Raw genomic sequence first — 45,072 nt, 5'->3', positions numbered from 1 at the left:
CCACAACGCCGCGAACGCATCAGCCCTCGCATCGTCAAACGCGCGATCTCCAAACACCGAGCCAAAGGACAAGTCGACCGCACCAACCACCGCGCAAACACCACCATCAACGTCCTCACCGAACATCGGTTGACAGCAGCCCCAAGCCCTTAACTTCCCGGCATTGCCGTTAGGGCAGGTCGGGCAACCGCGGGAGGGACTCATGGTCGCCCTGCTCGCGATCCACCGTCGGCCGGCACAGCGAGCACGCGCGCTTCGCGTACCGCGTGGAGCCGGTGGGAGATCAGCAGGCTCGTCCGGTCGCCCCGGTAGCGGCGCATGGGCATGTGCACCTCGTGCTCCATCTCCGGGTCCAGGCCCGAGCCGGGCTCGTCGAGGATCACGAAGTCGGCGTGGCCGCGCAGGAAATCCCTGGCCAGCGCCACCGGTTGCCCTTGACCGCCGGGCATCTCGATTCCGATCGGCGGCTACTTGCCGGCCTCGAGGGTGAGCATCTGATCGCCGGCGGGCAGGAGGACGGTGAAGACGGCGCCTTCGCCGGGAGAGGTGCGCACGGTGACCGTGCCGGCGTGGGCTTCGACGATCGAGCGGACGATGCTCAGGCCGAGCCCGGTGCCGCCGCTCTCGGGGCTGCGGGAGCCGTCGCCGCGGTAGAACCGTTCGAAGATCTTGCCGGCCACGTCGGCGGGCATGCCCGGACCGCGGTCGGTGACGCTCAGTTCGACCCGGCTGCCTCGGCGCCGGACGGTGACGGCGACGGGGGTGCCGGCCGGGGTGTGCTGAAGGGCGTTGTTCAGCAGGTTGTGCAGGACGCGGAGCAACCGGTCCGCATCGCCGTCCACGATCGCCGGGTCGGCCGTGTGCAGGGCGATGGTCCTGTCCGGAGCCAGGTTCCGGGTGTCGGTGACGACGGCGGTGGCGAGCTTGCCCAGGTCGACCGGGGCGGTGGAGTGCGGGCTGCCCTGGTCGAGCCGGGCCAGGAGCAGCAGTTCCTCGACCAGGCCGTGCATGCGGGCGGCCTCGCCCTCGATGCGCAGCATGGCGCGTTCGACGAGCTCGGGGTCGTGGGCGAGGCCGTGCAGGTGGAGCTGGGCCCAGCCGCGGATGGTGGCGAGCGGGGTGCGCAGCTCGTGCGAGGCGTCGGCGACGAACTGGCGCAGCCGTTCCTCCGCGCGCTGCCGGGCGTCGAACGCGCGGTTGAGCGCGTCGCCGACTTCGTCGATTTCCGCGTGGTGCGGGCTGACCCCGATGCGCTGGTGTACGTCGCCCGCGGCGATCGCGGTCGCGGTGGTGGCCATGTCCCGCAGCGGGCGTAGCCCCACGCGCAGGACGCCCCGGCTCAGCAGCGCGATCCCGGCGAGCGCGGCGATCGTGGTCACAGTGTCGGCGACCAGTAGCCAGAACAGGACGCGCTCGGACGGGCCGAGGCTTTCGGCGATCACCACCCTGCTGAACGGCGTCGCCGGGGTGTCGGGTCGGAGCTGGATTGCGGCGCCCGCACCGACGGCGAAGACGAGGGCCCGGTACCGGGTCGCGGGGGAGCCGGCGGCGGCGACGCCGGTGATGTCGGCGGCGTATCCGGGCGGGACGGGAGAGGGCAGGTCAGGTGGCGCGATCGGTCGTCCGGCCGGGTCCCGTGGCGAGGTGTCGGCGATGACGCGGCCGCTGCTGTCGAGCAGCGCGACGTAGGTGCCCTCGGCGGGCAGGAAACTGAGGCTGTCCTGGGAGACGGGAGCCGGCTGGGCAGCCACTCGGTGGACCATGGCGTCGCGGAAACCGGCGAGGTTGGCGTCCGCCACGTTGCTCAGGTAGATGCGCAGCACAGCCAGGGACGCAACGCTGACCGTCCCCATGCCCAGCGCCGCGAGCAGGATGACGCAGACCATCAGCCGGGCACGCAGGGAATCTCGCCAAGCCCAGAGCATGAGCATGTCTGTCATTGCCCTGCGGGCAGCCGCAGGCTGTATCCGAAGCCACGGATGGTGTGGATCAACGCCGGAGGCTGGGCGTCGACCTTCGCGCGCAGCCGGGACACCAGCTTCTCCACCACACTGTGGTCGAACGGGCCGTGCCACACGCGGTCCACGATCTGGTCCTTCGACACCACCTGGTCGGCGTTGAGCATCAGGTAGTGAAGTAGCTTCCACTCGGTTGGCGACAACGAGATGAGCCGGCCCGCCCGGCGTACGCGCAGGCTGCCCTCGTCGAGCGTCAGGTCGGCGAACCGCAGCACCCGATCGGGCTCGCCGGGCCGCCCGGCCCGGCGCAGCAGCGCGTGCACCCGGGCCAGGAGCTCGGGAATGCTGAACGGCTTGGTCAGGTAGTCGTCGGCGCCCAGCGCCAGCCCGGTGACCCGGTCCTCGATCCCGTCGCGGGCGGTCAGCAACAGAGTGGGCACCCGGGCGCCGCGTTCGGCCAGCATCCGGCACACCGTGAACCCGTCCATGTCGGGCAGCATGACGTCCAAGATCAACAGGTCTGGTGCCTCCGGGGACGCCGTCGCGTGCGCGCGCAGCGCCTCGGCTCCGCGATCGGCGGTCGCCACGGTGTATCCGGCCAGGTGCAGGGTCGTCTCCAGCAACTCGGCCATTCTGGGGTCGTCGTCGACGACCAGCACCCGCTGCCCGGCTCCGCGGGGCAACGACGCAGCGGCCGAAGCGGTGGTTCCTGCCATCAAGACCACGGTATCGCGTGGCGAGATGAGCTTCGCCGACCTGGGAGCGCGCCGTTGTCAGGCAACGGTCAGCTTGGGGACCGGGCCGAGTCAGGACGGCCGGGTTGGGTGGTGTGCGGACAGCTGAGGTGCCCGAACACAGGAGTGACCGTGGGCTCTGCACTGGAGGACGAGACCGGACGCACCGCCGTTGCACGGCCCGGCGTGGCCGAGCAGGTGCGCGGGGCGGTGATCGAGGTTCTGCCGATCTTCTGCTTCACCGTGGGCTTCGCGATCAGCCACCAGGTGGCGATCGCGCTGCCGCTCGCTCTGGCGGCTGGGATCGCGGCGTGCGGATATCGCCTGGTGCGTCGTGAGTCCGCGTGGCGGGCGCTCGGGGCGCTCGGCATCGTCGCCCTGGGCGGCGTGCTGGCCTTGCGCAGCGGGGAGGCCACCGACTTCTTCCTGCCCAACCTGGTGATGCACGGCGCCATCGGCGTGGTCAGCATCATCCTGCTGCTGGCCGGCTGGCCCGTGATGGGCCTGGTCGTCGGCCTGCTCACCCGCGACCGCATGGCCTGGCGGCGTTGCCCCATCCGTCGCCGGGGCTTCACCCGGGGCAGCCTGGTCCTGCTGGCCTCGCCGCTGCTCATGACGTCGGCCGGGCTGCCGCTGTACCTGGCCGATGAGGCCGTCGCGCTGGGCACGGTCGACGTCTTCGGCCCGTTCGTGTTCGCGCTCGCGGCGATGGTGGGGTGGCGGGTCCACCGTCGGACCGTCGGCACGCACCGATGCGGCGACGAACCCTGCTCCGTACCCGAAAGCTGATGATCCGAGGAGTCGTATCATGACTGAGACCCAGCCCGTCCCCGACGCCCAGCCGGTGCGGCGCACCTGCCCTTTCGATCCGCCGGAGGGTTATCGGGCGCTGCGCGAGCACGATCCCGTCGCCCCGATGATCCTGGCGGACGGCCTGACCGGAGTCATCGTCAGCGGATACGACGAGGTCAGGGCCGTCCTTACGGACCCCCGGTTCAGTGCCCGCCACCGGCGGGCCCGGCCGGGCCAGACCGTCACCGACGACTCTCCGCTGCCTGCCCATGTCCCGGGGATGTTCATCATGATGGACGCCCCGGAGCACACTCGCTTCCGCCGTCTGCTCACCGGCAAGTTCACGGTACGCCGGATGCGGCAGCTGACGCCAAAGGTGACGCAGTACGTCGCCGAACAGCTGGACGAGATGGCCCGCACCGGAGGTCCGGCCGACCTGGTGCAGATGTTCGCCCTGCCGGTGCCGTCTCTGATGATCTGCGAGCTGCTCGGCGTCCCTTATGCCGACCGCGCGGATTTCCAGGCTAACTCGGCCACGATCGTGGACATGGACGCGCCTCCCGAGGACGCCACCCGGGCCAGGATCGCGATGTACCAGTACATCCACGAGCTGGTCCGTGCCAAGCGAGCCGAGCCGACCGACGACCTGCTCAGCGACCTCGTCACCACCGGGGAGCTGACCGATGACGAGCTGGCCGGCGTGGGCATGCTGCTGCTGATCGCCGGTCACGAGACCACCGCCAACATGATCGCGCTGAGCACCCTTTGCCTGCTCAGCCACCCCGACCAGCTCGCCGCCCTGCGCGCCGAGCCTCAGCTGATCGACGGCGCCGTCGAGGAACTGCTGCGCTACCTGACCATCGTCCACCTCGGCCTCCGCCGGACCGCCCGGCAGGACGTCGAGCTCCGCGGCCGGACGATCAAGGCGGGTTCGACCGTGGTCGCGGCCCTGGCGTCGGCCAACCGGGAGGCGGGCCGGTTCGCCGGGGACCCCGACACGTTCGACGTGCGGCGGCCGCGCGGCGCGCATCTCGCCTTCGGCCACGGCATCCACCAGTGCCTGGGGCAGCAGCTTGCCCGGATCGAGCTGACCATCGCGTTGGGAGCGTTGTTCGAACGATTCCCGGGCCTGCGGCTGGCCGTGCCGGTGCGGGACGTTCCGATGCGGGACAGCGGTTTCGTCTACGGGCCCCGCGAACTGCTCGTGACCTGGGACACGGAGGTGGATTGCGGTTGACGTAGAGGATGGCGTTTGAAGGGCGTCATCGACGCCGAGGCCACCGGCGCCGGGCGGCCGAGCAACATCGAGGCGGGACTTCTGGCAGCGCCCGCTTCCTGGGCGAGCACCGGTGGCTGACGGTCAACGGACACCGGATGCCGGGGAAGACGGAGATCGTCGACCGAGTCCGCCACACCGTCGCCAAGATGCCGGTCCGCCCCGGCCGGACGGCTACCCCCGGGATCCGGAGGTAGCCGCCCGGCGGTCTCAGGTGATCCGGTAGGTCTCACCCGCCTTGGCGGAGAACGTCAGGACGTCCCCCTCGACGCGGTGGCCGACCGGACGGTCGCGCCGGTCGACGACCCGCGCCCCGTCGCGGAACGTGTCGCTGCGCAGCCTGACCGTGCCGCGCTCGTCCGGGGTCAGCCGCACCTCCGACAACCGTCCGGAGCTCCACGCCAGGTCGAGCGTGTGGGCCCCGCGGGCGCGCAGCCCCGTCGCCCGGCCCTGCGGCCAGGCGCCCGGCAGGGCGGGCAGCAGGTCGATCGTGCCGAGGTGGCTCTGCAGCAGCATCTCCGTCATGCCCGACGTGGCGCCGAAGTTGCCATCGATCTGGAACGGAGGATGCGTGTCCCAGAGGTTGGCCAGCGTGCTCGTCCTGAGCTGGTCGGCCAGCAGCTTGTGCGCGCGGTCCCCGTCGAGCAGCCGGGCCCAGAAGTTGATCTTCCATGCCTTGCTCCAGCCGGTGCCCGCGTCGGTGCGGGCGTTGAGCGACACCTTCGCCGCCTCGGCCAGCTCCGGCGTCGTACGCGGCGAGACCTGCCGCCCGGGATGCACGGAGAACAGGTGCGAGACGTGCCGGTGGGTCTCGGCCGGGTCGTCGATGTCCTCCTTCCACTCCTGGAGCTGTCCCCACTTGCCGACGCGCAGCCCGGCGTCGAGCCGGTCGAGGACCTTCGCGGCGGCGGCCGCCTCCTTCCGGTCGCCGAGCCGGGTGGCGGCCTCGCGCAGGTCGGTGAACAGGTGCCAGAGGATCTGCTGGGACATCGACGCGCCCGCGGTCGACGCCCCGAGCTCCGGCGAGCGGCTGGGAACGGCGACGAGCGTGCCGTCGCGCGGATCGGTCTGGAGGAAGTCGCGCCAGAAGCGCGCGGTCTCCTTCAAGACCGGGTACGCCGTGCGCCTCAGGAAGGGTTCGTCCAGGGTGTAGCGGTAGTGGTCGTAGAGCTGGCCGGCCAGCCAGGCGCCCGACTCGGGGAAGAAGTAGGCGGGATGGTCCCAGGCCCCGGTCTGGCCGAAGATGTTCGAGGCGTGGTGGGCGACCCAGCCGCCGGCGTCGTACATCTGCCGGGCGGTGACCCTGCCGGGCTCGCGCAGCCGGTCGACGTAGGTGTGCAGGGGTTCGGCCAGCTCGGCCAGGTTGGTCGCCTCGGCCGGCCAGTAGTTCATCTGCAGGTTGATGTTGAGGTGGTAGTCCGACTGCCAGGGCGGGGCCTCCAGGACGTTCCAGACGCCCTGGAGGTTGGCGGGCAGCGAGCCGGGGCGGGAGGAGGCGATCAGCAGGTAGCGCCCGTACTGGTAGAAGAGCTGCTCCAGGGCCCGGTCGGCGCTCGCGTCGCCGCTGCCGTACGCGGCGAGCAGGTCGTCGGTGGGCACCGCGGGCATGACGCCGCCGAGGTCGAGCCCCGCCCGGCCGAACAACGCGCGGTGGTCGGCCTGGTGCGCCGCCAGCAGCTTCGCGTACCCCCTGGCGGCGCCCGCGTCGACGCGGGCGGTGAGCCGGGCGTGCGGATCCTTGCCCTTGTACGTCGGGTAGTCGGGGGCGTAGTCCGTGCCGGTGCCGAGGATGAGCACGGCCGAGTCGGCCCCGGACACCGTGACGGTCCCGTCAGGGTTGTCCGTCCTGGTGCCGCCCTGGTTGAGCACCTGGAGCTGCGCCTCGTACGCCATGCCGTTGTTCGACAGGTTGCCCTTGACGGTCACCCGGCCGCCCGCGGCGGTGGCGGTCGCCGAGCGGTTGGCCGGCACGGCGATCCTGGCCGTGAAGCCGACACCGCCGGGGCGGTCGGTGGCGAGCCTGGCCACGATCACGCCGGCGGGCGCGGAGGCGAAATACTCGCGGGTGTGCCGCACACCCCCGGCGGTGAACGAGACGCCGGCCACGCCACGCGCCACGGCCAGCTCCCTGCGATAGCCGTCGGCCTGTTCCGGCAGGCCGGGGAAGGTGAGGCGGACGTCGCCGAAGCTCTGGTACGCCCCGAACCGGCGGTGCCGCGGCGTGTCGGACTTCAGCCCGAGGGCGGCCAGGACGTCCGTGGCCGGGATCCCGCCCTCCTTCCAGATCCGCTCCCTGATGCCCTCCAGCGCGCCCGGCCGAGGGGCGTCCCAGTTGCCGAAGGCGTAGTCGGGCACCCCGGGGCCGCCGGTCCACAGGGTCTTGTCGTTGAACTGCAGCCGCTCGGCCGCGACACCGCCGAACACGGTCGCGCCCATCGCGCCGTTGCCGATCGGCAGTGACCTGGTCTCCCAGCCCTGGTCCGTGTCGGGCGCCGGCTCGTCGTACCACAGCGTGTACGGCTCGCCGGCCGGGGTGGCCACGGCGGGGAGGTCGGGGACCACAGCGAGCGCCGCGCCGAGGAACATGGTGATCGAGCCTGCGAGTAACCGTCGGTTCATTCCGTCGCACCTATACATCGGAGGTCTAGCGGTCGCATGTCGTGGTCCCTGGATGCCGGCGGCAGGCGATGGCCGCGTACCCGCCCTCGGCCGGCACCGGCACCGAGAGACGGTCGCGGGGGCCGTCGATCCGGTGGCTCTCGCGTACGAGCCCGGCCGGGCCGTCGCGTACGACCTCGACCAGCCACCGGCCCCGCAGCATGGTCAGCGGGACGTCGAGCGTGCGGGCCCCGCCCGACACCCCCGCGCCCAGGAACCAGCGGTCGCCGGCGCGCCTGGCCAGCACCACGTGGTCGCCGGGCCGCCCGGACAGCATCCGCGTGTCGTCCCACACCGCCGGGAGCTGTTCGAGGAACCGCTCCGCCTCGGGCCTGGCCTGGTAGGACTCCACGGTGCCCGCCAGGTCCTGAAGGCCGGACTCGTACGTCACCGCCAGGCCCAGCTCGTGCGCGTCGGAGGTGGGCCGGCCCTCCCGGTGGAAGGCCATCGGTGTGTAGTCCATGGAGCCGACGACGTTCCTGGTGAAGGGCAGGGTGGTCAGGTGCTGCGTGGTGAGGGTGCGCTTCTCGCCGCCGTGCACGCCCTCCATGGTCAGCACGTGTGGCCAGGTGCGCTGGACGCCTTTCGGGATGGTCGAGCCGTGGAAGTTGACCATCAGCCGGTGCTCGGCGGTGGCGGGGAGGATCTCGTCGTACCAGCGCAGCCGCTCCTGCGACTCGGCGTCCATGAAGTCGATCTTGACGCCCCGCACGCCCCAGCGCTGCAGGGTGGGCAGCCACAGGTCGCGCTCTCCGGCCGTGTCCAGGTCGCGGAAGTGCACCCAGACCATGATCTCGACGCCCTTGCCGCGCGCGTACGCGACCAGTTGCGGGATCCAGCTCGTGGCCGGCCAGTCGGGGTCGGTGACGTCCCACTGGTCCTTCAGGAAGTACCAGCCCGCGTCCACCTTCACGTACGGCCAGCCGCGGGCGGCGGCGTAGTCGACGAACTCCTTCTGCCGCTCCAGGCTCTGGCCCGCCTCCCTGCCACCCGCCAGCCAGGTCCACAACACCGGGCCGGGCTCGATCCAGGCGGTGTCGCGGACCTTCGAGTCCTGGGCGAGGTCGTCCACCAGGGTCGATTCCGTGACCGTGGCGAGGTCTCCCGTGATCATCACCCGCCACGGCGTGTCCAGCGGGCCGGAGACCTCCACGCGTTCGTCCCAGAGCCGCAGGCGGTAGGTGCCGGTGCCCGCCTCGTGCGTCAGCCTGGGACCCGAGTAGCGGCCGTCCAGGTCGGACTCGGTGATCAGCAGGTGGCCACCGCCGGTCTCGAACAGCGCCGGCACCATGAACTCGGCCGCGGGCGCGCCCGCGGCGGTGTAGGGCAGGAACGGGTTCTCGTAGTCGCGGCGGTGCCGCGCCAGCCAGGCGGAGGCGCCCTGGTCCACGACGAACGCGGAGGTCTCCCGCAGTACGGCGCCCTGGTCCTCGGGCAGCCGGTAGCGGTAGGCCACGCCGTCGGGGGCCACTCTGATGACCAGATCCAGGCGGGCGCCCGCAGGGTTCGCGAAGGAGAGCGTGCTCTCCCGCATCAGGGCGCGCCGCTCCAGGCGCTTGCCCGCCGCGGTGGTGTACCGCTCGGCCACCACGCGGTCCCGGCGCTGCACGAAGCGCAATCCCTGGGACAGGTCGGCGCGTTCGGTGACGATGCCGGCCGGGCTGGGAGCCAGCACCTGTGCGCCGCGACGGCTGACCGCCAGCGTGAGCGCGCCGGTCAGGGGATCGAGGGCGATCTTCGCGGTCGGCCCGCCGGGCAGGCCGGAGATCGTCCAGGCTCCGGTGGCGGCGGCCCGCGCGGGCGGGCCCGGGAGGACGGGGAGGCAGAGGGCCAGAAGCAGCGCAACGGTCGGTCGGATCACGGCAGCGTACGGCATGACGCCTCCTGCACGGCCACATACATCGGATGTGTCCGGGGATCGTAACCCGCACGTCTCCGAATGACCAGCGATTTCCCCCGGTTGGGATGGAATTAACTTCGTCAAGATTTGAATTCGGCCACCATGCCACCGGAAGTGGGACATCACCGCGTTCGGCGCCGTGGGCGACGGCACGACCGACTGCACGGCGGCCTTCCGGGCGGCCATCGACGCCTGCCATCGCCGGGGCGGCGACCGGGTCGGTGGTTCGCTCGGGGTCCGTGACCGGGTCCGGGGCGGGACGCGGCGGGGGCGGCTTGGTTCAGGCTTTGGTGGGCTGGGTGCTGGTGAGGATCTCGTCCATGAGAGCCGATCGCGCGGGACGGCTCGCCGGCCGACCTGGCCCAGGCGCTGCGCGACCGGATGCCGGGACACGCCCCCGCCTCGTGTGGGCGAACCCTGCCCGCACCGCTCGCGCTACGTGAGGCGTCTCTTCCGTTTTACGCGATCGGCTTCGTCGTCTCCCCGCGGGCCTCGCTCGGGGTGAGGCTGAACCTGGCGCGGAAGAGGCGGGCGAAGTGGGCCTGGCTGGAGAAGCCCCACCGGTGCGCGACGTCGGCGATCGTGGTCTGCCGCGCCCCGGGCCCGGTGAGCTCCTGATGCGCCCGGACCAGGCGCCGCTCCATGATGTACCGCGCCGGCGACCTACCGGTCGACTCGAAGATCCGCGCCAGATGCCGTACGGAGATGCCCATGACCCCGCAGATGTTGTACTGCCCCGCTCGACAGCGTGGGCAACGACCGCACCGGTAATGCGGCTCCACCGCCACCCGGTCCCCTGGGAGGAGGCCGGTGACAGCGCTGCCGATCTCGGTGACGGTGCCGCAGAACTCGTGCCCCAGGATGAGCGGAGCGGCCACACCGGACTCCGGGTGCGCCTCGCCCACCGGGACGGCGTGCGGCCCGTCCGCGTATTCATGCAGGTCACTGCCGCAGATCCCGCAGTAGGCCACCTCGATCGTCACCTCGCCGGGGCCGGGTGGTGTTACCGGGACGTCCTCGACACGGACGTCCTTGGCGCCGTACCAGAGTGCCGCCCTCATGCGGCCGCCCGGCGGCGCAGCACGGCGGGAGCCGTCTCCTTCAGCGCGAAGCACAGCGCCACCACCACCAGCGCGCCACCCGCGGCGATGAACATCGCGGCCTGCAGCCCCCACTGGTCGGCCGCCCGGCCCGCGACCATCGGCCCGAGAAAGCCTCCGGCCAGCTCGCCCACACCCATGATCAATCCGAGCGCCGTGGCCAGCGCGCCGCGCGGTACCGTCTCGGCCGGGATCGTGGCCATGAACAGCGTGAAGCAGCCGAGCCCGGTGTAGGTGACCACCATGATCGCGCCGAGCAGCACCGGGCCCTCGACGTAGACCACGGCGAGCGGGCAGCACACCGCCAGCGCCGTGAACCCGATCAGAGCCGCCTTGCGTCCGATCCGGTCGGAGATGGCCGGAGTCACGAATCCCCACAACACCCACGCCACTCCCAAACAGGTCATGACGCCGCTCATCGTGCCGGGACTGAAGCCCTTGACCTCGGTGAGGTAGGTCGGGGTGAAGGTGATGATGGTGACGAACCAGGTGAGGTAGCAGCAGGCGATGAGCATGCAGACGACGATGTTGCGTAGCTTGAGCACCTCACCCAGCGGCACCCTGACCGCCGCCGCCCGGGGTGCCTCGGCCGGCGTTCGCGGAGACCGCTCGCGCACGAACTTCCAGATGAGCGCGGCCATGACCAGCCCAGGGATGATCGTGACGTAGAACGCGACGCGCCAGTCGTAGGTCTCCGCGATCCACACCACGACCAGCGGCGCCAGGATGCCGCCGAGCAGTCCCGCCGACGAGCCCTGCAGCAGGCCCATGTTGAGGCCCCGGCGGCTCTCCCTGGACGCCTCCACCATCAGCGACTGCGCCATCGGCAGCACCGCGCCCTCGGCCGTACCCATCAGCGCCCGCGCCACGAGCAGCCCGGCGAATCCGCCCATGAGCCCGGACGAGGCGGAGAACAACGAGAACAGCACCACGGTCACGATCAGAATCGGCTTGCGCCGGCCGAGCGCGTCGGACAGGCGGCCGGCGAACATGCCGGCCAGTGCCCAGGTGAGCGCGAGCACGCCGGACAGGGTGCCGAGTTCGGCGTTGGACAGGCCGAAGTCCTTGTTCATGTACGGCGTCAGGAACGACAGCGCCTGGCGGTCGAAGAAGACGAACCCGAAGGACAGGAAGAGGATGACGAGCAGGCGGATCTCGTACCGGTCGGCCGCGCGGGCGTCCGGCGCCGCAGTGGTGTCAGTCATGACGGTCTCACTTCAAGGGGGGTGCGCCGCGGCTCAGCGGAACAGGGAGCTGACGTAGTCGGCGCCGATCCCGACCTTCTCGTAGTGCTCGCGGCACATCTTGATGTAGTCGTGCACGTCGAAGAAGCCGTCGGGCTCGCCGTGCTCGTCCAGCCAGATGAGCGGGCCCTTGACGATGAAGAACGTCTTCATCGGCTCGTCGCTGTCGTAGGCGACCAGCGTGTGGCCCTCGCCCGGGGCCTCGTAGACGAAGTCGCCCGCGGTCGCCGTCCAGGGCCGCTCCAGGTAGCCCCACTTGCCGGAGATCGTGTACGCGAACACCTCGTGCGGGTGGTAGTGCCGGTTGACCAGCCCCGCCTCCTTGGCCCGCAGGATATCGGCCCAGCTGTTGTCCTTGACGTTGATCCACAACGGTCGGGAGCCGACAGTCTCGGTGAACGGCACGTAGTAGCGGTCGTCGTCCGTGGCCACCTTGGACAGGTAGACCTCGGGCAGAGCGTCGGGGCGGAAGGAGTTCTCGATCGGCTTGAGGTCCTTCCAGAACTCTCCGGTAGGCATGTCGGGCATGTGAACGGCCCCTTTCGTCGCTTGTTCCCGGAAGTGAATCCTGGAGGGGCCGGTGCCGTCTTTCCCGTGGAAGACCTGGCCGCTTGCATATTCCGGACATCCGCCGGCGACGGGCACCATCAGGCTCCCGCCCGCCCGGCACGGTCACGACGTTCGGGTAGGCCGGCATCGAGGTTGCTCAACCGCATCGACAGCGCCCTGTAGAACCCTGGGATCTCCGGCACGCTGTCCGCAACGCCTATCCGGCCGGTGTCGCGTGGTCGCTGCCGGCGGCGCGGCATCGCCATGCGCTCCGAGGCGCTGCCTCGGTCTTCCGCACCCGCACCGGCTCAGGCGAGACCCTCCACCGTTCAGCACCCGCCCGTCCGGATCGCCTGCGGCTCAACCCTCGCAATCCCAGCCACACACAGCCGCGACGACCCCGACCTGGCAGCCTGAACGCAACAGCTCAGCAGGGCTCCGACAGAAAGCCGGTGACCGCGGCGGCGAACTGCTCCGGAGCATCGTGATGCACGACGTGACCGGCCGCCAGCTCGACCAGGCGGGCCCGCCGGCCGCGGCGGGCGACCATGTTCCGGGCGTGACCGGCCGCCAGCTCGTCGCTCCCCGTTCCGTGGACCAGCAGGGTGGGGCAGGACACCGCTGTCCAGTCGCCCCAGTGATCGCCGTTGAGCGCCTTCTGAGACGTCACGGTGTCATCGATTCCGAAGGAGAACCCCCAGCCGGATCCCTGCTGTCGGAACGAGCATTCCAGATAAGGCGCCGTCGCGCCCAGAGCCGCGACCAGAGCCTCTCGGGACGGTGCGGAAAGGGGAAGGCGCGTGGTGAACGACCAGTCGCAGTCGACGACCGCGCCGATGTCCTCCACGATCAACCTGCTGACCTTGTCCGGGTGCCGGGCGGCGAACTGGTAGGCGTTCACCCCGCCCAGTGAGTGACCCAGCACGGGCACCGGTCCGACTCCCAGATGCCGGTGGAAGGCGACGACATCGGCTATGTAGTCGTCTCGCGCGTAACTGGCGGCACGGTCGGATTCTCCGTGACCGCGCTGATCGAGCGCGATCACCCGCCACCGCGGCGCCAACGCTCCTGCAAGCGACGCGAACGCTGACGCCTCGTTGTAGTGCCCGTGCAGGGCCAGAAGCGGCCTCCCCGGACCACCGAAGTCCAGATACGACAGCTTCCGCCCACCCACCATGAAGAACTCACGCATGAGGCGAATCGTAGGAGTCAGCACCGACAACCCCCACGGCTGAACAACGGCCCATGGACAGCCCGTCCGTTTCGGAGAAGAGCCCCGATTCAGGACGAGCTCCACCCATCCTGCTCGGGCCGGATCCGGATCTTGTGAGGTGCCGAACGTGATGGAGGCGTTGTCGCCGTCGAACTGGAGGGGGAAGGTGCCCAGGGCGAGTCCTTCGCCGTCGAGCCAGTCGAGGAAGTTGTCTGCCGCGGTGACGTGGCAGCGTGCTTCGCGGGACTCGGTCAGCCCGCACGCGCAGCGGATGGGGGCAGGTGCGCGTTCATAGGGTATGAGCGGCGAAACGGTGGCACGCGCCTCGGCCCCGCCCGGCGGCCCCGCGGTCCTGGCCGACCTGTACCGCGAGCACTGGCTCGGCCTGGTACGGCTGGCCGCTCTGCTGGTGGGGGACCGGCAGAGCGCCGAGGACATCGTCCAGGACGTCTTCTCCAGGCTGCACGGCAGGAACCAGGACGCACTCACACTGGCCTACATCCGCGTCTGTGTGCTGAACGCCGCACGCTCGGTGCTGCGCAGACGCGGCGTCGCCGCCAGGGCAACGCTGGATCGGCCGGCCGAGGAGGCGGACTCCGCGGAGACGGTGGCCGTGCTCGGCGAGTCGCGGCAGGAGATGCTCGCCGCGCTCGGCCGGCTGCCCCGTCGCCAGCGCGAAGTCCTCATCCTGCGGTACTACCTCGACCTGTCCGACGCCGAGATCGCGCGCGCCGTACGCGTCAAGGAGAGCACCGTTCGCGCCACCGCGTCGCGGGCCCTGGATCGCCTGGCACGCCAGCTGGGAGGCCCACGATGACCGGTATCGAAGAGCGGCTCAGGGACGCGCTGGCCGCCCGGGCCGACGCCGTGCAGGACGACGGCCGGCCCCGGGAGTTGCCGGCAGCGCGCGTAGGGTCCTCCGCCATCAGGTTGTGGGCGCCGGCCGCGGTGGTGGCGGCGATCCTCGTGCTCGTGGTGCTGGTCACCGTGGCCGGCACGCGTACGGTCACCGCGCCCGCCCCGGCGGTGCGTCCGACGCCGGCCGCCCCCCGGGGGCTGGCTCCACCCGTCGCGACGGTGTGGCCGCAGGCGGTGCACCAGATCCCGAAGAAGGCGCCCGGCGGGCGGACGTTCATACCGGACGCCTTCGCCGGCGACCGTCTCGTCGTGGGTCGGGGACTCACTCGCAACCGGCCTGATGGGATCTGGGCCTACGACCTCCGCACGCGGGGGTTCGCCCAGATCACGCCGCTCAAGGACCTCCACATAGCGCACGCGCCGGTGGCGGCCGGTGACGGGTACGTGGCATGGTCGGCCCACCGCGGCCACAGGGTCGAGGTCTGGGCGGTCCCGCTCGCGGGCGGCGTCCCCCGCAGGCTCGCCTCCACCACGGCCGCCCGCTCCAGCCAGAACACCTTCGAGGGGATCGACCTGGTCATCGCGGAGGGCATGGCCGTGTGGTCACCGTCGGACGGCGGTGTCTACCGGGTGCCGCTGCGCGGCGGGAAGGCGATCCGCATGCTCGGAACGCTCGGCTACCACCTGGCCATCTGGCCCTGGGTGGGCTCGCCGCAGGCCGATCAGGCGAGGGACGTCCTGGTACGGCGTCCGATGGAGCAGCTCAAGAACGCTCTGACCGGCGAACTCAGGGAGGCCAGACCACCCGCTGGGCGCACTTCCTGGCGGGCCTGTGCGGTGACGTGGTGCCACAACGGTCGGGAGGCCTGGCGGCGCGACGGGACGGGCCTGCGTACCCTGCCAGGTGACGCCCACAGCCCGTTGCACGCCGATCATGTCGTTCTGATGCACCAGCGAGACCGCGACGGCAGGGGGGCGAGCGCCGTACACGACGTGGCCACCGGGCGCACTGGCCTGCTGTTCCGCACGCCCACCCGTGCCGGCGACCCGGCCCCACCGACCCTGTACACGCACGACGGCCTGTTCCAGTACCAGTCAGGCGATCACACGCAGACGGTGATCGACCTGAGAGCCATCTCCTGATCACGCATCCAAAGGCGGGGTTACGCGCAGACAGCCGCTGTCGATGATGACGATCTTGTCAGTCCTCGCAGTCCTCCGAGCACGGCGATCGAGTCGAGGTCGAGAATCGGCGATCGAGGTGTCGAAGGTGGGCTGACGCTCAGAGGCAGTCCAGGTAGGCGGCGAAGCGGCCGATCTCGTCGGGGGGCCCGGCGTACGCGATGTGGCCGTCGGGCCGGATCAGGAACAGGCGAGGCCGGCGGGCGCCGTAGAGCGCGTGCAGCGCCGTCTCCGCCGCGGGCACGGTGTGTGGACGCGTACGTCGATCGGGTGGCGGCGGAGCACGTCCTCGACCTGCTTCCGGTGTGCGGCCGCCGGGCCGGGTTCGGGACCCTCGAACAGCAGCACGTGGTGCCGGGTGCCGCCGATGACGTCGAACAGGCTGCCGCCCGTGGAGCCGGCACGGCCGTACGGTGCCCGGTCGCCGGGACGCGGCCCCCTGCCGGAGGTTCCGGCGACGGCAGGGCTGCCCCGGTAGCCGATCCAGGTCTGCGAGAACAGCCGGAAGACGGCGGACCGGGCCGCGGGCAGCCGCGTCAGCGGTCCGATGAGACGACCGGCGAGGTGCGACCTGATCCAGCGGGCGGCCGGGTGCCGCAGGGTCTCGAGCGCGAAGCCGCGGTCGGAGCCGCGCAGCACCGCCACCGCGACCGGACGGCGCTCGGCCTCGTAGGAGTCGAGCAGCCGCTCGTGCGCCTGCCCGCGCGCCACCAGCGCGAGCTTCCAGCCGAGGTTGAACGCGTCGCCGACGGCCAGGTTCATGCCCTGCCCGCCGGCCGGGCTGTGGATGTGCGCGGCGTCGCCGACGAGGAAGACGTCGCCGGCCCGGAACCGTCCGGCGATCCTGCTGTGCACCCGGAACAGGGCGGTCCACGGGGCGGCGGTGATCCGGGCGTCAAGGCGGAAGTAGGTGTCGAACCAGTCCTGGATCTGGGAGAGGGGCACGTCGCCGTAGGGCTCGTGGGAGACCTCGCCCCGAGCGCCGGGTGCGCGGCGGGCCGGCGGGGCGAGGCCGGGCGGGACGGCCCCGAAGAGCCGGTACCGGCCGCCGGCCAGGCGGAACAGGCCGACGAAGCCGTCACGCGTCAGATCGAGGCGCAGCGTGCCCGCACCCGGGCCGGAGCCGGCGGGGAAGGCGAGGTCCACGTCGGCGAGCAGGCCGGTCTGGTCGTAGGTTCGGCCGGCGAAGGCGAGGCCGAGGGCGTGCCTGACCATGCTCCGGGCGCCGTCGGCGCCCACCACCCACCGGGCCTCGATGGTGGCGTGCTCCCCGGTCGCCCTGCGCACTGTCGCCCGCGCCCCGTCCGGGCCTTCGGCCAGGGCGACGAGCTCGGTGTTCCAGGCGACGTCGTGGCCGCGTCCGGCCAGCCACTCGAGCAGGAGCCGTTCGGTGCGGTCCTGTTCCAGGCCCAGCGCGTACGGGAACGGCGTGCGGGCCCACGGCCCGGCGATAGAGAAGCCGCCTGCCCGGCGTCCCCGTTCGAAGATCTCGACTCCGGTCATCGGCACCCCCTGCGCCACCGCCCGATCGGCGAGGCCCAGCCGGTCGAGCAGCTCAAGCGTGCGCACGTGCAGGATGGCCGCGCGGGAGTGGGTGACCGGCCCTGGTCCGGCGTCCACGATCGTGACGTCCACGTCGTGGTCGGCGAGCACCGCGGCCAGCACCAGCCCGGCGGGCCCCGCGCCGACGACGAGCACCTGGGTGCGCGTGGCAGCGCCACCGTCCCTCATCGGCCCTGTCCCTCAACGCTCTGACCGCGCGGCGGCATGGGCGGGACGCGTACGTGCTCGGGCCGGACCCCCACACCGAGCAGGCGGCTCATCAGCGCCCGCACGAACGGTAGCCGGGCGATCGCGCCGAAGTCGGGCGGCTCGGCCTGTGCGTGGAGCGCGCGATCGATGCCGAACCGCTGGGCGCTACGCTGCAGCGCCTGGGTCGCCACGGTGGGCGCCCACCTGCGCCGCTGCAGGGCGGCGGTCGCCCGGTCGGGGACCGGCTCACCCTCCGCCTGTGCCCGTCGCAGGTGCCCGGTCAGGAGGTTGGCAGCGGCGACGGCGTCCTGCACCGCGAGGTTGATGCCCACCCCCGCGATCGGCGACATGGCGTGGGCGGCGTCGCCGATCAGCAGCAGCCCCGGCGTGTGCCAGCGGCGCAGCCGGTCGAGCCGGACCTCCAGGAACCGGGTGTCGTCGAAGCCGGCCACCTCGTCGACCCGGTCGGCGAGAAAGCCGACGAGGCTCGCGACATCGTCGCGCAGTGCCTGGATCCCGGCTCTGCGCAGGTCGTCGTGGCCGCCCTTGCGGATCATGTAGGCGATGTTCCAGTACGAGCCCCGGTTGATCACCGCGACGGACTTTCCCGCGACCATGCGCAGGTGGTAGCCCTCGTCCGGATCGGTGGCGCGGCGGGAGATCCGGAACTGCAGCACGTCCATCGGAGCGCCGAATTCGCGCGGACGCAGGCCGGACGCCCGGCGCACCGCGGAGTGCCGGCCGTCGGCGGCCACCGTCAGGTGGGCCCGCACCTCGTGCTCGCCGTCCGGGTCGCGGAAGCGCACGCCGGTGACGCGCCCGTCCTGTCGCACGACGTCGTATGCCTCGGCCCGCATGAGCAGGCGGAAGTGGGGATGGCGAGCCGCCTCGGAGGTCAGCAGGTGGAGCAGGTCCCACTGCGGAACGAACGCGATGTAGGGATATCGCAGGCCAAGGGTTGAGAAATCCGCCACGTCCAGCCGGCGGCCGTCGCGGACGAACCCGACTGTCGACACCTTGTGATGCGGCAACGCCAGGAATCGGTCGATCAGCCCCAGCTCGTCCAGAACGTCGAGTGTGGACGGGTGGACGGTGTCGCCGCGGAAGTCGCGCAGGAAGTCGGCGTGCTTCTCCAGCACCACCACCTCGACCCCTGCCCGGGCCAGCAACAGCCCCAGGACGGCGCCGGCCGGGCCGCATCCGGCCACGCACACCGTTGCCGTCGTCGTCGGTCCGGTCACTCCGCATCACCCTTCACTTTAGTAGACGTCAGCGTTCCTTACATTGGGAGCAGGGTAGCCATCGCAAGATTGGAGACGCAAGCGTCTACTATTACGGGCATGGCCGACAGCGGAACCCGGGAGCAGACAGCGACACAGAGCCGCCGCCGCGGCGCCGTGCTGGAACAGGCGATCTACCAGGCGACCCTGCGCGAGCTCGCCACCCTCGGCTACAACGGCCTGACGATGGAGGGCGTGGCGCGACGCGCGCAGACCGGCAAGGCCGCCCTCTACCGGCGCTGGCCGTCCAAGAAGGATCTCGTCCTCGACGCCCTGCTCCACGCATTGCCCGAACCCCGCGAGATCACCGCGTCCGACTCCGCCCGGGACAACCTGATCGCCGCGCTCACGATCATGTCCGACGCTCTCGCCGGGGAGGTGACCCATCCCGGCCTCGACGTCATGCTGGAATTGCTCCGCGAGCCGGAGCTCAGGCAGGCGTTCGGCGCCAGGATCGTCGAACCGCGGCTGCGCCTCGTCGAGGCCATCCTGCACCGAGCCGCCGCGCGCGGCGAGATCAAGGCCGACGCGGAGTTCCCGCTGATCGCCCGGACCGGCCCCGCCCTGGTCATCCAGACGTTCCTGCTCACCGGCGAGCCACCCGCGGCCGCGGAGCTGTCCCGGATCGTGGACGCCGTCCTCATGCCCCTGCTCACCGAGCCCGGTCGATCGGAGGGCCGAACGTGAGCGCGTACGGCATGAAGAACGGGTGCGTGGGCCGTCCGCCACGACGCACCCGGCGCCCACGCACCGGCAGGTTCGCCTGACTATCCCAGATGACCATCGAGGCCGTCGCAGGCTCCAGGAGGGCATGCGTAGGGGAGCGGGGCAGCGGGTAGCGCGATGCGGATGGGGTCAACTCCTGCATCCGGACCGCGCCGCCGGCTCATCGCTCTCCTGATCGCCGTCATGCTGCTCGGCATCACCGAGTCCATGATCGGGCCCTACCTCGTGCTGTTCGGCGCCGATCGCCTGCAGCTGTCCGTGCTCGAGATCGGCGTCTTCATCTCCCTGACGGCGGTCAGCGGCATGGCTGCCAGCGTCTGGCTCGGCCGTCGCTACGATCGCCGCCCCGGCCGGTGGCCGGCGGTGCTGGCCGCCTCGCTGGCGGGGACGGGCTATCTGCTGCTCGTGGTGACCACGTCGTATCCGCTGCTGCTCCTCATCGGCGTGGTGCTGCTCGGCGCGGGCAGTGCGGTGTTCCCGCAGCTCTTCGCGCTTGCCAAGAGCCACACGGACGGGACGACGGCCAGGCCGGGCGGCGGCACGCCCATCCTGCGCTCGGCGTGGTCGCTGGCCTGGGCGATCGGCCCCCTGGCGGGCGGTGCGCTCGTGGCCGGGGCCGGCTACTCCTGGCTGCTCATGGTCACAGCCTGCGGATTCTGCCTCGTGGTCGTGGCGGTGCTCGGGCTCGACGCCCACCCGCCGCAGGCGTCCCGGCCCGTCGAGGCCGCCACAGACCGGCCGCTCACCTCGCGGACCGTGGCCCTGTCGATAGCCGGCTTCGCCCTGTTCCACGTCGCGATGTTCTCGGGCGCGGTGGCATTACCGCTGTACGTCACGCAGGTGCTGCACGGCTCGGCCGGCGCGGTGGGACTGATGTTCAGCGTCTGCGCGGCGGCGGAGATCCCCGCGGCGCTCGCCCTGCTGCTGTTGCCCCCTCGCTGGAGCAGGGGCCGCGTGATCCTGATCGGCATGGGGCTCATGGTTCTGTATTTCGCGCTCGTGGCGGCGTTCACCGGCATCGTGGCGCTGGTGCTCATTCACATCGCCCGAGGCGTCGCCATCGCCGTCGTGGGCGCGCTGGGCATCAGCCACATGCAGGACCTGCTGCCGGCCGCCCCCGGCCGGGCCACCACCTTGTTCGCCAACACCGCGACGGCCGGCTCTCTCGTGTCCGGCATCGCCGCCGGCGGCATCTCCCATGCCCTCGGCTACCGAGCAGCCCTGCTCGTCTGCGGCGTACTCAGCGGGGTGGCCTCCGTGCTGTTCCTCCTTGCACGGCGCCGGGCAGCGGTCGAGACGGAGGGCTTGGTCGCCGAGCCTGCGCCACCACGCTGAGCGAACCTGGAACCGCCGGAACTCACGGGGATCTGTTGAGGGCCTGCTCCCGCCGCCGGCGGGGAGCGTGGTGGAGGTCATGGAGCGGGCGGCGGGCACGATCACGCTGCATCTCTACCGACACGCTCATACCAGACCATCGAGCGTGAACCCGGAATGCTACGAGTTATTTCTCCGAAGACCCTTAGTGACTTCTTGATCAGCGGGTCCGGGATTCGAGTCCCTGGCGGCGCACCGCACGGGAACCCTGGCTCGGCGCGCTGAGCTGGGGTTTCTCGGCTTTCAAGTGGCTCTGGCCGCGCCGAGGTGCTCCACACAGGGGCGCCTCGAGGCCAACGCCGACGCACGTATCTACGACAGCGACGTCACGGCCGCCGCGGGCCTCTGCGTGGCCACCGAGCGGGAGGACTCCGTCCCCGCCGAACTCTCCCTCGTGTCCTTCGACGCCTCCATCCTCACCACGCTGCCGCACCCGCCGATCACGGCCCTGACACGTACGCGCTCGGCACCCTCACCGCCACCGAACTGCTCCAGGTGATGGCCGAACGGGCCGAGCCCCGCGCGATACGGGGCCCCACGCGCCGGCTCTTGGTACGCGAAAGCACGGCACCACCGGCCAGCCGGAGTTCTAAGCAGGGAGAACGGGGTTTAACCACCCGGCCAGTGCCGATGTGATCAGCCGATATACCTGTGCATATACCGAGCGCATAGCGAGCGAATAGCGAGCGCTGCCAAGCGTATTCCGAGCGTATACCGAGCGATTGTAGCGTTACGACCGTTAAGTCCGTACTGGTTCACGAGTAAAGCGCTCGGTCAAGCCGGCCCAGAATGCCCGCAACGTCCACGACGTTCGAGGGTCTTCGAGCTGGCCGGCGGGACGCGGGCGTACAGACGGCCTACGCGAGGTGTGATGGAATCGTTCTACGACGAGACATTCGCTCCGGTTGACAATGAGCTTTTCACACGTTTTGCCCATCAGGTTGCCGGACCGCTGCGCGCATATTATCAGGCGGCCACGGGGCGGGAGTCCGGAACCCTGCTCCACCTGTGCTGCGGCACCGGGCAGCGGTACGGCGATCGCGAGCATCACCGGTTTCGACCGGAAGGACATGTCCGCGCCCTGGCGGCAATTCAGGCAGCACGCCACCATCCGAGCCTGGAGCGCGGAGGACATCATCGCCGAATTGCGTCACGCCGGATTCGGCAGCGCCTGGCCGGCAGAACTCGATAGCCTCGGTGAATCGGTGAACGAGCCCGACCAGGTACCCCGGCTTTTCTTCGTCGCACGTCCCTGAAACCCCACGCACAGCCATGGGACGATGCGCGAAAAAGCACGCCGCCATGCCATTCCATGCTGCCCGAATTCAGGGTCGATTCCTCAGTACGAAAGGAAACAGGTCATGACTTCGCAGATCACCCAGAATTTCCAGCCGGTGGGTGCGACGGCGGAGGCTCCCCTTCGCGCTCTGACCAAAGAGGAGATCGCCACGTACGAACGCGACGGAGTCGTCCTCGTCCGGAAGATCTTCCCGGAGCGCTGGGTGACCCACGTGGCGGAGGCGATCGACGACATGGTCACCAGGCCCACTCCATACGGCCGCATACTCTCCAACGCCGACCGGCGCATGTACAGCGACCTGTTCATGTGGAAGTACAGTGATGCCTTCCGCGAGTTCGTCTACCAATCCCCGGCGGCCAGAATCGCCGCCCAGGTGATGCGCTCGGAGCGGGTCAACTTCCTCGGCGACCACATGTTCAGAAAGGACGCCGGCTGCGAGATCCCGACGAACTGGCACACGGACGATATCGCCTGGCCGGTCGCGGGAAGGCAGGCCATGAACATCTGGCTGGCCTGTGACGAGGCCACGGCTCACAGCAGTGCCCTGCAGTTCGTCCGCGGGTCGCATCTGTGGGAGTCCGCCCGCGCGACCCGCCTGTCCGGGCCCACCGGCGACGACCGGGTCGAGGCCGCCCTGAACAAACTGGGCTGGAAGCCGTCGGAGGGGCTGGACCTTTCGCAGGTCGAGCAGCCCGTGACGATGCGGTCGGTCATCCGGGCCGCCTTCCACGGCGTCCATCGCCGGTTGGAGGAGGAGATGGCGTGCGCGCCGCTGCCGAACGGCCAGACCGGTCTGGTCTCGATCGAAGCCCATCGCGACGAGCTCCCGATCGTGAGCTGGGACGTGGAGCCGGGTGACGCGCTGATCTTCAGCCTGCGGACGCTGCACTACTCGACGGGGAACGCCAGCGAGACGGGAACCCGACGGGCGCTCGCCACGCGTTGGCTGGGCGACGATACCCGGTACGCGCCGACCACGGGCAACTTGCCCGTCTTCTGGAGGCACGGACTGCGGCCGGGTGACAAGTTCGGCGGGCCGCTCTTCCCGCAGATCCTGCCCGACGTGGTCCCGGGTGAGGGCGCCCGCCGGTTCGCGGGCCCCGAGGAGGCCGACCCGCAGGTCGCCTTCGAGGACCTGCGGGCCCGTGTCGAGTGGGAGAACGAGGCTTCGGCCTGACGCACGCGTCGCCCCTCCGGGCGACGCCGCCAAGGACACCGGCACCCCGTGCTAGCCGGTCCGTGTCGGTTGCATGAAGGAAAGTCCTGACAACAAAGGAGAAGCACATGGGTGAGGGCACTCTGACCACCAAGACCGAGATCGCGACCGAGGCCGCGCTGACCACCCACGAGGAGCAGCTCCTCGAGGAGTTCGGCACGTTGCTCTCGGCCGAGTACAACTACATGGCGCTCTGACGCTGAGCCGGCGCGGGCGGCCGGCAGGCCACCCGCGCCGGTCCGGGCCCCGTCTCTCTCCACCACCCCTCTCGAGGACGTGCGAATGACATCGCCTTTGCAGAAATCCGGAGCCGAGCCCAGCTCGGAAGCCACCGGGCAGACAGGGCAGGAAAGCCTGGACGGGCAGGGCGGAATCTCGTACCGCAAGCTGCTGCGCAACGTCCCCTTCGCCTTGTTGTGGCTGACGCTGGCGCAGTCCGCGCTCGGCGACCAGTTTTTCAAGGTGGGTGTGCCCTGGCATGCGACCCAGCAGTTCGGGGATGTGTTCGACGGCGCGCTCATCGGGATGGCGATGGCCCTGCCGCTCACGATCTTCGGCCTGTGCAGCGGCGTCCTGGTCGACCGCGTCAACCGGTTCGGGCTCCTGCTGGGCGCCGACCTTGTGCGCATGGCGATCACCGGTGCCATCGCGGCCACTCTGGCCACCTCCATGCTGGGCCTGCCGGGACTGCTCGCCGGTGTCATCCTGCTGACCGTGCCGAGCACGCTCTACATGCCTGCCGTGCAGACCATCGTGCCTCGGCTGGCCGGGGGTCACGTGCCGACCATCGCGCGCATGGACGCGCTGCTGCTGGGCAGCGCGACGACGATGACGGTGCTCGGGCCCTCGATCACGGGCCTGGCGCTGACCGTCGTGCCGCTCTGGGCCCTGCTCGGGATCGACGCCGTCACCTTCGGGATCGCGGCTCTTCTGATCGTGGCAATCCGCGTCAAGGCCGGCGGCGAGATGCTCCGCCCGACGGCCGCCAAGCCGTCGCGTTCGCTGAAGGGCATCCTGTCCGCCGTCCGCGAAGGGCTGCGCTTCATCATGACCGAACCGGCGCTACGCGCCCAGTTCCTTGTCTATCCCGCGCTCGACGGCGCCCAGTACAGCATCGTGTTCATCGTGCCTGGGTTCCTGCTCTCGTATGGGGACGGCGGGACCGTGCTTTTCGGCGTGGCCGTGGCGGCGATCGGCGTCGGCCGGGTGGCCGGGATGTTCACCGTCACCCACACCTTTCTGCTCCGCAGGCGCGGGCTCGTCTTCGTCGGCAACTTCTTCGTCCAGGGACTGGCGATCCTCGTGATGTGTGTCGGGTCCGAGGCGTGGCTGGCGCCGCTGGCCATGTTCTTCGTCGGGTTGCCGGCGGGCATGGCGACGGTGTCGGTCAGCACGTACGTGCAGAGCGTCGTGCCCGAGGAGATGCGGGGCCGGGTCTTCGCCTCGATCGCCTCGCTGAGCAGCGCCGCGATGCCGGTCGCGCCGCTCCTGTTCGGGCTGGTGGCCACGTCGGTCTCGGCGAGCGTGTCGCTGATGTGCATCGCCGCGACCTTCATCCTCGGCTCCGTTTATCTGATGACCCAGCGCAGGGTACGGGAGGTGCTCTGATCATGCCGGCCGTTCCCGCGAGACCGACGTACTTCACGGTTCCCAGCGGAGCGAAACCCGAGGTGCCGGGCGTGCCGGCCAGGTGGGACCTGTGGCTGCTCAGCCCGTATTTCGGCCTACACCGCCCCAGCACCTGTTCCCTGCACGCGGCGGGGGTGCTGGAGGCGTACGACGATCTCGATCGTGACGCTCCCGCCTCGCCCCTCCAGCTCCACCCCCCGCGCGGATTCCGTACGGCGATCGCCCGCGGCGCCGGGCGGCCCGGCCTCGACCACGACGAGCCGGACGGCCTGCCGCGCGACCAATGGACCTCCGACTGGTCCCGCCTGGTGGAGTTGTACACGAACGCGCCAGAGCTGAGCGGCGAACAGCGCTTTCGGCTGGGAGTGCTGCTGAGCGCGCTGGACCTGGACGCGGCGGCGCTGCGCATGCTCCCGTCGCCCGATCCCGCGAGCATCACCACCGATCCCCTCGCGGCCAGGACGGCCATGAAACGCGGCCACGCCCTGTCGAGAGCGCGGCCGGGACCGGAGACGGAGGACGCCGATCGCGGGGTCCTCTCGTTGATCGCCCGGTCCACCGCCCTGCCGGCCCGCGTGTGCCTGACCGCCGCCCTCACGCTGCTCGTGAAGGCGGCACGGGGCAGGGCGCCGGACCTGACAGCCGTCCAGGAACTGCGTGAGCTGTCGGCGACGCACGTCGGCAGGCTCGAACGGGACGACACCCCCGTCGGCCGGCTGCTACGCAGCACCTACTGGCGGGCGGTCAGCTACGAGCCGTTCCTGCGCGGTGACCACGCGCGCACCGCACACGAACTTGACGTGGCCGAGGAGCTCGCCCGCCAGGGAATGGAAGACCGCCCCGGCCTGCTTCTGTTCCGCCAGAACCTGCACCCGCTGCTGGAGACCAGGAGTCGTGCCGCCCGTGAGCGCGGTGACCTGGACCTGGCCGTAGCGTACGCGACCGAGCTCACGAAACTCGACCCCTACGACGGCAAGGTGCACTACAACCTGGGCACGACCCACCGGGCACGCGGCGATCACGAAGGCGCGCTCACCGCGTTCCGCCGTGCGGTGGCCCTCGGCCTGCCGCACGCCCTGCGCGCGCGTGTGGCCGTCGCACAGTGCCTGGAGGCGCTCGGCGACCTCCCGTCCGCACTCGCGGAGTACGTCGAGGCCGTACGGGCCGACCCCGCTGACCACCGGGCGGCTGGCGGGGCCAGGCGCCTGGCCTCCCGTACCGGGCGGCCGGAGGTCCTGGACTGGCATCGCGGCTGGGTCATGGCCTGGCGCCGGCGGCTGGCCCAGGAGAGTCCCCAGGCATCCGGGAGGAGCGCATGACGGCGATCGACCTCGACCTCATCCCGACCGTGCATCCGGTTCGCGCCTACCTGGACCTCGGCGGTTCCGGGGGTGCTCTGCACAACCGGATCCTGGCCCACCTCGCCACGGCGATGGCCGCCGGGGAGCAGGTCACGGCCGTGTTCCAGAGCAACCCGGTCGCAGGGCTGCGCGAGCGGGTCGTACGCGAGACCAGGCTGAGCGCGTACACGGCGCGGACGCCTGAGCGGCTGGCGGAGGAGCGGCGGAGCGCGCGCTGGCAGCAGCTGTGCGAGCGCCTGACCATCTGGGACGACCAGCCTCCACACCTCCGGTCACTGCTGGTGAACCTGCTGATCCGGCTGGGCTTCTACGGCGAGGCGGAGAAACGCCTGCGTGACCTCCCGCTCGACCGGCCGCTCGGCGACGTGGAGGTGTCGCTGGTCCTGCAAAGGGCCAGCGCCATCTACAAGAGTGACAGGGGCGCGGACGAGCGTGCTCTCAGCCTGCTGCGCCACGCCTACGAGCAGGCCGTTTCACCGCGTTCCCGACTCGTGGCGGCGATGGCGATCACGGTCCATCATGCACGGGTGGACCGGGATGCGCGGGCGGTAGGCCACTGGGCCGGGCAGGCGCTGACTGACCTGGCCGCGTTCGACGGGACTGAGGGCGACGACGTGATCCTGCGGAGCGCGGCGCTGCGGGCGTGCAGCTTCGCGCCGTTCTTCGACCGCCGGCTCGACGAGGCGACCGAGATGCTCGCGCGGTGCGAGGAACTCGCGAGGTCCGCCCCCGACGACACCGCCGAACGCCGCCTGGCCAGAGACGAGAACCTGCGCGCGGTGCTGGAGACCCGCAGCAGGGAGGCGGCCGGACGGGGCGACACCGAGCTGTCCCTGCAGCGCATGCGCGACCTCACCGCGCTCGATCCCGCCGACAGCAGGGCGCACCGCGACCTCGGCTACGCCCTGTTCAAGCTGGAGCGCTTCGCGCAGGCGCTGGACTCGTTCTACGTTGCCGCCAGGCTCGGATCCCCCTTCGCGGCGGTCTCCTGGACGCTCATGGCCCACTGCCACCTGCGCCTGGACGACACCGACGCGGCCCTGGACGCGCTGATGACCGCGATCGACATCGACCCGTACTCCATCACCGCGTTGCAGGGCGTCCTGCGTGTTACCGAACGGCGCGGCGACGGTCACTTGCGGGCCTGGGCGCGCGAGCGGCTGAACCGGCTGCCCGATCCACCGTCTCCGGACAGTTTCAGTATCCCGATCAAGGAAAAGAGCCATGCATAACGCCGGGCCATCAGTACTGTCCTGCGTCACGGACGGCGACCACTACCAGCAGATGGCCTGGGACAAACGGCGGACGGCCGTCACGTCCGTGGCCAGGGCGCTCAGCGCGCGCCTGCTGGGAGACGCCGGTGAGCGCCTGATGCGATCGATCACCCTGTTCGATCGGCTTTCCCCCGGGGGGCAGCGTGACGTCGTCAAGGCACCGCTCTTCGGGTACTGGTGGCATCGCCTGTCGGTGCTGTATCGGGAGGCGCAGTGGGAGCCGCTGGCGCGATGGTCCGCGCACCTGCCGCGCTTCCTGATACGCCCGCTGCTGACCGAGCGGATCTCCTTCAGCGACGTCGCCCTCCCGGTCGACGCCAACGGCCACCTCTGGCTGCCGGGCATGTACTGGTGGATACGCGTGGACGCGCCCTCGGCCATCGCCTCCTCGCGCGCCGGTCTCCTGGAACTGGTCGGCGGCTCCCGCGTCATCCGCCTGGCGTTCGACGAGACACCTCCGGACGCTGAGCCCCTTGAACGGCTCCCCGGCGACATCCTGGTGTCGGGTGATGACCCGTGGATCGCCGGTTACCTCCGGCGGGCCAACGAGAACAGCTCGGCCGAGGGCGGGCTGGGCGACGTGTCCGTGGCCAAGGCGGCCGAGGCGGCGCCCGACCTGGCCGGCGCCGTGAACAGGGTCGACAGCGTGTGGCCGGAGATGGCGGGTGAGATCCGCGCCATCGTCCAGCAGATTGTCCCAATCCACAGCCGCGACACCGTCGCCTTCAGCAACACGGCGCTGGACGGGCTGCTGTTCATCAGGACCGACCTGGCGGACCCCGTCGTGGCGACCGAGCGCCTGATCCACGAAACGAGCCACCTGCGGCTCAACGCCGTGTTCACGCTGCGCCCCTTCCACGACCACCTGCCATCCGACCGGCTGCACTCGCCGTACAGGAAGACCCCGAGACCGGTGGACGGCCTGGTGCACGGTGCGTTCGTCTTCGCGCGCATCGCGGAGTTTCATGATCGGGCGCGACGTGTGTTCGACAGCCCCGCCTGGTCACGGCGGTTGCGCGAAGTCCTGGAGATGCAGGCGGAAGCGCTCGACCTGATCGACTCGTCGGTCCGGCTCACGCCGTTCGGCCGGGCGCAATGTGACGGCTTCCGCCGTTCCGCGGACACGATCACGTCCGCTCTCATCTCTGACCAGGCGATTGGACAATGACATGTCAGTGATGTCTCACACCGCGCCGGACCTGCTCGCGGTGAACGACTCCGAGGGCTGCGATCTCCTCGACAACTACCATGATCGACTGGCCACCGGCGTGATGCGGGTGCTGCCAAAACTTCTCGACCGCGTCGGTGAGCGCAGTGCCGCAGGCATCGATCTGTGGTGGGAGATCTTCCACCAGCTGCCGGAGGAGACGCGAGCCTCGATCGTGGGTGGCCCGCTGTTCTCCAGTTGGTGGGCCAAGGTGCGCACCGCCGTGGCAGCTCGCCGTACCGGCGAGCTCGAAGACCTCATGGAGCATTTCGGGCGCTTTCTGTGTGTCGCGGCCATCCGGCAGAACGCCCTCCCGGACCAGCCGGTACGCCTGCCGCTCCTCGGCCACGGCGAGCTCCGTCTCCCCGGCCACCCCGGGCATTTCACACTCCCAGGAGAACCGGCCACTCACGTGACCATGACGCTCGAGGGCCCCTCGATCCGGCTGACGGCCGGTGGCACGACCTCGGACGTGGACACCGAGTCCTTCCTCGCCGGACGCCGAGAGGCGTCGCCGACCTTCCATCCGCACATCGTGCTCCGCCAGGGGACGGAGGTGGACGCCACCGATCCGTGGCTGACGCGCTTCATGAGCTCCCAGAACGCCAAGAGCGCCATCCCCGGCTACCCGCAGCGCGACCTGGCCCCCTTCGACCCGGTGGACACGGCCACCAGGGACTACCTCGACCGTGCCGTGGACCTGCTCGACGACACCTGTGACGCGTTCGCCACCGAGTTCCGCCGGCACATAGCCCTCGTGGTCCCCATGCGCAGCCGCCTGGTCTCGACCTTCACCGACACGGGCTTCTTCGGCGCGCTGTTCATGAGCGAGCACATCGCGCCGTTCTCCGACACCTTGATCACCGCCGAGCACATCCTCCACGAGACCAGCCACCACCGCCTCACCCTCCTTCTGGAGCAGGATCCGGTCATGGCGGAAGCGGCTGAGGGCCTGGTCGATTCACCGTGGCGTGAGGACCCGCGTCCCATGCACCAGATCCTGCACGGCACGTTCGTGTTCGCCCGGATCGCCCAGTTCCACCGGCGGCTTGCCGATCACGACGAGCGCGCCGCCCGCCGCTACCAGGAAGTGCTGAGCGACCTCAGGACGGGGCTCGACCTACTGCTCGCCCGTACGACACCGACACCCCGTGGCGAGCTGCTCTACGGCGAGATGTGCACGATCGCCGAAGCGTAGGAGGGTGTACACGATCATGACAACAGGGAGTGCGACCGCGTGGCGGCTGCGAGGACGCGTGCAGTTGCTGCCGATGCCAGAGTCGCTGATCCTCCGCCTGGGCAGGAGAACTCTCCGCATCGCGCCGTTCGCCGAGCGGGAAGAACAGATCATGCACCTGCTGGCCGAAGGCGTCACGGACGGCGAACGTCGGCTGTCCGGCGACGGGGGCCGGGCACAGGAGATCTTCGACCTGTGCAGGAACGCGGGATTCCTCGAGACCGCTCCGAGCGACACCGGCCTCACCGACGCCGACCTGGCACGGTACGACCGAACCCTGCACTACTTCTCCGAGTTCGAGACGGCCGGCGGGCCCTCGCGCTACGAGCGCCTGCGGGGCCTCCTCGGCGCCCGCGTCGTCGTCGTCGGCTCCGGCGGCATGGGCAGCTGGCTCCTGTACGGCCTGGCCTCCTGCGGCGTGGGCGAACTGGTCGTCGTCGATCCGGATGTGGTGGAGGCGTCCAACCTCAACCGGTCGATCCTGTTCGACGAGGCGGACATCGGCCGGCCCAAGGTCGAGGCGGCGGAGGAACGGCTACGCCGGTTCGCCCCCCGCTGCCGGGTCCGTCCCGTGCAAGCCACCGTCACGGACGCGGGTTCGATCGCCGAGCTGGTCGCGGACGCCGACCTCGTCGTCGGCGCCGCCGACCAGCCGGTTTGGCTCATCCGGCAGTGGCTCGCCGAGGCCTGCCGCGCGGTGGGCCGCCCGCTACTGCACCCCAGCGGCCTGCGCGTCGGCCCCTTCTACCTCCCCGGGCAGAGCGCCTGCCCCATGTGCGAATGGGCCGGGCAGGCCGAGGCCCGCCCCGACTTCCCCTCGGTCGTGGAACGGCTGCGGCGCCTGCCCCGGGGCACCTCCGGCAGCCTCGCCCCGTGGGCGAGCGTGACGGCCAGCGTGGCGACCATGGAAGTCCTCCGATACCTGGGCCGGCTCGGCCCGCCGATCACCGTGAACGCCCTGTGGGAGTGGAGGCCGGACAGCACCTCCGCCATCCGGCCGCTGCGGCCGCACCCCGAGTGCCCCGTCTGCAGTGGTGAAGGCCGTGCCGGTACCGGTCAGGGGGACTCATGAGCTCCGCGGAATCCCGGCGGTTCACGCTCCAGGCCGCCCGCGCCTTGCCCGCCGGCACCGTCGCGCTCTACACGCACGCGGCCACCGGCCTGCGGCACGTCCACGTGAACACCCCGTCCGACGGTTTCGCGGTGGCGCTGGCCTTCGCCACGCCAACGGACGAACACGCCGGTGTGCCGCACATGCTGGAGCACTGGATGGGCTGCGGCTCGCGCGACCACCCCGACAGGCACCTGTTCCCATCCCTGCTGAACGCCGGCAACGTCTCCTTTCTCAACGCGTTCACCGGCCCCGACCACCTGAGCCTGGTGGCCGCGACGCAGTCGCCGGACATGGCCGAGGTCCTGGCCTCCGTGCTGACGGACAGCGCCTTCCGTCCCCTCCTCGACGACCACACGTTCGCCGAGGAGGCGATCTCGGTCGAGGGCGGGGCCGTGGGGGGCGTCGTCTGGGCCGAGGCGAACGCGCGGGCGAGAGACCCTCGTTCGGCCACGGTGGACGCCGCGGCCCGCGTCCTGTACTCGCCCGCCGCCCTCCGCACGCTGCGCGCCCAGGGCAACGATCCTCACGAACTCCTCCGCGTGCGAGCCGAGGACGCCCGCCGCTACCACGTCGCGTACATCCGGCCGGAGCGGGCCTGTCTCCTCACCGTGGGCCCGATCTCCGCATCGTGTTTCCACCGTGCCGTGCTCCTCGACCGGCCCGCGAGCCCAGACCCGCTACCGCCCGCCGTACCCCCGGCGCCTGATCTGGGCTCGCGGCCCCGCGACGAAAACGGGACGGCCACGGCCCCGCACGCCGTCGTTGCCGTGCCGCTGGAGCCAACGGCGGACGACGGTGCCGTCATGCGGGCCCAGATCCTCGCCCAGACGATGATCCGCGACGAACGCTCGGACCTGCGCGGCGTGTTCGCCCGCCACAGCGGGGTTGGCATCTCGCCCGCCACCGGCGTGCACACGCACTACCCGCACACCATTTTGACGGCCGGCGCGATTTGCCCTCAGGGAACGGAGCCCCTACCGGTGCTGTCCGACCTCGCCGAGGTCCTGTCAGGGTCACCCTTCGGCCCCGACGCGATCCGCGCGACGGCCCGCACCGTACTGCTGGACCTACGCGACAGAAGCGGCCGGACGAGCCCACCGGAGCCGTGGGAAGTACGACTGGTCCTCGACGTGGTGGGCCCGATCGTCCACGGTGCTGACCCCCTCGGCGCGGTCGACAGGGAACGCCACGTCCAGGAGGTACTCGACGACCCCGACCGGATCCTCGGTCTCCTGCCCGGTGACGCGTCGCGCTTCGCCCGCCTGTCACCCGCACGCCATGTGACCCCGCCTGCGCCCCGCCGGGAGCCCCCGCCTGCGCCCCGCGGGGAGCCCCCGCCTGCGCCCCGCCGGGAGACCCCGTCTACGCCCGGCCGGAGGACGGCCGAGGCTTCCCTGTCCAGGCTGCCGGCGATGCGGGCGGAGGCGCCGGCGCTGTGCGGTCCGAGCCGCGTTGATGACGAGCTTGACGTGTGGAGTTGGCGGACCGACACCCAGGGCGTCGCTCACGTCGTGATCGACATCGTGCTCAAGGGGCTGCCGGACACCATGCTCCCGATGGTGAGGAGCGTCGGAGCCGTGTTCGAGGCACAGCGGTGGCGTAGCGCCGTCGAGCCGGTCGTGCGCGCGGCGGGCAGTGACGTGGACCGGTACGACGCGCGGTTGCGCATCACCATCACCCACCACGCGGAAGACGCCCGGGACGTCCGCGCGTGGGTGCGGCAACGGCTGTTGTTCCTCGAGAACGCCCCCGATCAGGTGGTGCAGGCATGCCTGCGGGCCGGGCGGCGGACCAGTGGTCTGGCGGCGGCGCGGCGCCCGCACGACGCGGCCGTGGCCCAGGTGTCGGGCTCGGCCGCCGCCCTGTACCTCATCCGCCACGCGCCCGCCGCCGCCGATCAGTGCGCCGTCGCGGAAATGCTCAGGGACCTGGCGGCGAGGCCCCGCACGATCGTCCTCACCGGCGATTCGACAGGACCGGACGAGACGGAAGGGTGGCTGGAACTCGGCACCCCCCGCCGCGCGCTGCCGCCGGACAGGCTCGATCCGCTCAAACCAGACGACGCCGTAGTGACGGCTCCGGGCAGCGCGGTGCTCGCCTTCGAAGGCTCGGAGGCTGTGCGGCGGGGATCGGCGGCCGAGATCGTCGCCGCCTGCATGATCCGCCGTCGCCTTTACGGCGCCGTTCGGGCCCTCGGCGCGCACGGAAGCCGCGTTGAACCGATCTGGTGGCTCGGCGCCATGACGATCGCGTTCATGGGGACCCCGGACGCGCACCTCGCGCTCGCCCACGTGGTGGACGCCGTCAAATACGCGGCTGAGCCCGACGAGTACGAGGTACGCGTCGCAAGATCGGCGGCGTGCAACGCACTCGTACGGACCCCGCCCCTGGCCACGAGGGCGGCCGACGCTGTGGCGGACGACGGCACCCGCGCGGCGCTCTCGACCGGCGTCGACGCGGTGGGCGCCGACGAGGTCCGCGCCTGTCTGACCCGCTGGTCGGCGAACCAGCCCGCGATCGTCATCAGGGCGCCGGGCGGCCTCGCCAAGCAACTCTCGGAGAGCAGATGACCCTGATCGAAAGATGGCCCGCCATGCTGCCGTCACTGCCGGCGCTCGACCAGAACACGGACGGCCACCGGGTGGTGGCCGAACGATTCGCCGTGGACGAGGTGGGCGGCGACTTCCTTCTCTACATCTCGATCCCGTTCTGCCGCGTCAGGTGCCGCGCGTGCCCGTACTTCGTGAACCTGCTGTCACCGCGCGACCCTCGCGGGATGGAGAGCGCCTACGTCTCGGCGCTGGTCGCCGACCTGGAGCGGTGGGCCTCCTACCGCAGGTGGCGTACCGGCAGGGTCCGGGCCGTCTACATCGGCGGCGGCACGGGATCCATCCTCAGCACCGAGCACCTCCGCAGCGTCATGAGGGCGATCGAGACGAACTTCTCCCTGTCCGATGACTGCGAGATCACGCTGGAGGGGAACGCGTCCGACTTCACCCCAGACAAGAGCCGTTACGTGGCCGATTCCGGCATTTCCCGGGTGAGCCTGGGCGTGCAGTCCTTCGACCCGGACACCCTGAGGACGATCGGCTCCCCGCACGCGGCGGACCAGAGCATCTCGGCCCTGCACGAGCTGAAGCGGCACGGTTTCGACAACGTCCAGTTCGACATGATGTACAACCTGCCCGGCCAGCGCCGCGAAGTGTGGCAGCGCGACCTGGAGCAGCTGGGTGAGCTGGACGTCCGCCACTTCACCATCTACGAGTACCGGGTGCACGAGGGAACACCGCAGCAACGCCTCATCGAGCGTGGCAAGGTCCCTCAGATGCTCGGTACGAGCGCCCCCGCGGTGCAGCGCATGTACGAGGACGTTGTCGAGACGGCGGAACAAGCCGGCTTCGAGATGTACATGTTCGACTACTTTGCCAAGCCCGGATACGAGAACCGCTACAACCATTGGACGCACCGCCGCCCTGACATCGAGGTGCTCGGCGTCGGGCCGGGCGCGTACGGCCTGGTCAACCACCACAGGTTCGCCACGGCGAAGAACACCGACGCCTACCTGGACGCGGTGCGGCGCGGCGAGCACCTCGTCACGTTCGTCTCCCCTCGGATGACCGCGCGCCAACGCCGCGAACGCTACCTGTTCAACGCCCTGCATTACTACTCGGTGGACTTCCGCGTGTACGAGGACGCGTTCGGTTCCACTCTGCTGGACGACTTCCGGGACGAGATGGCGGAGCTGGCCGGTGGCGGGCTGATCGAGGTCGGCCCCGACGCCGTCCATCTCACGGGACAGGGGCGTACCTGGCACCGCCGGCTCATCTCCTACGCCAGATCGCAGAGCGGATCGCCTCGTGACCAGCGCTCCTGAGGTGGGGGTGGCGGGCCGGGCGAGCTGTTCCAGGGAGGCGTTCAGGTCCGCCTTCGCCCGCCTGCCCAGCGGGGTCTGCGTGGTGACGGCGAGAGCCGGGGACGTGCTGGCCGGGATGACGATGACCTCGATCACCCCGCTCACCTTGTCCCCGCCGCGGTTCGTCCTGTGCTTCGGCGACGGCTCGGGGACGTTCGCGGTCATCCGGTCGGGCGTCAGGTTCACGGTGAACGTGCTCGCCTCCGACCAGCGTGAGACGGCGATCACGTTCGCGGGCGCGGGGCGGGAGAAGTTCGCGGACGCGGCGCTGGCCGAGGTGGAGGGCTGCCCGGTGCTGGCGCACGCCCACGCCGTCTTCCTGTGCACGTCGGAGAGCCACATGCGGGTGGGGGACCACACCATCGTGGTCGCCCTCGTGGAGGCCGCACTCGGTGGCGGAGGCGAGCCGCTGCTCCGTCACGACCGGCGTTACGGCACGTTCGTGGCGGGCGGCTGATCGGCGGCGGGACGGGGTGCCCTTCGTGGGGGACCGGCGCCGGGTGCTCGACCTCCTGACCGGGACGAAGGTCGTGCGGGCGGCGCGACGAAGCTCGCCGTTCCCTACGGCGCGCAGTGGGCGGCTGGTCCCCTCCGCGCCCGTCAACCCGGCGATCTGTGTGGAACGTCCGGTCCGGCCCGTTCGTCGTCATTGCGTGACTCTCTCCCCGGAGCTGGACGAGCGGCTGCGCGAGGCGGCCGCCAGAATGCACCGCGCCGAGCACGTCCGGCGCCTGCGTGAGACCACCGCGCAACAGATCGAGGACGTCCGCGGCACCCTGGAGGATCTGGAGTTCGAGCTGGTCAAGGAGGAGCGTGACGTCGCCCGGCTGGAAGGCGGGCTGTCCGCCGTCCTGGCCCGCATGCTGGGCAACCGCGAGGAGCGGCTGGAGCGCGAGCGCGCCGAGGCGGTGGTGGCCAGGGAACGCGTGGACGGTCACCGGGCCCGACTGGCGCAGCTCGAAGCCGATGTGGCGGCGGCCGCCGCCGAGCTGGCCGTGCTCGACCCCGCGTCCCGGGAGTACGCCCAGTTGCTGGCCGAGAAGGAGCAGCAGCTCCTCCGGAGCGGCGATCCGCGCGCGCGGGAGCTGGCCGACCTCGGCGCCGCGCTCGACCGGTTGAGCGCCGAGCTGCGCGAGTGTGAGGAGGCCCGCCAGGCGGGGCAGGGCGCGAGCGAGGCGCTCGGCGTCGTGCTGCGCTTCCTCGACTCTGCCAGGAACGCCTCAACCTTCGACGTGTTCGGCGGCGGCCTGATCGCCGATGCCTACGAGCACGACAAGCTGACCAGCGCCGACAAGGCCGCCTGGCATGCCCAGCGGGCTCTGGACGTCTTCGCCCGCGAGCTGGCCGACACCGGGATCGCGGCCCGGCCGGTGATGCCCAAGGTGGACACGCGGTGGTTCGTGGACGCGTTCTTCGACAACATCATCAGCGATGTGCTCAAGCATCAGCGCATCGAGAAGACCAGGGCCGAGGTGAAGAAGCTGGCGCAGTGGGTGCGCGACACCGAGGCGTACCTGAAGGCGCGCCACGCCCAGTTGCTGGCCGAGCGCTCCCAACTGCTGACCAGGCGCAAGGAGCTTCTGCATCCGGCTTAGCCACTCGCCGAGGACGTCCACGGGGATGTCCTCATGCCGCCAACGGGTGCATCAAGTGCGCATCCGCGGTGCCGGCGGCCCTGCTTACTTGATCGCGCCCGCGCCGATGCCCTTCACGATGTGCCGCTGCGCCATCAGGTAGAAGATCACGACTGGCACGATCGAGATGGTGGTGGCGGCGAGGAGGATCTGCTGCTGTGGTGTCTCGGCGGAGGTGAAGGCGGTCAGGCCGCGCTGGATCGGCATGAGGGAGTTGTCCTCGAACAGGACCAGCGCCATGAGGTACTCGTTCCACGCGCCCAGCCCCTGGATGACCGCCACGGCGGCGAGGCCGGGCCGGGCCAGCGGGAGGATCACGTTCCAGAAGATGCGCAGCGGGCCGGCGCCGTCCAGCGCGGCCGCCTCTTCCAGGGCGCGAGGCTGGCTGACGAAGAAGCTGCGCATGATGAGCGTCGACATCGGGATGCCCGAGGTGATGAGGATCAGCACGTAGCCCACGGGGTTGTTCGTCAGGTTCAGCGAGATGAGCAGCTTGTACTGGGCGAGGAACATGGCGGGCGCCGGGATGATCATCACGGCGAGGATGACGAACGTGAACACGCCCTTGCCCGCGAAGTCGAGCCGCGCCAGTGCGTACCCGGCGAGGCTGGACACCAGCAGGATGCCGATGACGGCGGATCCCGTGTAGAGCACGCTGTTGCGCAGGTAGACGCCGAGTTCTCCGTGGACCCAAGCGGTCACGTAGTTGTGCCACTGCGGGTCGGCGGGCAGGAAGCTCTTGTTCGAGAGCAGCTCTGTGAGGCTCTGCAGGGATCCGGACACCATCCACAGCAGGGGAAACAGCGCGATCAGCGCGGCGACGCCCAGCAGTCCGTACAGGCCGACCTTGTCGAGGCGCACTCCTCGTCGAGGTGGACGAGTCCCCCCTTCGGTGGTGCTGGTCGGTACTGATGCGACGGACATCGCGCCGGCCTCCTTCCCCATCCGACTGCTCATACGCGGGACCTCCGCCTGGTGATCGCGAGCTGGACCACGGACAGCAGCACGAGTGCGCCGCCGAAGATGACCGACATGGCCGCGGCACTGCCGTAACGCCAGTTGACGAACGCCTCGTTGTAGATCGCGAGGGTCGGCACCATCGTGTGGTGACCGGGCCCGCCGTTGGTCAGCACCTGCACGGTCCCGAAGATCTGGAGCGCGGCGAGCAGCGTGAGAAGACTGACGATCGACGTGACCGGGGCCAGTTGCGGCCAGGTGACGTACCGGAACTTCGACCAGCGGTTCGCGCCGTCGAGCTCGGCGGCCTCGTACAGCTCCTTCGGCACGTCCTGCAGGCCCGCGAGGAAGAGCAGGAAGCCGAACCCCCAGTGGAACCAGACGAACACCGCCGCCACGGCGGGCAGCGCGACGGCCGGGTCGCCCAGCCAGTTCTGCTGGAGCGCGCCCAGACCGGCCAGGCCGAGCAGCCGGTTGAGGATGCCGGAACCCGGGGCCAGGATGAAGGAGAACAGCAGGCCGACGACGACCACCGACAGCACGCCCGGCAGGTAGAAGACGGTGCGGAAGAACGTCTTGCCCCGGGTGACGCTGTTGACGGCCAGCGCCATGCCCAGGGCGACTCCGTTGCCGACGACGAAACCGACGACGCCGAAGAACAGGACGTTGCGCATGGACGCCCAGAAGATCGGGTCGGAGGCGACGAAGTCGTAGTTGTCCAGCCCCACCCATGGGGTGTCGGGGCTGACGCCGTCCCAGGACTGGAAGCTCAGCAGGATGGCCTGCGCGAACGGCGTGATCGTGAAGATCCCGACGAGCGCGACGGCCGGCGCCAGGAACAGCCAGCCGATCAGGTTGCGCCGGAGAGCGCGCCTCCCGCGCGGCGCCCGGGACGGACGCCGTGCGGGAATCGCGAGGTGCTGCGTCGTCATGACGTACGGTCCTGCGCCGCCTGGATGGTGGTGAGCGCTTCGTCCACCGTCGTCTCGCCCAGCACCAGGCGCTGGGACTCCGCTCTGATCGCGGTGATCACGTCAGGCGTGAAGGTGGTCGACATGACCTGCATGGTCTTCACGCCGGCGGCGAAGCCCGCGAGCTGGTCAGGGATGTCCGCGCCGGCGAGGAGTTCCGGGTTGCTGGGCAGGATGCGAGCGGTCTTGGCGAACACCGCCTGCTGCTCGGGCTCGGTCAGCCACTTCACGAACGCGAGCGCCTCCTTGGGATGGCCGCCCCTCGGGTTGATCACCGCGCCCTTGCCGGGGACACCCGGCGAGCGTGGGTCATGGACACTTCCGGGCGCCTTGGGCAGCCCGGTGGAGAAGTAGTCGTCGAATTCCGGATTCGTCCTGAGGCCGACCGCGATGCCGGGGGCGGCGTCGAAGATGGCGCCCATCGACTGCGTGAAGAAGGACGACTCCACGTTCGGATGGTCGTCCTGGCCGCCGGGGATGGAGTCGTCGGCGAGGACGCCGGCCTTCTTCAGGTCGAGCAGGAATTGGAAGGCGTTGCGCCAGCCGTCCTGCTTCCAGCTCGCCTTCCCGTTGAGAGTGGCTTCGATCTCGGCGTCCGTCAGCCAGTTCGAGGCGAGGCCCTGGATGACGTTCGGCGTCTGCGAGGCCGCGATGGAGAATTTCGCCTTCTTCGCGGCGAGCGCGTCGATGAACTCGGTCGTCGTCGCGGGCGGCTTCTCCGCCGACATTCCGGTCAGCGCCGGGTTGATGAGGAAGCCGTACGTCTGCGTCTCCCAGTGCACCGAGTAGATGCCGGGCTTGACCCCGAGGTTGTTGCCCTCCTGGAACGTCGACATCTTGAGCACGGCGGGGCTGAAGTTCTTGCTCCAGCCGGCGTTCAACTCGGCGGAGAGGTCCATCGCCCAGCCGGCCTTGTAGAACGGCGCCATCTGGGACGCGTCGAAGGACGAATAGATGTCGGGCATGGACCTGGACTGCGCCTTCGCCTGCAGCTTGGGCAGGTAGTCGGCCGGCCCGGGCGTGTCAATGGTGATCTTGACGCCGGTCTTCTTGGTGTACTGCTGCGCGAGCTGGGTGAGCGCGGCCTCTTGCCCGCGCGACTGGTTCATGAAGGTCAGTCCGGCGTCCCCGGTGTTGGTGGATTCGCCGGATGACGAACAGCCTGCCAGGGCAAACGCCCCGGCGACCGCCAACGATCCCGCGGTCGCGATGATGGTGCGGCGACGGGCGCCGCGTGCTGTGAATGTCGTACCCATGGTCCTCGCCTCTGGAAGCCTTGGATGGGAGGCGGCCATTCTTGATGCCCGCCCCGGCATTTCCGGTGGACGCCGTGCAATGCCGATGAAGTGGTTCTGGCCCTGTCAGTCGGCTGCCGGCCGACCGTTCTCCTTCCGTGTCCATGAAGATCCGCTCAGGACGCTGGGGCGGGGGAGCGCGCCCAGCCCTTCTGACGTGAGGATCCAGCCGTCGGGAAGCTCCGCCCCCTGGTTCACCGCCGTGGCGAGGTGCGCCATCGCGGCCAGCAGCCCTCCGTTCGCCGGGAGATAGATCGTGAGGAATCCCGGCATTTGCGGATTGTGTCCGTTGGGGAGGAACACGTTCTTCGGCGACGGGAGCAGGAGGGCGTCGATCGCCCGGCCGACATCGCCGAGGCGGGCCGCGGTCATCGCCATGACCGGGTAGTCCCAGCCCCAGCTGGACTGCAGGTCCCAGCGCTCCCATACGGCATCGAGCGTCGCCGACATCGTGGCCGGGTCCACGAGGTCGGTGTCCGGCAGCCACCCCAGCGCCATGAGCATGGACGGGTGATCCTTCCGGATGAGCCACGGGGACGTCGCGATGGCGGCGTACGTACCGTCGGGGAGCAAGGCGGGCCGGCGCATGTTCCGCGCCACCCGGTCCCACCGCTCGCTCGGCTCGAGACCGAGCTCGGTTCTCCACTCGTTCGCCACGCCGAGCGCCCACGACCAGTACGCCAGCTCGAAGGTCGGATCGGCGTTCGTCGCCCGGTCGAGGAGGTAGCTCTCCTGCGCGGGGATGAGCGGAGGCGGCAGCACGAAGGACCCGTCGCGTTCCTCGGCGAAGTCGGCCATGAAGTCGGCGGTCGCCTCGACGAGCGGGTAGTGCTCACGCAGGAACGGCTCCTCGCGCCCCTCGCCGCGCAGCAGTTCCAGCAGGTGGATCACATGCGGCTGCTGCCACAGCAGGAAGACGCCGATGTTGCTCGGCGACTCGCGCGCGGACGGGTCGGTCTGCTTCGGCCAGCGGGCCCCACGATACCCCTGCCGGCGGGCGGTCGCCTTCGCCGCCTCCAGGGCGCCGTGATACCAGTGCAGGCTGCGCTCCAGCAGGTGCCCCCGGCCCCACATCGGGAAATGCGCCGCGTGCCACCAGTGCATCTCGAGGTGGAACTTGCCCGACCAGGTGTTGTACGTCAGACCGGACTCCGCGGGAGGCGTGCCCCCGGCGCTGTTGACGGCTGTGAGGTACTGCGAGAGAACGACGCGGCGTTCCAGTTCCGCGGCGCGTGTGTCCGTACTGCCGGCGAGGCTGATCGCGGCACCGGTGCTCCAGTGCTCCGCCCACCAGGTCCGCGCGGACGCGCTGACGGCGGAGAAGTCGTCCTTGTCCGGCTGCCGGTCCTGATCGGGCGTCAGCGTCACCACGACCTCGAGAACGGTGGCGCCCGTATGCGCGATGACCGAGTCGGCCCCTTCACGCAGGCTGCCGGTGGTGCGGACGCCTACGCCGTAGGTCAGCGCCTCCACCGTGCGCCGCGCGTGCCAGTGGCGCTCCGTCCACTGGTTCCAGACCGTCTCCTGCGCGAGCGGCAGTTCGAAGGCGGCCAGGTCGTCCGGCTGATCGTCGAACACCCAGGCGACGCCCCACCCGCGCGGCAGCAGGCCGGACTCGATGCGCACGGCGAAGCGATGATCCCGCGGGCCGGCGACGGTAGTGACGTGGACGCGTTCGCCGTCGAGGACGTACGCGGCGTGGATCGTTCCCGTCCACAGGTCGAGCTCGGTGCGGACGTTCGTCAACGCGGCCGGGTCGTCGAGCCCCGTCCCGTCGGGGCGGACCAGCGCCAGGCGGCCGAGGTGGGCGCGGCGGGGATTGAAGTGGTACCACGCGCCCGCGACGAACTCCTCGGCGATCGGGTCGCCGGCCCGTTGCAGGCCCATGCGGTCGAGGTAGGGCACCGGGCCGCGGGACGTCTCGTACCGGGTGGCCGCGTCCTCCAGCCGGAGCTCCCGGCCGGTGCGCGTCTCGTACCAGCCCCAGGTCGACTGGGTGCGCAGGGGGATCTGGAAGTCGCCGGCGTCGAAGACGCGCGGGCGCTGCTCGGGCAGGCCGGACAGCCCGTCGTGAGCGACGCGGTGCGGGTCGGGGACCAGCTCGTGGAAGGACGGGAACGTCTGCAGCCCGGAGATGTCGACCGTGAGCGCGATGTCACCGTTGCCGACCGTGAGGACGTCAGCGGGGTGCGCGGACGTCAGCACGGGGTTGTGCCGTCGCACGAGCCGGCGCCGGTCGATTGCTTCGGACATCCTCGCCTTTCCTTGAATCCTGAGTTTCAGCTGCTGAGGTCTCTCAGACAGCGCGGGGAGCGCGCCGGTGGTGCAGGCCACGCGCCGGGAGTCGTCGCCGGTCGCGATGCCGTTCTCGGTCAGCCGCCCTCCTCGGCGAACCATCTCGGCGAGGTGAGGTGGCATCGGTGGTAGCTGCCGAGGGCGTCGCCGCTGCGATCGGCCCCTGGCATGCGCTCCTCCTGCGCCCAGAAGTCGCTGTTGACGTTGTTGCCCTCGACCTGGCGCGGTGCGGTCGCCGCACCCCGGAGAAAGCCGTCGGGGAAGGTGCGCATTCGTCTCTCGATCATGTTCCGGGGCGACCTGGATCGCCTGCGAGGGCCGGGACGGGCCCCGAGTGCGAGTTAACGTAGCCGTTACGTCGCGCGCAGGTCAAGGAAAAACGTGTACCGGTCTACGGCGTATCTGCTCGCCATGCGCTCACGATCTGCGTCATCCGCTAGTCTTCATAAACCGGTCTACATGCACGATGATCTCGACGTCGTAGGATCGGCAGGACTCGGCTGGAGGAGAAGGGGATGCCCATGGTCGCGCCGGAGCGACGACGCAGAGTAACCATTTCCGACGTGGCGAAACACGCCGGGGTCTCCAAGGCGGCGGTCTCCAAGGTCATCCGGAACGATTACGGGGTCAGCGACGCCATGCGAGACCGCGTCGGGCGGGCCATCGACGAGCTCGGCTATCGCCCCCAGGCCGCTGCGCGGGCGCTGCGCGGGCGGGCGTTCACCATCGGCGTGCTCATGCGGCACATCGGGATCCCGTTCTACGCCGAGATCATGACCGGTCTGGTGGATCAGCTCGCCGAGTCCGACTACCAAGCGATCATGATCCAGGGAGGCACCCTCGACAAGACCGAGAAACGGGCCCTGGACGCCTTGATAGACCGGCAGGTGGACGGCATCCTCATGATCGCTCCACTCGTCGGCCGCACCCAGCTTGAGCAGGTGGCACGCGAATTCCCCACCGTGGTGCTGGGCCGCCACGACAGTTCACCGGTGTACGACCTGATCGTCGACGACGACAGGGTCGGCTCCGAGCTCGTCATGGAGCACCTCATCACGCTCGGCCACCGTCGCATCGGGCACATCACCTTCCAGCAGGAGCACGGACGGGCGGCCGACCAGATGCCGCGCATCAGAGCCGAGACCTACGAGCGGGTGATGCGGGACCACGGGCTCGCCGACGAGATCGCCGTCGCCGTCACCTCGTACTCGGAGGAAGGCGGCTATGACGGCGCACGCGAGCTGCTGAGCCGCGATTCGCGCCCCACCGCGATCTTCGCCGGTTCCGACGAGGCCGCGCTCGGCGTGCTGGCCGCGCTGCACGAGGCGGGCCTGTCCGTCCCGGACGACGTCTCCGTGGCCGGCTACGACAACACCAGGCTGGCCGCCCACCCCAACATCGCGCTGACCACCGTCAACCAGGACGGAGTCGTCATGGGCCGGATGGCCGGACGGCTCCTGCTCGAGCGCATCGAAGGCCGCACATCACCGGTGCACTTCTCGGTCATTCCGAGCCTGGTCGTCCGGCGCTCCACCGCCGCTCCCCGCTGACGTCCCCTGGAACGCGAACACCGCAGAAGCGAGCATTGGCCCAAGGTGCCACCTCTGGCCGATCGAGTCGCGCTCGCTGGGCGACTCCCGGGCCATCGCGCTGATGCTCTACCCCCCGAAAGTGGCAACCTTCGCGTGCGGCCGGCACCCCGCTTCGGCGCGGACGGCTCCAACCAGCCGATCCGGGGCTGCGCGGAGGTGAAACTCTTATCCGAGGAGTGCCGTGATCCGCACATCGTTCAACGACGACTGGCAGTTCCGCCCGAAGGTCAATCCGTTCGCCGAACTGGCCGGCACCGCGGTCCCGTTCGAGCCGGTGACCGTGCCGCACGACGCGATGCTCACCCGCGACCGCGACGCCACCACGGACGGCGCCGCGACCGCCTACTTCCCCGGCGGGACCTACGAGTACCGCAAGACGTTCCTGGTACCCGGGGAGCACCGGGGTAAGCGGATCATGCTGGAGTTCGAGGGCGTCTACCGGGACGCCACCGTGTTCATCAACGGCAACTACGCCGGGCAACGCCCGTACGGATACTCGCGGTTCCTCATCGACGCCGACCGGTTCCTGCGATTCGGCGAGAACAACGAGGTCCGCGTGGAATGCCGGACCCACCAGGACTCGCGCTGGTACTCCGGCGCGGGCATCTACCGCGACACCTGGCTGCTCATCGGCGAGGTCGTCCGCATCAGCCCGGACGGCGTCCACGTCACCACCCCGGACATCGACACCGAACGCGCGGTCGTGGAGGTCGCCACCACGATCGAGAACGACTCCAACGACCTGCGCACCGTCCAACTGGTCACCGAGATCCGCGATGCCGCGGGAACCGCCGTCGCGTCCGACACCGCGCCGATCACGGTGCAACCCCACGAGCCGGCCATCGCCCGCCGGCGCCTCTACGTCCGCGACCCCTCGCTGTGGAGCCCGGACTCGCCCGCGCTGTACACGTGCGCGGTGTCCATTACGGACATCGACGCCGTGCAGGCCGCCTTCGGCATCCGCTCCTTGCGCCTGGACCCCGAGCACGGGCTGCGGATCAACGGTGAGACGGTCAAACTGCGCGGCGCCTGCGTGCACCACGACAACGGACCGCTGGGCGCCGCGACGTTCGCCCAAGCCGAGGAACGCCGCGTGCGGCTGCTCAAGAACGCCGGATTCAACGCCGTCCGCATGTCGCACCACCCCATGAGCACCGCGATGCTCGACGCCTGCGACCGCCTCGGCATGCTGGTGGTCGATGAGGCCTTCGACATGTGGACCTGGAGCAAGAGCCCCTTCGACTACAGCCTCGACTTTCCCGAATGGTGGGAACGCGACCTCGAGGCGATGGTGGCCAAGGACTTCAACCATCCCAGCGTCATCCTCTACTCCCTCGGCAACGAGATTCCCGAAACCGGCGCGGCCACCGGGGCCATATGGGGCCGCAGACTCGCCGAGAAGGTCCGTGCGCTGGACGACACCCGCTTCCTCACCAACGGGATCAACAACCTCCTGGCCCTGCTGCCCGACCTGCGAGCCC

Annotated in this window: 38 protein-coding genes (1 of these 38 only partly in view); 22 read left to right on the top strand and 16 right to left on the bottom strand. The window is 70.3% G+C overall.

Going from position 1 to position 45,072, the window contains the following annotated elements:
- Positions 1-200: 200 nt before the first annotated feature.
- Genes AB0J69_RS25200 through AB0J69_RS25190 form a run of 3 tightly spaced genes read right to left on the bottom strand, consistent with a single transcriptional unit; the run spans position 201 to position 2,674 of the window.
- Positions 201-449 carry a hypothetical protein gene (locus tag AB0J69_RS25200; protein ID WP_364121705.1) on the bottom strand — a complete coding sequence of 83 codons (249 nt, stop codon included), beginning with the start codon at positions 447-449 and terminating at the stop codon, positions 201-203.
- Positions 450-467: 18 nt separating this feature from the next.
- A complete protein-coding gene (locus AB0J69_RS25195) occupies positions 468-1,931 on the bottom strand; it encodes a HAMP domain-containing sensor histidine kinase (RefSeq protein ID WP_364121703.1) in 1,464 nt (487 codons plus the stop codon).
- A 5-nt stretch (positions 1,932-1,936) separates the two neighbouring features.
- The gene (locus tag AB0J69_RS25190; protein WP_364121700.1) at positions 1,937-2,674 is read right to left on the bottom strand and encodes a response regulator transcription factor; all 738 of its coding nucleotides are present in this window, start codon (positions 2,672-2,674) and stop codon (positions 1,937-1,939) included.
- A 150-nt stretch (positions 2,675-2,824) separates the two neighbouring features.
- Between AB0J69_RS25190 and AB0J69_RS25185 the strand changes: the two genes are divergently transcribed.
- Together AB0J69_RS25185 and AB0J69_RS25180 are read left to right on the top strand one after the other, a co-directional pair.
- The gene (locus AB0J69_RS25185; RefSeq protein WP_364121698.1) at positions 2,825-3,481 is read left to right on the top strand and encodes a DUF3159 domain-containing protein; all 657 of its coding nucleotides are present in this window, start codon (positions 2,825-2,827) and stop codon (positions 3,479-3,481) included.
- Positions 3,482-3,500: 19 nt separating this feature from the next.
- On the top strand, positions 3,501-4,721 hold the full coding sequence (locus AB0J69_RS25180) for a cytochrome P450 (protein ID WP_364121695.1): 1,221 nt from the start codon (positions 3,501-3,503) through the stop codon (positions 4,719-4,721).
- 249 nt (positions 4,722-4,970) lie between these two features.
- Here AB0J69_RS25180 and AB0J69_RS25175 read toward each other — a convergent pair whose 3' ends face one another.
- The 6 genes from AB0J69_RS25175 to AB0J69_RS25150 form a co-directional block, all read right to left on the bottom strand.
- Positions 4,971-7,379, bottom strand: coding sequence for a glycoside hydrolase N-terminal domain-containing protein (locus tag AB0J69_RS25175; protein WP_364121693.1), 2,409 nt, complete (start codon positions 7,377-7,379; stop codon positions 4,971-4,973).
- A gap of 25 nt (positions 7,380-7,404) precedes the next feature.
- Positions 7,405-9,294 carry a glycoside hydrolase family 97 catalytic domain-containing protein gene (locus tag AB0J69_RS25170; protein ID WP_364121690.1) on the bottom strand — a complete coding sequence of 630 codons (1,890 nt, stop codon included), beginning with the start codon at positions 9,292-9,294 and terminating at the stop codon, positions 7,405-7,407.
- 482 nt (positions 9,295-9,776) lie between these two features.
- Positions 9,777-10,379, bottom strand: coding sequence for an alcohol dehydrogenase catalytic domain-containing protein (locus tag AB0J69_RS25165; RefSeq protein ID WP_364121687.1), 603 nt, complete (start codon positions 10,377-10,379; stop codon positions 9,777-9,779).
- Entirely contained in the window at positions 10,376-11,623 is a 1,248-nt protein-coding gene (locus AB0J69_RS25160) for an MFS transporter (protein WP_364121685.1), read from the bottom strand. Before AB0J69_RS25160 ends, AB0J69_RS25165 begins: the two co-directional genes overlap by 4 nt.
- A gap of 33 nt (positions 11,624-11,656) precedes the next feature.
- Positions 11,657-12,190, bottom strand: coding sequence for a 2,4'-dihydroxyacetophenone dioxygenase family protein (locus AB0J69_RS25155; RefSeq protein ID WP_364121682.1), 534 nt, complete (start codon positions 12,188-12,190; stop codon positions 11,657-11,659).
- A 448-nt stretch (positions 12,191-12,638) separates the two neighbouring features.
- Entirely contained in the window at positions 12,639-13,403 is a 765-nt protein-coding gene (locus tag AB0J69_RS25150) for an alpha/beta hydrolase (RefSeq protein WP_364121679.1), read from the bottom strand.
- Between the two features lie 319 nt (positions 13,404-13,722).
- Between AB0J69_RS25150 and AB0J69_RS25145 the strand changes: the two genes are divergently transcribed.
- The gene (locus AB0J69_RS25145) at positions 13,723-14,241 is read left to right on the top strand and encodes a sigma-70 family RNA polymerase sigma factor (RefSeq protein ID WP_364121676.1); all 519 of its coding nucleotides are present in this window, start codon (positions 13,723-13,725) and stop codon (positions 14,239-14,241) included.
- Positions 14,238-15,425 (top strand): hypothetical protein, encoded by a 1,188-nt coding sequence (locus tag AB0J69_RS25140; RefSeq protein WP_364121673.1) that lies wholly within the window; start codon positions 14,238-14,240, stop codon positions 15,423-15,425. The genes AB0J69_RS25145 and AB0J69_RS25140 overlap by 4 nt, the downstream gene beginning before the upstream one ends.
- Positions 15,426-15,644: 219 nt before the next feature.
- On the opposite strand, the gene AB0J69_RS25135 is transcribed toward AB0J69_RS25140, so the two are convergent.
- The gene (locus AB0J69_RS25135) at positions 15,645-17,195 is read right to left on the bottom strand and encodes an FAD-dependent monooxygenase (RefSeq protein WP_364121671.1); all 1,551 of its coding nucleotides are present in this window, start codon (positions 17,193-17,195) and stop codon (positions 15,645-15,647) included.
- Positions 17,192-18,457 carry an FAD-dependent oxidoreductase gene (locus AB0J69_RS25130; RefSeq protein ID WP_364121668.1) on the bottom strand — a complete coding sequence of 422 codons (1,266 nt, stop codon included), beginning with the start codon at positions 18,455-18,457 and terminating at the stop codon, positions 17,192-17,194. The genes AB0J69_RS25135 and AB0J69_RS25130 overlap by 4 nt, the downstream gene beginning before the upstream one ends.
- A gap of 99 nt (positions 18,458-18,556) precedes the next feature.
- Here AB0J69_RS25130 and AB0J69_RS25125 point away from each other — a divergent pair, with 99 nt between their 5' ends.
- The 16 genes from AB0J69_RS25125 to AB0J69_RS25050 all read left to right on the top strand — a co-directional run bounded on the left by AB0J69_RS25125 (position 18,557) and on the right by AB0J69_RS25050 (position 36,442).
- Positions 18,557-19,183, top strand: a complete 627-nt coding sequence (locus tag AB0J69_RS25125) for a TetR/AcrR family transcriptional regulator (RefSeq protein ID WP_364121665.1) — start codon at positions 18,557-18,559, stop codon at positions 19,181-19,183.
- 162 nt (positions 19,184-19,345) lie between these two features.
- A complete protein-coding gene (locus AB0J69_RS25120) occupies positions 19,346-20,557 on the top strand; it encodes an MFS transporter (RefSeq protein ID WP_364121662.1) in 1,212 nt (403 codons plus the stop codon).
- A gap of 286 nt (positions 20,558-20,843) precedes the next feature.
- Positions 20,844-21,095 (top strand): substrate-binding domain-containing protein, encoded by a 252-nt coding sequence (locus tag AB0J69_RS25115; RefSeq protein WP_364121660.1) that lies wholly within the window; start codon positions 20,844-20,846, stop codon positions 21,093-21,095.
- Between the two features lie 571 nt (positions 21,096-21,666).
- Complete coding sequence (locus AB0J69_RS25110; RefSeq protein ID WP_364121659.1) at positions 21,667-21,852, top strand: hypothetical protein; 186 nt, start codon at positions 21,667-21,669, stop codon at positions 21,850-21,852.
- 105 nt (positions 21,853-21,957) lie between these two features.
- Positions 21,958-23,073 (top strand): phytanoyl-CoA dioxygenase family protein, encoded by a 1,116-nt coding sequence (locus AB0J69_RS25105; RefSeq protein WP_364121657.1) that lies wholly within the window; start codon positions 21,958-21,960, stop codon positions 23,071-23,073.
- Positions 23,074-23,180: 107 nt separating this feature from the next.
- Positions 23,181-23,309 carry a hypothetical protein gene (locus AB0J69_RS25100; RefSeq protein ID WP_364121654.1) on the top strand — a complete coding sequence of 43 codons (129 nt, stop codon included), beginning with the start codon at positions 23,181-23,183 and terminating at the stop codon, positions 23,307-23,309.
- An 85-nt stretch (positions 23,310-23,394) separates the two neighbouring features.
- Positions 23,395-24,720, top strand: coding sequence for an MFS transporter (locus AB0J69_RS25095; protein WP_364121651.1), 1,326 nt, complete (start codon positions 23,395-23,397; stop codon positions 24,718-24,720).
- A 2-nt stretch (positions 24,721-24,722) separates the two neighbouring features.
- Positions 24,723-26,060, top strand: a complete 1,338-nt coding sequence (locus AB0J69_RS25090; protein ID WP_364121649.1) for a tetratricopeptide repeat protein — start codon at positions 24,723-24,725, stop codon at positions 26,058-26,060.
- Positions 26,057-27,334, top strand: coding sequence for a hypothetical protein (locus tag AB0J69_RS25085; RefSeq protein ID WP_364121646.1), 1,278 nt, complete (start codon positions 26,057-26,059; stop codon positions 27,332-27,334). Before AB0J69_RS25090 ends, AB0J69_RS25085 begins: the two co-directional genes overlap by 4 nt.
- Complete coding sequence (locus AB0J69_RS25080) at positions 27,327-28,544, top strand: HEXXH motif-containing putative peptide modification protein (RefSeq protein WP_364121643.1); 1,218 nt, start codon at positions 27,327-27,329, stop codon at positions 28,542-28,544. The genes AB0J69_RS25085 and AB0J69_RS25080 overlap by 8 nt, the downstream gene beginning before the upstream one ends.
- Before the next feature lie 10 nt (positions 28,545-28,554).
- Positions 28,555-29,781 (top strand): HEXXH motif-containing putative peptide modification protein, encoded by a 1,227-nt coding sequence (locus AB0J69_RS25075; protein WP_364121640.1) that lies wholly within the window; start codon positions 28,555-28,557, stop codon positions 29,779-29,781.
- A gap of 16 nt (positions 29,782-29,797) precedes the next feature.
- Positions 29,798-30,892: a ThiF family adenylyltransferase gene (locus AB0J69_RS25070; protein ID WP_364121637.1), complete on the top strand. Its 1,095-nt coding sequence runs from the start codon at positions 29,798-29,800 to the stop codon at positions 30,890-30,892.
- Positions 30,889-33,504, top strand: a complete 2,616-nt coding sequence (locus tag AB0J69_RS25065; protein ID WP_364121634.1) for a hypothetical protein — start codon at positions 30,889-30,891, stop codon at positions 33,502-33,504. Before AB0J69_RS25070 ends, AB0J69_RS25065 begins: the two co-directional genes overlap by 4 nt.
- Positions 33,501-34,808 (top strand): coproporphyrinogen-III oxidase family protein, encoded by a 1,308-nt coding sequence (locus tag AB0J69_RS25060; RefSeq protein ID WP_364121631.1) that lies wholly within the window; start codon positions 33,501-33,503, stop codon positions 34,806-34,808. Before AB0J69_RS25065 ends, AB0J69_RS25060 begins: the two co-directional genes overlap by 4 nt.
- Positions 34,792-35,304 carry a flavin reductase family protein gene (locus AB0J69_RS25055; protein WP_364121629.1) on the top strand — a complete coding sequence of 171 codons (513 nt, stop codon included), beginning with the start codon at positions 34,792-34,794 and terminating at the stop codon, positions 35,302-35,304. Before AB0J69_RS25060 ends, AB0J69_RS25055 begins: the two co-directional genes overlap by 17 nt.
- 196 nt (positions 35,305-35,500) lie before the next feature.
- Positions 35,501-36,442, top strand: a complete 942-nt coding sequence (locus AB0J69_RS25050; protein ID WP_364121626.1) for a hypothetical protein — start codon at positions 35,501-35,503, stop codon at positions 36,440-36,442.
- Between the two features lie 84 nt (positions 36,443-36,526).
- On the opposite strand, the gene AB0J69_RS25045 is transcribed toward AB0J69_RS25050, so the two are convergent.
- From AB0J69_RS25045 to AB0J69_RS25025, 5 genes are all read right to left on the bottom strand, one after another.
- The gene (locus tag AB0J69_RS25045) at positions 36,527-37,405 is read right to left on the bottom strand and encodes a carbohydrate ABC transporter permease (protein ID WP_364121624.1); all 879 of its coding nucleotides are present in this window, start codon (positions 37,403-37,405) and stop codon (positions 36,527-36,529) included.
- 29 nt (positions 37,406-37,434) lie between these two features.
- Positions 37,435-38,370, bottom strand: a complete 936-nt coding sequence (locus AB0J69_RS25040) for a sugar ABC transporter permease (protein WP_364121621.1) — start codon at positions 38,368-38,370, stop codon at positions 37,435-37,437.
- Positions 38,367-39,518, bottom strand: coding sequence for an extracellular solute-binding protein (locus AB0J69_RS25035; protein WP_364121618.1), 1,152 nt, complete (start codon positions 39,516-39,518; stop codon positions 38,367-38,369). Before AB0J69_RS25035 ends, AB0J69_RS25040 begins: the two co-directional genes overlap by 4 nt.
- 252 nt (positions 39,519-39,770) lie before the next feature.
- Positions 39,771-41,957 (bottom strand): hypothetical protein, encoded by a 2,187-nt coding sequence (locus AB0J69_RS25030; RefSeq protein ID WP_364121615.1) that lies wholly within the window; start codon positions 41,955-41,957, stop codon positions 39,771-39,773.
- Between the two features lie 119 nt (positions 41,958-42,076).
- A complete protein-coding gene (locus AB0J69_RS25025; RefSeq protein WP_364121612.1) occupies positions 42,077-42,286 on the bottom strand; it encodes a hypothetical protein in 210 nt (69 codons plus the stop codon).
- A 276-nt stretch (positions 42,287-42,562) separates the two neighbouring features.
- Between AB0J69_RS25025 and AB0J69_RS25020 the strand changes: the two genes are divergently transcribed.
- Positions 42,563-43,549 (top strand): LacI family DNA-binding transcriptional regulator, encoded by a 987-nt coding sequence (locus AB0J69_RS25020; RefSeq protein WP_364121609.1) that lies wholly within the window; start codon positions 42,563-42,565, stop codon positions 43,547-43,549.
- A 223-nt stretch (positions 43,550-43,772) separates the two neighbouring features.
- Positions 43,773-45,072, top strand: the 5' portion of a protein-coding gene (locus tag AB0J69_RS25015) for a glycoside hydrolase family 2 TIM barrel-domain containing protein (RefSeq protein WP_364121607.1). Its footprint extends 1,115 nt past the window's final position; the window shows 1,300 of its 2,415 coding nt (coding positions 1-1,300); its start codon is at positions 43,773-43,775; its stop codon lies off the right edge, out of view.

The organism is Nonomuraea sp. NPDC049709, assembly GCF_040674815.1.
Taxonomy (GTDB): Bacteria; Actinomycetota; Actinomycetes; order Streptosporangiales; family Streptosporangiaceae; genus Nonomuraea.
The sequence above is the reverse complement of the archived record's forward strand: the minus strand, read 5'-3'. Positions and strand labels throughout refer to the sequence as shown.

What these genes read in the sequence shown, in the direction of transcription:
- AB0J69_RS25200 (WP_364121705.1), bottom strand. Translation starts at nt 449, where the DNA reads ATGCCCGGCGGTCAAGGGCAACCGGTGGCGCTGGCCAGGGATTTCCTG.
- AB0J69_RS25195 (WP_364121703.1), bottom strand. Translation starts at nt 1,931, where the DNA reads ATGCTCATGCTCTGGGCTTGGCGAGATTCCCTGCGTGCCCGGCTGATG.
- AB0J69_RS25190 (WP_364121700.1), bottom strand. Translation starts at nt 2,674, where the DNA reads ATGGCAGGAACCACCGCTTCGGCCGCTGCGTCGTTGCCCCGCGGAGCC.
- AB0J69_RS25180 (WP_364121695.1), top strand. Translation starts at nt 3,501, where the DNA reads ATGACTGAGACCCAGCCCGTCCCCGACGCCCAGCCGGTGCGGCGCACC.
- AB0J69_RS25175 (WP_364121693.1), bottom strand. Translation starts at nt 7,379, where the DNA reads ATGAACCGACGGTTACTCGCAGGCTCGATCACCATGTTCCTCGGCGCG.
- AB0J69_RS25170 (WP_364121690.1), bottom strand. Translation starts at nt 9,294, where the DNA reads ATGCCGTACGCTGCCGTGATCCGACCGACCGTTGCGCTGCTTCTGGCC.
- AB0J69_RS25165 (WP_364121687.1), bottom strand. Translation starts at nt 10,379, where the DNA reads ATGAGGGCGGCACTCTGGTACGGCGCCAAGGACGTCCGTGTCGAGGAC.
- AB0J69_RS25160 (WP_364121685.1), bottom strand. Translation starts at nt 11,623, where the DNA reads ATGACTGACACCACTGCGGCGCCGGACGCCCGCGCGGCCGACCGGTAC.
- AB0J69_RS25155 (WP_364121682.1), bottom strand. Translation starts at nt 12,190, where the DNA reads ATGCCCGACATGCCTACCGGAGAGTTCTGGAAGGACCTCAAGCCGATC.
- AB0J69_RS25150 (WP_364121679.1), bottom strand. Translation starts at nt 13,403, where the DNA reads ATGCGTGAGTTCTTCATGGTGGGTGGGCGGAAGCTGTCGTATCTGGAC.
- AB0J69_RS25145 (WP_364121676.1), top strand. Translation starts at nt 13,723, where the DNA reads ATGAGCGGCGAAACGGTGGCACGCGCCTCGGCCCCGCCCGGCGGCCCC.
- AB0J69_RS25140 (WP_364121673.1), top strand. Translation starts at nt 14,238, where the DNA reads ATGACCGGTATCGAAGAGCGGCTCAGGGACGCGCTGGCCGCCCGGGCC.
- AB0J69_RS25135 (WP_364121671.1), bottom strand. Translation starts at nt 17,195, where the DNA reads ATGAGGGACGGTGGCGCTGCCACGCGCACCCAGGTGCTCGTCGTCGGC.
- AB0J69_RS25125 (WP_364121665.1), top strand. Translation starts at nt 18,557, where the DNA reads ATGGCCGACAGCGGAACCCGGGAGCAGACAGCGACACAGAGCCGCCGC.
- AB0J69_RS25120 (WP_364121662.1), top strand. Translation starts at nt 19,346, where the DNA reads ATGGGGTCAACTCCTGCATCCGGACCGCGCCGCCGGCTCATCGCTCTC.
- AB0J69_RS25110 (WP_364121659.1), top strand. Translation starts at nt 21,667, where the DNA reads ATGTCCGCGCCCTGGCGGCAATTCAGGCAGCACGCCACCATCCGAGCC.
- AB0J69_RS25105 (WP_364121657.1), top strand. Translation starts at nt 21,958, where the DNA reads ATGACTTCGCAGATCACCCAGAATTTCCAGCCGGTGGGTGCGACGGCG.
- AB0J69_RS25100 (WP_364121654.1), top strand. Translation starts at nt 23,181, where the DNA reads ATGGGTGAGGGCACTCTGACCACCAAGACCGAGATCGCGACCGAGGCC.
- AB0J69_RS25095 (WP_364121651.1), top strand. Translation starts at nt 23,395, where the DNA reads ATGACATCGCCTTTGCAGAAATCCGGAGCCGAGCCCAGCTCGGAAGCC.
- AB0J69_RS25090 (WP_364121649.1), top strand. Translation starts at nt 24,723, where the DNA reads ATGCCGGCCGTTCCCGCGAGACCGACGTACTTCACGGTTCCCAGCGGA.
- AB0J69_RS25085 (WP_364121646.1), top strand. Translation starts at nt 26,057, where the DNA reads ATGACGGCGATCGACCTCGACCTCATCCCGACCGTGCATCCGGTTCGC.
- AB0J69_RS25080 (WP_364121643.1), top strand. Translation starts at nt 27,327, where the DNA reads ATGCATAACGCCGGGCCATCAGTACTGTCCTGCGTCACGGACGGCGAC.
- AB0J69_RS25075 (WP_364121640.1), top strand. Translation starts at nt 28,555, where the DNA reads ATGTCTCACACCGCGCCGGACCTGCTCGCGGTGAACGACTCCGAGGGC.
- AB0J69_RS25070 (WP_364121637.1), top strand. Translation starts at nt 29,798, where the DNA reads ATGACAACAGGGAGTGCGACCGCGTGGCGGCTGCGAGGACGCGTGCAG.
- AB0J69_RS25065 (WP_364121634.1), top strand. Translation starts at nt 30,889, where the DNA reads ATGAGCTCCGCGGAATCCCGGCGGTTCACGCTCCAGGCCGCCCGCGCC.
- AB0J69_RS25060 (WP_364121631.1), top strand. Translation starts at nt 33,501, where the DNA reads ATGACCCTGATCGAAAGATGGCCCGCCATGCTGCCGTCACTGCCGGCG.
- AB0J69_RS25045 (WP_364121624.1), bottom strand. Translation starts at nt 37,405, where the DNA reads ATGTCCGTCGCATCAGTACCGACCAGCACCACCGAAGGGGGGACTCGT.
- AB0J69_RS25040 (WP_364121621.1), bottom strand. Translation starts at nt 38,370, where the DNA reads ATGACGACGCAGCACCTCGCGATTCCCGCACGGCGTCCGTCCCGGGCG.
- AB0J69_RS25035 (WP_364121618.1), bottom strand. Translation starts at nt 39,518, where the DNA reads ATGAACCAGTCGCGCGGGCAAGAGGCCGCGCTCACCCAGCTCGCGCAG.
- AB0J69_RS25030 (WP_364121615.1), bottom strand. Translation starts at nt 41,957, where the DNA reads ATGTCCGAAGCAATCGACCGGCGCCGGCTCGTGCGACGGCACAACCCC.
- AB0J69_RS25025 (WP_364121612.1), bottom strand. Translation starts at nt 42,286, where the DNA reads ATGATCGAGAGACGAATGCGCACCTTCCCCGACGGCTTTCTCCGGGGT.